At 48.0% G+C, this 57,671-nt stretch carries 56 protein-coding genes and 2 pseudogenes (1 of these 58 running past the window's edge); 48 read left to right on the forward strand and 10 right to left on the reverse strand.

Going from position 1 to position 57,671, the window contains the following annotated elements; genetic code table 11:
- Positions 1 to 187 precede the first annotated feature (187 nt).
- Positions 188 to 1,108 carry a helix-turn-helix domain-containing protein gene (locus tag WMO29_RS14905; protein ID WP_349165329.1) on the reverse strand — a complete coding sequence of 307 codons (921 nt, stop codon included), beginning with the start codon at positions 1,106 to 1,108 and terminating at the stop codon, positions 188 to 190.
- 250 nt (positions 1,109 to 1,358) lie between these two features.
- Between WMO29_RS14905 and WMO29_RS14910 the strand changes: the two genes are divergently transcribed.
- Positions 1,359 to 2,798 carry a hypothetical protein gene (locus WMO29_RS14910; RefSeq protein WP_349165330.1) on the forward strand — a complete coding sequence of 480 codons (1,440 nt, stop codon included), beginning with the start codon at positions 1,359 to 1,361 and terminating at the stop codon, positions 2,796 to 2,798.
- A gap of 129 nt (positions 2,799 to 2,927) precedes the next feature.
- Positions 2,928 to 3,893, forward strand: coding sequence for a sugar-binding transcriptional regulator (locus WMO29_RS14915; protein ID WP_349165331.1), 966 nt, complete (start codon positions 2,928 to 2,930; stop codon positions 3,891 to 3,893).
- Positions 3,894 to 3,967: 74 nt separating this feature from the next.
- Here the strand turns inward: WMO29_RS14915 and WMO29_RS14920 are convergent, their stop codons facing one another.
- Positions 3,968 to 5,092 carry a cysteine desulfurase family protein gene (locus tag WMO29_RS14920; RefSeq protein ID WP_349165332.1) on the reverse strand — a complete coding sequence of 375 codons (1,125 nt, stop codon included), beginning with the start codon at positions 5,090 to 5,092 and terminating at the stop codon, positions 3,968 to 3,970.
- 356 nt (positions 5,093 to 5,448) lie between these two features.
- Between WMO29_RS14920 and WMO29_RS14925 the strand changes: the two genes are divergently transcribed.
- From WMO29_RS14925 to WMO29_RS14935, 3 genes are read left to right on the forward strand one after another with little or no spacing between them, the layout of a single operon-like run.
- Positions 5,449 to 6,801 (forward strand): PTS transporter subunit IIC, encoded by a 1,353-nt coding sequence (locus WMO29_RS14925; protein WP_349165333.1) that lies wholly within the window; start codon positions 5,449 to 5,451, stop codon positions 6,799 to 6,801.
- A gap of 53 nt (positions 6,802 to 6,854) precedes the next feature.
- Complete coding sequence (locus WMO29_RS14930) at positions 6,855 to 7,151, forward strand: PTS sugar transporter subunit IIB (RefSeq protein WP_178039097.1); 297 nt, start codon at positions 6,855 to 6,857, stop codon at positions 7,149 to 7,151.
- 15 nt (positions 7,152 to 7,166) lie between these two features.
- On the forward strand, positions 7,167 to 7,640 hold the full coding sequence (locus tag WMO29_RS14935; RefSeq protein ID WP_178039098.1) for a hypothetical protein: 474 nt from the start codon (positions 7,167 to 7,169) through the stop codon (positions 7,638 to 7,640).
- Between the two features lie 54 nt (positions 7,641 to 7,694).
- Here WMO29_RS14935 and WMO29_RS14940 read toward each other — a convergent pair whose 3' ends face one another.
- Entirely contained in the window at positions 7,695 to 8,960 is a 1,266-nt protein-coding gene (locus WMO29_RS14940) for a helix-turn-helix domain-containing protein (protein WP_178039099.1), read from the reverse strand.
- A gap of 138 nt (positions 8,961 to 9,098) precedes the next feature.
- On the opposite strand from WMO29_RS14940, the gene WMO29_RS14945 reads away from it, so the two are divergent.
- The 9 genes from WMO29_RS14945 to WMO29_RS14985 all read left to right on the forward strand — a co-directional run bounded on the left by WMO29_RS14945 (position 9,099) and on the right by WMO29_RS14985 (position 17,213).
- Entirely contained in the window at positions 9,099 to 9,761 is a 663-nt protein-coding gene (locus WMO29_RS14945; RefSeq protein ID WP_178039100.1) for a cobalamin-dependent protein, read from the forward strand.
- Complete coding sequence (locus tag WMO29_RS14950) at positions 9,748 to 10,401, forward strand: hypothetical protein (protein WP_178039101.1); 654 nt, start codon at positions 9,748 to 9,750, stop codon at positions 10,399 to 10,401. Before WMO29_RS14945 ends, WMO29_RS14950 begins: the two co-directional genes overlap by 14 nt.
- A gap of 106 nt (positions 10,402 to 10,507) precedes the next feature.
- Positions 10,508 to 11,536 (forward strand): uroporphyrinogen decarboxylase family protein, encoded by a 1,029-nt coding sequence (locus tag WMO29_RS14955; RefSeq protein WP_178039102.1) that lies wholly within the window; start codon positions 10,508 to 10,510, stop codon positions 11,534 to 11,536.
- 27 nt (positions 11,537 to 11,563) lie between these two features.
- The gene (locus WMO29_RS14960) at positions 11,564 to 12,634 is read left to right on the forward strand and encodes a dihydropteroate synthase (protein WP_349165334.1); all 1,071 of its coding nucleotides are present in this window, start codon (positions 11,564 to 11,566) and stop codon (positions 12,632 to 12,634) included.
- A 23-nt stretch (positions 12,635 to 12,657) separates the two neighbouring features.
- Positions 12,658 to 13,296, forward strand: a complete 639-nt coding sequence (locus WMO29_RS14965; protein ID WP_178039103.1) for a cobalamin-dependent protein — start codon at positions 12,658 to 12,660, stop codon at positions 13,294 to 13,296.
- Between the two features lie 175 nt (positions 13,297 to 13,471).
- On the forward strand, positions 13,472 to 14,083 hold the full coding sequence (gene hisH / locus WMO29_RS14970; protein ID WP_349165335.1) for an imidazole glycerol phosphate synthase subunit HisH: 612 nt from the start codon (positions 13,472 to 13,474) through the stop codon (positions 14,081 to 14,083).
- Between the two features lie 3 nt (positions 14,084 to 14,086).
- Positions 14,087 to 14,848 carry an imidazole glycerol phosphate synthase subunit HisF gene (gene hisF, locus WMO29_RS14975; protein WP_349165336.1) on the forward strand — a complete coding sequence of 254 codons (762 nt, stop codon included), beginning with the start codon at positions 14,087 to 14,089 and terminating at the stop codon, positions 14,846 to 14,848.
- Between the two features lie 45 nt (positions 14,849 to 14,893).
- Complete coding sequence (locus tag WMO29_RS14980) at positions 14,894 to 15,568, forward strand: uracil-DNA glycosylase (protein ID WP_349165337.1); 675 nt, start codon at positions 14,894 to 14,896, stop codon at positions 15,566 to 15,568.
- Complete coding sequence (locus WMO29_RS14985; RefSeq protein ID WP_349165338.1) at positions 15,561 to 17,213, forward strand: glycosyltransferase family protein; 1,653 nt, start codon at positions 15,561 to 15,563, stop codon at positions 17,211 to 17,213. Before WMO29_RS14980 ends, WMO29_RS14985 begins: the two co-directional genes overlap by 8 nt.
- Before the next feature lie 136 nt (positions 17,214 to 17,349).
- Here the strand turns inward: WMO29_RS14985 and WMO29_RS14990 are convergent, their stop codons facing one another.
- Positions 17,350 to 21,615, reverse strand: a complete 4,266-nt coding sequence (locus tag WMO29_RS14990; RefSeq protein ID WP_349165339.1) for an acyl-CoA dehydratase activase-related protein — start codon at positions 21,613 to 21,615, stop codon at positions 17,350 to 17,352.
- A 221-nt stretch (positions 21,616 to 21,836) separates the two neighbouring features.
- Here WMO29_RS14990 and WMO29_RS14995 point away from each other — a divergent pair, with 221 nt between their 5' ends.
- The 10 genes from WMO29_RS14995 to WMO29_RS15040 all read left to right on the forward strand — a co-directional run bounded on the left by WMO29_RS14995 (position 21,837) and on the right by WMO29_RS15040 (position 30,981).
- Positions 21,837 to 22,064: a LysM peptidoglycan-binding domain-containing protein gene (locus WMO29_RS14995; RefSeq protein ID WP_349165340.1), complete on the forward strand. Its 228-nt coding sequence runs from the start codon at positions 21,837 to 21,839 to the stop codon at positions 22,062 to 22,064.
- Positions 22,065 to 22,193: 129 nt separating this feature from the next.
- Positions 22,194 to 23,075 (forward strand): rhomboid family intramembrane serine protease, encoded by an 882-nt coding sequence (locus WMO29_RS15000; protein ID WP_349165341.1) that lies wholly within the window; start codon positions 22,194 to 22,196, stop codon positions 23,073 to 23,075.
- A 96-nt stretch (positions 23,076 to 23,171) separates the two neighbouring features.
- A complete protein-coding gene (locus WMO29_RS15005; protein WP_349165342.1) occupies positions 23,172 to 23,960 on the forward strand; it encodes a formate/nitrite transporter family protein in 789 nt (262 codons plus the stop codon).
- A 20-nt stretch (positions 23,961 to 23,980) separates the two neighbouring features.
- Positions 23,981 to 25,030: an aldose epimerase family protein gene (locus WMO29_RS15010; protein WP_349165343.1), complete on the forward strand. Its 1,050-nt coding sequence runs from the start codon at positions 23,981 to 23,983 to the stop codon at positions 25,028 to 25,030.
- A 242-nt stretch (positions 25,031 to 25,272) separates the two neighbouring features.
- Positions 25,273 to 25,746 carry a PTS sugar transporter subunit IIA gene (locus tag WMO29_RS15015; protein WP_349165344.1) on the forward strand — a complete coding sequence of 158 codons (474 nt, stop codon included), beginning with the start codon at positions 25,273 to 25,275 and terminating at the stop codon, positions 25,744 to 25,746.
- A gap of 38 nt (positions 25,747 to 25,784) precedes the next feature.
- Positions 25,785 to 26,627 carry a PRD domain-containing protein gene (locus WMO29_RS15020; protein WP_349165345.1) on the forward strand — a complete coding sequence of 281 codons (843 nt, stop codon included), beginning with the start codon at positions 25,785 to 25,787 and terminating at the stop codon, positions 26,625 to 26,627.
- Between the two features lie 88 nt (positions 26,628 to 26,715).
- Complete coding sequence (locus WMO29_RS15025; protein ID WP_349165346.1) at positions 26,716 to 28,077, forward strand: PTS transporter subunit EIIC; 1,362 nt, start codon at positions 26,716 to 26,718, stop codon at positions 28,075 to 28,077.
- 19 nt (positions 28,078 to 28,096) lie between these two features.
- The gene (locus tag WMO29_RS15030; RefSeq protein ID WP_349165347.1) at positions 28,097 to 29,536 is read left to right on the forward strand and encodes a glycoside hydrolase family 1 protein; all 1,440 of its coding nucleotides are present in this window, start codon (positions 28,097 to 28,099) and stop codon (positions 29,534 to 29,536) included.
- 168 nt (positions 29,537 to 29,704) lie between these two features.
- Complete coding sequence (locus tag WMO29_RS15035) at positions 29,705 to 30,145, forward strand: MarR family winged helix-turn-helix transcriptional regulator (RefSeq protein WP_349165348.1); 441 nt, start codon at positions 29,705 to 29,707, stop codon at positions 30,143 to 30,145.
- Complete coding sequence (locus tag WMO29_RS15040) at positions 30,142 to 30,981, forward strand: DegV family protein (protein ID WP_349165349.1); 840 nt, start codon at positions 30,142 to 30,144, stop codon at positions 30,979 to 30,981. The genes WMO29_RS15035 and WMO29_RS15040 overlap by 4 nt, the downstream gene beginning before the upstream one ends.
- A gap of 96 nt (positions 30,982 to 31,077) precedes the next feature.
- On the opposite strand, the pseudogene WMO29_RS15045 reads toward WMO29_RS15040, so the two are convergent.
- Positions 31,078 to 31,299 (reverse strand): annotated as a pseudogene (locus tag WMO29_RS15045) (manganese catalase family protein); the annotation flags it as partial.
- A gap of 237 nt (positions 31,300 to 31,536) precedes the next feature.
- Here WMO29_RS15045 and WMO29_RS15050 point away from each other — a divergent pair.
- From WMO29_RS15050 to WMO29_RS15110, 13 genes are all read left to right on the forward strand, one after another.
- Entirely contained in the window at positions 31,537 to 31,851 is a 315-nt protein-coding gene (locus WMO29_RS15050) for a YdcP family protein (RefSeq protein WP_002578441.1), read from the forward strand.
- 21 nt (positions 31,852 to 31,872) lie between these two features.
- Positions 31,873 to 32,250, forward strand: coding sequence for a YdcP family protein (locus WMO29_RS15055; RefSeq protein ID WP_118263303.1), 378 nt, complete (start codon positions 31,873 to 31,875; stop codon positions 32,248 to 32,250).
- Between the two features lie 2 nt (positions 32,251 to 32,252).
- The gene (locus WMO29_RS15060; protein WP_103900071.1) at positions 32,253 to 32,498 is read left to right on the forward strand and encodes a hypothetical protein; all 246 of its coding nucleotides are present in this window, start codon (positions 32,253 to 32,255) and stop codon (positions 32,496 to 32,498) included.
- 23 nt (positions 32,499 to 32,521) lie between these two features.
- A complete protein-coding gene (locus WMO29_RS15065; RefSeq protein ID WP_103900072.1) occupies positions 32,522 to 33,919 on the forward strand; it encodes an FtsK/SpoIIIE domain-containing protein in 1,398 nt (465 codons plus the stop codon).
- 151 nt (positions 33,920 to 34,070) lie between these two features.
- The gene (mobT, locus tag WMO29_RS15070; protein WP_103900074.1) at positions 34,071 to 35,294 is read left to right on the forward strand and encodes a MobT family relaxase; all 1,224 of its coding nucleotides are present in this window, start codon (positions 34,071 to 34,073) and stop codon (positions 35,292 to 35,294) included.
- 51 nt (positions 35,295 to 35,345) lie between these two features.
- Positions 35,346 to 35,567 (forward strand): hypothetical protein, encoded by a 222-nt coding sequence (locus WMO29_RS15075; protein WP_002570387.1) that lies wholly within the window; start codon positions 35,346 to 35,348, stop codon positions 35,565 to 35,567.
- 129 nt (positions 35,568 to 35,696) lie between these two features.
- The gene (locus tag WMO29_RS15080; protein ID WP_103900082.1) at positions 35,697 to 36,191 is read left to right on the forward strand and encodes an antirestriction protein ArdA; all 495 of its coding nucleotides are present in this window, start codon (positions 35,697 to 35,699) and stop codon (positions 36,189 to 36,191) included.
- A gap of 25 nt (positions 36,192 to 36,216) precedes the next feature.
- A complete protein-coding gene (locus tag WMO29_RS15085; RefSeq protein WP_370764339.1) occupies positions 36,217 to 36,705 on the forward strand; it encodes an antirestriction protein ArdA in 489 nt (162 codons plus the stop codon).
- 90 nt (positions 36,706 to 36,795) lie between these two features.
- Positions 36,796 to 37,188 carry a conjugal transfer protein gene (locus tag WMO29_RS15090; protein WP_005427021.1) on the forward strand — a complete coding sequence of 131 codons (393 nt, stop codon included), beginning with the start codon at positions 36,796 to 36,798 and terminating at the stop codon, positions 37,186 to 37,188.
- A complete protein-coding gene (gene tcpF, locus WMO29_RS15095; protein WP_349165350.1) occupies positions 37,172 to 39,622 on the forward strand; it encodes a conjugal transfer ATPase TcpF in 2,451 nt (816 codons plus the stop codon). Before WMO29_RS15090 ends, tcpF begins: the two co-directional genes overlap by 17 nt.
- Positions 39,622 to 41,952: a CD3337/EF1877 family mobilome membrane protein gene (locus tag WMO29_RS15100; protein ID WP_349165360.1), complete on the forward strand. Its 2,331-nt coding sequence runs from the start codon at positions 39,622 to 39,624 to the stop codon at positions 41,950 to 41,952. Before tcpF ends, WMO29_RS15100 begins: the two co-directional genes overlap by 1 nt.
- Positions 41,949 to 42,953: a bifunctional lytic transglycosylase/C40 family peptidase gene (locus tag WMO29_RS15105; RefSeq protein ID WP_011861916.1), complete on the forward strand. Its 1,005-nt coding sequence runs from the start codon at positions 41,949 to 41,951 to the stop codon at positions 42,951 to 42,953. The genes WMO29_RS15100 and WMO29_RS15105 overlap by 4 nt, the downstream gene beginning before the upstream one ends.
- Positions 42,954 to 42,969: 16 nt before the next feature.
- A complete protein-coding gene (locus WMO29_RS15110) occupies positions 42,970 to 43,878 on the forward strand; it encodes a conjugal transfer protein (RefSeq protein ID WP_103900078.1) in 909 nt (302 codons plus the stop codon).
- A 74-nt stretch (positions 43,879 to 43,952) separates the two neighbouring features.
- Here the strand turns inward: WMO29_RS15110 and WMO29_RS15115 are convergent, their stop codons facing one another.
- On the reverse strand, positions 43,953 to 44,513 hold the full coding sequence (locus tag WMO29_RS15115) for a TetR/AcrR family transcriptional regulator (RefSeq protein WP_103900079.1): 561 nt from the start codon (positions 44,511 to 44,513) through the stop codon (positions 43,953 to 43,955).
- 179 nt (positions 44,514 to 44,692) lie between these two features.
- On the opposite strand from WMO29_RS15115, the gene WMO29_RS15120 reads away from it, so the two are divergent.
- The 4 genes from WMO29_RS15120 to WMO29_RS15135 all read left to right on the forward strand — a co-directional run bounded on the left by WMO29_RS15120 (position 44,693) and on the right by WMO29_RS15135 (position 47,515).
- The gene (locus WMO29_RS15120; protein WP_118263308.1) at positions 44,693 to 45,388 is read left to right on the forward strand and encodes an Ntn hydrolase family protein; all 696 of its coding nucleotides are present in this window, start codon (positions 44,693 to 44,695) and stop codon (positions 45,386 to 45,388) included.
- A 285-nt stretch (positions 45,389 to 45,673) separates the two neighbouring features.
- Positions 45,674 to 46,585, forward strand: a complete 912-nt coding sequence (locus WMO29_RS15125) for a DUF2268 domain-containing putative Zn-dependent protease (protein WP_074133956.1) — start codon at positions 45,674 to 45,676, stop codon at positions 46,583 to 46,585.
- On the forward strand, positions 46,578 to 47,345 hold the full coding sequence (locus tag WMO29_RS15130; RefSeq protein WP_055058896.1) for a MerR family transcriptional regulator: 768 nt from the start codon (positions 46,578 to 46,580) through the stop codon (positions 47,343 to 47,345). The genes WMO29_RS15125 and WMO29_RS15130 overlap by 8 nt, the downstream gene beginning before the upstream one ends.
- Positions 47,346 to 47,350: 5 nt before the next feature.
- Positions 47,351 to 47,515, forward strand: a complete 165-nt coding sequence (locus tag WMO29_RS15135; RefSeq protein WP_308464100.1) for a cysteine-rich KTR domain-containing protein — start codon at positions 47,351 to 47,353, stop codon at positions 47,513 to 47,515.
- Between the two features lie 86 nt (positions 47,516 to 47,601).
- Here the strand turns inward: WMO29_RS15135 and WMO29_RS15140 are convergent, their stop codons facing one another.
- A complete protein-coding gene (locus tag WMO29_RS15140) occupies positions 47,602 to 47,958 on the reverse strand; it encodes a helix-turn-helix domain-containing protein (RefSeq protein WP_103900081.1) in 357 nt (118 codons plus the stop codon).
- A 593-nt stretch (positions 47,959 to 48,551) separates the two neighbouring features.
- Between WMO29_RS15140 and WMO29_RS15145 the strand changes: the two genes are divergently transcribed.
- From WMO29_RS15145 to WMO29_RS15160, 4 genes are all read left to right on the forward strand, one after another.
- Positions 48,552 to 48,974 carry an RNA polymerase sigma factor gene (locus WMO29_RS15145; protein ID WP_022615780.1) on the forward strand — a complete coding sequence of 141 codons (423 nt, stop codon included), beginning with the start codon at positions 48,552 to 48,554 and terminating at the stop codon, positions 48,972 to 48,974.
- Positions 48,971 to 49,210, forward strand: coding sequence for a helix-turn-helix domain-containing protein (locus WMO29_RS15150; protein WP_009255079.1), 240 nt, complete (start codon positions 48,971 to 48,973; stop codon positions 49,208 to 49,210). Before WMO29_RS15145 ends, WMO29_RS15150 begins: the two co-directional genes overlap by 4 nt.
- 501 nt (positions 49,211 to 49,711) lie before the next feature.
- A complete protein-coding gene (locus WMO29_RS15155) occupies positions 49,712 to 49,855 on the forward strand; it encodes a hypothetical protein (RefSeq protein WP_005427045.1) in 144 nt (47 codons plus the stop codon).
- Positions 49,856 to 49,933: 78 nt separating this feature from the next.
- Positions 49,934 to 51,505: a recombinase family protein gene (locus tag WMO29_RS15160; protein ID WP_270590228.1), complete on the forward strand. Its 1,572-nt coding sequence runs from the start codon at positions 49,934 to 49,936 to the stop codon at positions 51,503 to 51,505.
- 84 nt (positions 51,506 to 51,589) lie between these two features.
- Here WMO29_RS15160 and WMO29_RS15165 read toward each other — a convergent pair.
- The 3 genes and pseudogenes from WMO29_RS15165 to WMO29_RS15175 form a co-directional block, all read right to left on the reverse strand.
- A pseudogene (locus WMO29_RS15165) lies at positions 51,590 to 51,997 on the reverse strand (manganese catalase family protein); the annotation flags it as partial.
- A gap of 16 nt (positions 51,998 to 52,013) precedes the next feature.
- The gene (locus WMO29_RS15170; protein ID WP_349165351.1) at positions 52,014 to 52,391 is read right to left on the reverse strand and encodes a spore coat protein CotJB; all 378 of its coding nucleotides are present in this window, start codon (positions 52,389 to 52,391) and stop codon (positions 52,014 to 52,016) included.
- Positions 52,388 to 52,558, reverse strand: a complete 171-nt coding sequence (locus WMO29_RS15175; protein ID WP_178039297.1) for a spore coat associated protein CotJA — start codon at positions 52,556 to 52,558, stop codon at positions 52,388 to 52,390. Before WMO29_RS15175 ends, WMO29_RS15170 begins: the two co-directional genes overlap by 4 nt.
- Positions 52,559 to 52,767: 209 nt before the next feature.
- On the opposite strand from WMO29_RS15175, the gene WMO29_RS15180 reads away from it, so the two are divergent.
- The 3 genes from WMO29_RS15180 to pyk all read left to right on the forward strand — a co-directional run.
- A complete protein-coding gene (locus tag WMO29_RS15180; RefSeq protein WP_349165352.1) occupies positions 52,768 to 54,036 on the forward strand; it encodes a diaminopimelate decarboxylase in 1,269 nt (422 codons plus the stop codon).
- A gap of 189 nt (positions 54,037 to 54,225) precedes the next feature.
- The gene (locus tag WMO29_RS15185; RefSeq protein WP_349165353.1) at positions 54,226 to 56,448 is read left to right on the forward strand and encodes a CotH kinase family protein; all 2,223 of its coding nucleotides are present in this window, start codon (positions 54,226 to 54,228) and stop codon (positions 56,446 to 56,448) included.
- Between the two features lie 136 nt (positions 56,449 to 56,584).
- Positions 56,585 to 57,671, forward strand: the 5' portion of a protein-coding gene (gene pyk, locus WMO29_RS15190) for a pyruvate kinase (protein ID WP_349165361.1). 662 nt of this gene lie beyond the right edge of the window; the window shows 1,087 of its 1,749 coding nt (coding positions 1-1,087); its start codon is at positions 56,585 to 56,587; its stop codon lies off the right edge, out of view.

The following is a 57,671-nucleotide window of genomic DNA, read 5'->3' on the forward strand; positions in this document are numbered from 1 at the left end:
TGACTGTTACTAATAGGTCGAGGGCTTGACCAAGAGTGTGAAGCGAAAGCGGAACGCGAAGCGTCATAGGATAGAAAAATGTCTAAGCAGATATGCAGTATATAGTTTTGAAGGTACAAAGAGAACGCTGTACGAAATGTTCGTACAGCGTTTTTTGTGTTCTCTGTATTCTTTCCGGAAATGGATATCAGTTTCGATACTGCCGCGGCGTCATGCCGGTATATTTTTTAAATACCTTAGTAAAGTAACTCTGATCCTCGAAGCCGGTGGCGATGGCAATATCAATAATGGAATAATTTGTATTGATCAGATATTTCTTACTTTCCTCAATTCGTGTATAATTCAGAAATTCCTTAAAAGTAGAACCGGAGCATTGCTTAAACAGTGCAGAAAAATAAGAAGGATTCAGTTTTACATGATCAGCGGTTTCCTTCAGGGTAAGAGGCTGGTCATAATGCTCGGAGATATAAGCGATGGCAGCGGTCATCAGTTCCTGTTCGTTGCGGTAATTACCGCCTTCTCTGGCGGCACTCTGCTTTTTGGAACAGGATGAGCAGGATGTGGTGCAGAAGGAGCAGGAATCTGACTTTGCCGAGAACAGCGGAGGAAGCATATAGGACAGAAGCCAGCTGATCTGTTCTGCCTTTTCCGGCGAAACCAGAGAAATGCTGGAGGTGTACTCACAAAGCTCCAGCAGAGGTTTTGGAGGAAGCCCATAGCGTTCTCCGATATCGCTGAGCATATCGGTATCCGCAGGCGCAGTCAGAAAGGGGCCGATGAGAATACAGCCTAGAGCCTCGGAATCATGGTATAAGGGATAGACCAGATGATTCAGATTGGCATGACAGGAAAAAATATAGGGCTTCTGAGATTTTAGAGCGCGCAGAGCCGCATCCGCGTGGAGCTCCCGACAGGAGTCCTTGGGAGTGGAATAGACAGAAAGCAGCTTTTTAAAACAGTCGCAAAAGGGCGTGGAGATGCCGAAGCCGCAGAGTGTCTGCCCGTTTTCGTTTAATGCCTGCAGAGGAAGCTCCAGGCAGGAGTAAAGACATTCCAGGAGCTTTTCCAATTTCTTTTTTTCAATATATTCATAGAGTTTAACTTCCAAAACAAAGCCTCTTTTCCGGTAATTATTTTGTGAAATAAATAATACCATAAGTTTGGTAAAAATACCATTTTTTATTACCAAAAAAGGCAGAAAAACTGCAATTCGCACGAAATATCGCGTTGAACATTTGTGCAGAATGAGAAAAAAATCAGTCATTTGTCATATCGTTGGTGAAAATATTGACAAAAAAATACCAGTTGTGAATAATAAAAGCAGAACAAAGTCACGTGAAAACGAAAGGGGATTTACAATGTACAAAAACAGTATTGTAACAAAGAAACTTGTCGTTCAGCCGGTATTCGTAAGCCTGGTACACCTGAATGTATTTATGGGACCCTGCCGCTATGGCGTTGGGGAGGAGCTCACCTACGATTACGAGAAGAAGGAATCTTTAAAAACCTTCCAGTTCTTCAACGAGGATCTGAAAAACTACGTGGATCATGGTCATGTAGAGCTTCTGGAGAGCAAATATCTGGAGTGGCATGAGGATTTTGCGGTGAAGGAAGAGAGTATTGAGGACGTGCTTTCCAATAACGAGAAGGTAGATGTTTACCTGATTTCCGGAACCAGACTGATTTCTTATGTATCTACGATTATTGCAAAGCGTTCCGGCAAGCCGATTGCTTTCTGTCCGCTGTCCAACAGTAAATATTCCCGTCTGGGCGGAATCGACGCGGCGGCGCATCTGTTCGCAAGCGGTGATTTTGAGGTATACAACGCGCTGAGCTATGAGGAGCTGAACCAGACCTTCCGCGCGATGCGCACCAGAAAGGTACTGAAGAATATGAAGCTTCTGTACGGCCTGAGAAATAACATTCTTTCCTTCGGCTGCGTAAGCTCCTTTGTGGACATCACAGATGTAACGAAGCGCTTCGGTACGGAAATCCTGAACTATAATGGTCTGGAGTTCTTCAAGGAGCTGGATGCCCTGACAGATGAGGAAAAGGCAGAGGCAAAGGCCATTGCGGATAAGTTGGTGGAGGATGCCAATGGCGTTCATCTTCCTGCAGAGACGATTTCCAATGATGTGGAGTTCTATCTGACCGCAAAGAAGGTCATGTCCTTCTATGATTGTAACGCATTTACACTGCCCTGCTTTGAGATGTGCGCAACCAGAGAGCTGAATAAGCGTCACCTGACCTTCTGTCTGACACATTCTCTGATGAAGGATGACGGAGTACCGTCCGCCTGCGCGTCCGATGTGGGATCCGTGATCTCCATCGCGATTCTGATGAGCATTGCGAGAAAAGCGCCGCATATGGGTAACTGCATGGTGCGTCTGGAGGATAAGACCAACCATTCTCTGCGTATTCTTCACGATGTATGTTCCAAGTATATGAAGGGCTATGATGAGAAGCCGCTGCCGATCGATTATGTAAGCTTTACCAAGGGCAACTGGGGAACCACCATGCGTTACGACTTTGCCCAGGATGCGGGAGAGAAGGTTACCTTAATCAATCTGAGTCCGAAGATGGATAAGATTATGATTGTACGCGGTACGGTTACCGGCTGTGATGATTTCCTGACACCGGAGTGCAAGCACGCGCTGGTATTTGATGTGGAGGACAGCCATGATTTCCATAAAAAGGAAGCAGAATTCGGACATCACTTCGCATGGGTATACGGTGATTACGAGGAGGATTTAAGAATGCTGGCAGATATGCTGGGAATGGATGTTGTGGTTGCGTAATCGGCAGAATTGCCTGGGAGCCTGAAATCTGAAATAATATAAAGAATTGAAGCAACGGCAAAATTATGGTATACTTTATCCGGGATGTTTGGTGAAGAGACTATAGTTTTGCCGTTTTTTGGAGGTTATATGACAGTGGAAAATCAGGATGAATTGAAAAAGCGCGCGGCAGTCATGTATTATCGTGACGATATGACCCAGGCAGAGATCGCGAGAGCGCTATATCTGTCCAGAACCAAGATTTCCCGTCTTCTGAAGGCAGCGAAGGAAGAGAATATCGTAGATATACGCATCAATGGCGGCTTCCGGCGGAATGATTATCTGGAGCATATTTTTGAAGAACGATATGGACTTAAGGAGGCGGTGATTCTGGCGGACATTCCCGGCGGGGAGGAAGAGGCGCTCCGTACAGTCGCCAGGGCAGCCGCAGAGTACATAGATTCCATTTTAACCAAGGATTCCATTATCGGAATCGGAAGAGGCAGGACGCTTCAGACGGTGGTAGAGTGTATGGAGCCCCAAAGGTTTCTGCCGATTCAGGTAGTGCAGCTGATTGGGTTACTGAATAACCCTTCACAGAATGAGGAGGAGATGGAGCTGGTCCGGCAGTTTGCCAAGGTATACGGGGCCTCCTGCCACAATCTCTTTGCCCCCTTTATTCTGGATGATAAGCAGGCCAGACAGGTATTGAACCGTGTGGCGGCGGTAGGCAAGACCATAGAGCTTGCCAAGCAGGCCAATGTGATATTGAGCTCCGTAGGAAATTTTGATTTGAAGGACAAGCGGATTCTGTGGAATTCCTATCTGGGAAAGGAAGAAAAGCTTCGTCTGAGCCAGCAGGGGGCGGTCGGCCTGTTTTTTGGAAGATACTATGACCGGGAGGGCAGAATCCTGGATACGGAGCTGCATAATAAAATTTTTGGTCTGGAAGTGAAAGAAATTATAAATAAAGAACAGGTGATTACTGTAGCGCAGGGTCAGAAAAAGGCGCTTCCCATTTTGGGAGCCCTGCACGGCGGATTGATGAAAACGCTGATTACCGATGAGAATACAGCGTTAAATGTATTGATCCAGGAAGGAAAAATGATAGAATAAGCAGACAGATAAAAGGTTCCGGGAATCCACAGAGGAGATCCCCGGAACTAATTTTTAGAAACTTTAAGAAACGGTTATTTTAAAATCAGGTCTTTAAGCGCCTGGAGGAGCGTATCGATTTCTTCTGTGGTATTTTGCGCGTCAAAGCTGATGCGCAGAGCGCCCTCAACCAGAGAGGCTTCATAACCGGCGCTTTTCAGTACATGGCTTAAGGTGCCGCGGGAGCAGGCTGAGCCTGCTGATACATAGATGTCGCGCATACTCAGGGCGTCCACCAGATCGCCGGATTGTGTGCCGGGAAAGGAACAATTCAGCACATAGGGACAGGCGTCTTCGGGACTCAGAATTTGTACCTGAGGGAATGCATCGATAATGGCATTCCGGCAATACCGGTTCAGCCGGGTGACCTGTTCCAGATTCTGTTTCATGTTCAGAAGCCGTTTTTCAGCGGCAGCGCCAAAGGCACAGATGAGAGGGACACTTTCCGTACCGGGATTCACGTGGCCTTCCTGGGCACCGCCGTATTCCAGGGGGGTTACGGGAACCTGCGGACGGATATAAAGCATGCCGATTCCCTTGGGCGCATGGATTTTATGGCCGCTGGCAGACAGAAGATCCACCTTCAGTTCATGGAGCTTGACCGGTATTTTACCAAAGCTCTGGACGGTATCGCAGTGGATAAGCGTGTGGGGATGCTCCCGGTGTACAGCCTCGGCAACCTCCCGCACGGGAAGAACCTCACCAGTTTCGTTGTTTACATGCATCATGGAAATGAGAATGGTGTCCTCACGGACAGCCCTGAGAATATCCTGTGCCTCTATGCGGTGTGTTTCCGGAGAGGGAGCCACGTAGGTGACGGAAAAGCCCTCTTTTTCCAGAGCTTGACAGCAGGAGAGTACAGAGCTGTGCTCAATGGTCGTGGTCACAATATGACGTCCCACAGCCTGATTCGCCAGGGCGGTACCCCGGATGGCAATGTTGTTGCTTTCTGTTCCGCCGGAGGTAAAATAGACAGAGTCCGTGGGAGCTCCGATAAGCCGGGCCGCCTGGTAACGCGCGTTCATTACAGCCTGATAGGCATCCATTCCAAAATGATGGAGAGAAGACGGATTGCCATAACGGTTTGTCATAAAATCAAGGGCGATGGCCGCAATATCCGGGTCGGTGGAAGTCGTGGCGCTGTTGTCAAGGTAAATCAAAAGAATCCCTCCTGTTCATAAAACGATAACTCTGTCTGTATGATAGCATGCGAAGGTTTTCCGTTCAATAGAACCGCAGGATTTGGGATGAAATTCCAAAAATAATGAAAAGTGAATAAATGTGCAGAGAAGCACAAAGGTGAGAAAATGTTTATTTGTTAAAATATCCAAAATAAATACCATTTTTCAAAAATAATTCAAAATATTGACGGGAAAAAACTGCTATCATCTAGTTAAGTTTGGAGGACATAAAGGGGACAGCGGAAAACAGGCGCGCAGTATTTCCGGGAGACTGTCCGGAAACTTCAAATGAAAAATGTATGATTTACAATTCAATACGAGAAGGAGAAGGGATTATGAATTATATTCTTGATTTATTGCTGAAGCAGATCTTCACACAGCCATTCCTGCTTTTGGCAATCGTAGTATTCATTGGTTACCTTGCTATGAAACAGACCGTCGGAAAAGCTCTGATTGGAGCATTTAAGGCGTCTATCGGTATTATTGTAATGGGTATCGGTTCCGGCGCCCTGTCCGCGAACTTTGGTCATCTTCTGACAGCACTGAAAAATTCTACAGGACTTCAGGGTGCAGGCCTGAATACCTACTCTACCATGACAGCCGGCTTTGAGAAAATGGACGCTGTACTGGGAGAGGGCGTAGGTACCTCCTGGGGACTGTATACACTTCTGGTTGCATTTATCATCAACCTGATTCTGGTAGCGCTTCGTAAGTACACTAAGATTCGTGCCGTATACCTGACCGGTAACGCGATGATCGTACAGTGTGGTATCACCGTATACATTGTATGGAGATTCCTGGGTACAGGTATGGTTCCGACCATCCTGATTGCAGCTGTTGTAACAGCTCTGTATTGGGGTATCTGCTCCACGATGCTGATTAAACCGACCAAGGTTATCACAGGCGGCGCAGACCTGACTGTTGCTCATCAGCAGATGTTTATGGACTATGTAGCTTACAAGGTAGCTCCGAAGATTGGTAATCCGGAGAAGGACGATATCGAAAAGAAGAAACTGCCGGCATCCCTGAACTTCCTTCAGGACAGCGTTCTGGCAACTCTGCTCTGCATGATTATCGCAACTGCAGTGGTCATGCTGGTTATCGGTAAGGATGGTGTAGACGCTCTTCGCGGAGCTGACGGCTTTAACAACGGTACTTATAAGAACAGCATCATCTTCATGCTGTGGATTTCCATCACACTGACCGCAGACCTGTGGGTACTGCTTGCCGGCGTTCGTATGTTCGTAGGTGAGCTGATGATGTCCTTCAAGGGTATCTCTGAGAAGCTTCTGCCGGGCGCAGTTGCAGGTGTTGACTGTGCTGCTCTGTACGGCTTCGCTCCGAAGTCTGTAGTACTTGGTTTCCTGTGCGGCGCACTGGGCCAGATTGTAGGTGTAATTGTCCTGATTGCAACAGGAAGCCCGATTGTCCTGATTCCGAGCTTTATCCCGCTGTTCTTCGACGGCGCTACCGTAGGTATCTTCGCGAATAAGTTCGGCGGCTGGAAGGCTCTGGTAACCATCTGCTTCTGCACAGGACTGATTCAGATTTTCGGTTCCGCGTTTGCGGTTGCTATGCTGGATCTGCCGTGGTGGCAGGGTGTCAGCGACTACGCAACCATCTGGGTAGCAATTACCGCTATCTTCAAGGGAATCGGAGCAATGCTCGGAATTCCGGTTGCATGCTAAGCTTTGCTGTGTAATAATCATTAAGAAATACAAGACAAAAAGGAGAATGAATCATGTTAAATATCGTATGTGTATGCCATAATGGAATGGGAACCAGTATGCTGCTGAAAATCAATGTAAATAATATCTGCATGGAAAACGGAATCAGTGCCAGCGTTGAAGCCTGCGCGCATGGTGAGGCAGCGGGATTCCTGATGAATGCGGATATCGTTCTGACCAGCCCGGAGATCGTGGAAATGCTTCCGCCGACCGACGCAAAGATTGTTACTACAACCAATATGCTGAACAAGGATGAGGTAACAGGTCTGCTGGTAAACTGCGTAAAGGAAAATTTCCCGGGCGAAATGTAATCGGGAAGGGCTTTTATGACAGTCATCAATTATATGGTCAGCATTTTGGCACTGGCAGTGCTGATATATGAGACTTATCTGGTAATCCGGCAGAACCGCCGGGTTACCGTGAAAGGAAAAGACGATTTCTTTACATTCTGTCTTGTATTACTGTTTACATCGTTGCTTTTGCGGCCGGATCCCGGTGCGGAATTTGTGGAAAGCCTTCGCAATACGTTAATCCTGATGGCATTGTTCTTTACCCTGGCGGTGAAGCGCGGAATCAGTGAAAAGGGCGTGGTAAAGCTGGGCTTTGTAATTCCCTGGGAAAAGGTAACGACAGTGGAGATTGCGGAATATCAGACATCTAAGGTTATTGCGCGTTTTACAACCGGGAAGAGACAGTTTAAGCTTATATTTCCGAAATATCAGTTAAAGCAGCTGGTGTATGAAATTCAAAAGTATATTCCGAAGGTGATGGTAGAGAATTCTCTGAAGCTGAACGGATAAACGAAACCCGATGGGAAGATGAAGCCCATCGGGTTTTTTATATATTTTTTTACTTTATTTTCGATACTGTTTGGGCGTCAGGCCGGTATATTTCTTGAAAACTCTCGTAAAATAACTCTGCTCCTCAAAGCCCACGGCAATGGCGATGTCAATAATAGAATAATTGGTGTTGCTCAGAAGGTGCTTGCTTTCTTCGATGCGGATATAGTTCAGATATTCCTTAAAAGAGGAACCGCAGGATTTCTTAAACAGGGAAGAAAAGTAGGAGGGATTCAGCTGTACCTGGGCCGCCGTTTCCTCCAGAGTCAGGGGCTTATTGTAGTTCTGGGTCATGTACTGGATGGCATTCTTAATTACCTCGCTGTTTTTTCCTGAATTTTTTACAAACATACTTTCAATAAAGAAATCCAGAGTTTTCTGAAGTTCCAGGCAGAGCTCCTCCTGATTGCGGGTGGAATTCAGATTCTGGAGAAAATTGTTGCTGATTTTCAGGGCCACGTCAGTGTTGGCTCCGCCCTCCATGGCTGCACGGGAAAGAACGGAACAGAGTTCGATGGCCCGGGAGCGGATGATATTCAGGTTATTGCCGCCTTCAAAAAATACGTATCCGAGGAGTTCGTTGAGAACCTTTCGGGAATCTTGAATATTACGTTCCTTTACCCGCCGAATGAGCAGATTTTCTTTTTCCACCGGATAACTCTGTCCCTGTACGGACTCTACGGATTTGTACATCTGGATAGATTCGCTGATGCGGGATTGCTGCACAATTTTACTCCGGCTTTCGGAAAGCTGCTGCAGAGCCGAGGGAATCAGCGGAGTAAAGGTGTAGGAGAGAAGTCGGCTGATATGTGTGGCCATCTCCGGAGTGATGATGCGGATACCGGACAGAGCCTCATAGAGATCCAGGGTATGCTCGGTAGATACGGTGTACCGCCGGGTGATGTCCAAAAGTAACGTAGAGTCCGGTTCGTCCATCAGAAAAGGGCCTATCAGAATCGCGCCAAAGAGGGTGTCTTTATTTACCAGTGGAAATATGATATGATTAAGATTAGCATGACAGGAAAAGACGTAGGCCTCCCCCAGATCCATGGCCCGTTTTGCCGCTTTTGCGTGCAGCTCCTTACAGCTGCCCTTCTGAGCGCTCTGCTCGGATAACAATTTTTTAAACTGCATACAGAAGGGAGTGGCAGTGCCAAAGCCACAGAGGGTGTTGCCCGCTTCATCCAGGGCCTGAATAGGCAGATTCAGGCAGGAATAAAGACATTCCAGAATTTCCTTCAACTGCTGTTCACTGATAATATTGTATAAATAGGCTTGCATATAGAAAGACTCCTTTTCCTCGTATGCATGCTATTATATCATAAGAAAATCAAAAAAAGTATCAAATTTCAAAAGTTATTACAAGCAAAATCCAAAAGAAATTACTAAAATAACATCAGATATTGAGGAGTGACAGAGATGTCGATAATTCAGAGTATATCAGGAAGCGTACAAGAAGGAAAAGCAAAAAGTGTAAAGCAGCTGGTACGTCAGGCGCTGGAGGAAGGCTATGATCCGAAGGTGATTCTGAATGAAGGCCTGTTGACAGGTATGATGGTAGTTGCCGATAAGTTTAAGAAGGATGAGGTATTTGTGCCGGAGGTGCTGGTCTCATCCAGAGCCATCAACGCCGGACTTACCATTCTGGAGGGTTATCTGACCACGGGAGATGGTGATGGCTATATCGGAAGAGTTGTACTGGGAACGGTGCGCGGCGACTGGCATGATATCGGAAAGCATATGGTATCCCTGTCTCTTCGGGCAGCAGGTTTCGAGGTGGTGGATATCGGATACGATGCGGATACAGCCCTGTTCCTTGATACCGCCGAGAAGATTGGGGCAGATATCATCTGCATGTCAGCGCTTCTGACCACCACGATGGACGCCATGCAGGAGGTTATTGAAGAACTGAAGCGCCGTCATTTACGCGAAAAATATATCGTTATGATAGGCGGAGCTCCGGTCAATGAATGCTTTGCCCAGGAAATTGATGCAGATATTTATACGTCAGACGCCATGTCCTGTGCCAGAGAGGCAAGGAAGGCAGTTCTGAAGAAGAGAGGACAAGATGAGGTTTCATAACCTGAAAGCAGAGGTGCCGGAGGAAAAGGTACTTCAAAAAATGAATTGTCCGCCGGAATCTGAGTGGTATGAGGAATTTCAGAGTGAGCTGGAAGAGCTTGAAAGCGAGGCAAAAAGAGCGTTAGAGCCCCATGGAGCAATGGCCTTCGGAAAAATACCGAAGGAGCTGGCTACGGAAAAGATTCCGGAGGGAACAGAGGTAGCCTGCGCCATAATTACGATTGGAAAGAATATTTCCGATTATTGTGAGAGCTTTTTCCGGGACGGGGACTGCGTCAGAGGACTTCTGGCAGATTCCTATGCAGATATTTATCTGTTTGAACTGGAAAAATGCTGGGTGCATCAGGTGATGGACGTCTGCCGGGAAAGAAAGGTGGGCATCCGGGGACGACTGGAGATTCCGGGCGATCTGACCATGGAAGCCCAGAAGTTTGCCTTTGACACCATTGGGGAGGCAGAGCTTCCGGGACTGACCTTATCCAGGGGATATATGTTCTACCCGGTAAAAACTATTTGCCATATCTTCCTTCTGTCGGAGGATCCGGAAGAATTCCGGGTGGCACATGACTGCAGACGGTGTACGAACACAGCCTGCAATATGCGAAAGGAGCCTCCCAGTCCGGAGCTTCTGGAAGCGTAAATATGGATGTACGTTCGGAAAGCTGGCGCGCGGCCAAACGGATGTCAGATATAGGATTTGAAAGTCTGTAGATTTTACAGGAAAAGCGAAAGAGAGGAAAAGAAAAATGACCAGTTATGAAATTATGAAGGCTAATATACATTTCCAGAATCCGGACCGTATCGGTCTTCGATTTGACAGAATCGCGGGAAAGGGTGATGTATGCCGTATCTTCGTACTTCCGCCGAAGGATAAAAGAGACAACAGCAAGACCTACAGCGTATCCAAGAAGGTTCGTCCGGGCGACAACGAATACGATGAGTGGGGATGCCTGTGGAGAAGCGACGGAAAGGGATCCAGCATGGGCGAGCCCTGTAATATCGCTCTGGAGGATCTGGAGGAGGATCTGGAGGATTTCCAGTTCCCGGATCCGAAGGCAGAGGGCCGTTTTGACGGACTGGAGGAAGCGCTGAAGGTGGCAGAGGAAAAGAACCTGTATGTACAGTTGAACAGCCCCCAGTGTATTTTTGAGCGTATGCATTTCCTGCACGGCTTTGAGGATACCCTTTGCGATATCATTGAGCTTCCGGAGGAGACAGAGGAGCTGGCAAGAAAGCTTGCAGACTATCAGATCGGCATTATCGAAGAAGCATATCGTCTGGGAAAGGGCCGGATTCACTGCTATGATACCACAGACGACTGGGGTACCCAGCAGGCACTGATGATTTCTCCCAAGAGATTCCGTGAAATCTTCAAGCCGCAGTACAAGAGAATCTTTGACAAGGCGCATGAGTGCGGTATGGACATCCGTTTCCATACAGACGGCAAGATCAATGACATCCTGGAGGATCTGATTGAGCTGGGCGTAGATATCATCAATATCCATCAGCCGAATCTGGTAGGCGTGGATGAGATTTCCAAGATTGGTCAGGGACGTATCTGTTTTGAGGCGTCTGTGGATATTCAGACCACACTGCCGACCGGAGATAAGGAGCGCATCGACCGTGAAGCGAAGGAACTGGTTGAAAAATGGGGTACCAGACAGGGCGGCTTTATCGGCGTAGAGTACGGCTATCTGGATGCAATCGGTACCACCAAGGAAACCATGCTGTATGAACTGGAGTGCTTTGAGAAGTACGGTACCTATAAGAAATAAGGCGCAGGATAACAGGAGGAAATGACAATGATTATTATTGCAGAGAAGCTGAACGGAACGATTCCTTCTATGGCAAAGGCGATCGCAGGCCGGGATGAGGAATGGATTAAGGATATCGCCCGGAAAGAGGCGGCAGACGGAGCGGCTTTTATCGATGTGTGCGCTTCCGTTGAAGTGGGCGAGGTAGAAACCCTGCACTGGATGATTGACTTGGTACAGAGCGTGACAGATGTTCCGATCTCCATTGACAGTCCCAGCACTGAGGTTCTGGCAGAAACATACAAGTTCTGTAAGAAACCGGGACTTTTTAACTCCGTGTCCATGGAGAGTAAAAAACATATAGATTCTATTTTCAAAATTATGGCTGAGAATCCTGGCTGGGAAGTCATCGCCATGCTGTGCGATGACACGGGAATTCCCAAGTCCGCGGCAGACCGTCTGCGTGTCTTTGATAATATTATGAAGAAGGCAGAGGAGTATGGAATTGATCCGTCCAGAATCCACATTGACCCCATCATCGAGGCTGCGGCCCTGATGGATCCGGACAGAGAGGATGGACCGGGAATCACCATCAATACCAAGGTAATTGACGCTATCCGCGCAAAATACCCGACCATTCATATTACTTCCGCTATCAGCAATATTTCCCACGGCCTGCCTGCCCGGAAATATATGAACTATGCTTTTGCTTCCCTGGTATTATCCCATGGACTGGACAGCGGTATCCTGGATCCGCTGAACCATGGAATGCATGCGATTATTGATACCACAGAGAAGATGCTGAAGCTTTCCGACGCCGAGATGCAGAAGATTGTGGGAGCGGTGAAGGAGCAGACACTGGAGGATGTGGAGCTTCCCCTTCCGGATGGCGATTTCACTCCGGAGGAGGCCAGAAAATACGCGGAGATGTCCGCGACCATACTGGCTATGAAGGAGCTGCAGATGACGGTAGAGGATCTGGAGCCGGACGAGGAGGATCGCGATATTCAGGGCGTCTCCTATGCGGCAGAGGCTTTGCTTGGTCTGGATGAAGACGGTTACTGTATGTCATACATTGAAGCATATAAGGACGACCTTTTTGGCGTACCGAAGAAATAAGAAAACAGGAGGAATGATTGGTTATGAGACCGGAAATTGAAGAGGTAAAGGAACTTGTTATTAAAGGAAGCGCGAAGAAGGTAGCAAAGGCAGTGCAGGCTGCTCTGGATGCAGGTTGTGATGCTTCTGAAATCCTGAATCAGGGTATGGTAGAGGCGATGTCCGAGGTTGGAGAGCAGTTCTCCAAAAATGAAATCTTTGTATCCGAGATGCTGGTAGCGGCCCGCGCCATGAAAAAGGGCGTTGCAGTTCTGCAGCCGCATCTTGCAAATGGCTCCACAGGAAGCCTGGGCAAGGTAATTATCGCTACGGTTAAGAATGACCTGCATGATATCGGAAAGAACCTGGTTGCCATGATGATCGAGAGCGCAGGCTTTGAGGTCATCGACCTGGGAATCGATGTTCCCATTGCAAAGATTATTGAGTGCTACCGTGAAAATCCGGATACCAAGATCATTGCGCTGTCCGCGCTTCTGACCACAACTATGCCGGATCTGCGTGAGACAGTAGACGCTTTGAATCATGAGGATTTCCGTAACGAAGTAAAGATCATGGTAGGCGGCGCTCCGATTACCAAGGAGTTCGCAGATGAGATCGGTGCCGACGGATATTCCGCAGATGCCGCAGAGGCAGCAGTTCTTGCCAAGAAGCTGGCAGCATAATCACGATATAATTCTTTTTATTGCTACATTATCCCTCAGGAACCGGACCGCTTTTGGCGGTCCGGTTCTTTTATCCGGCTTTTTTATCCGAAAAAAGTAATGCACAAATGTTTAATTTGTAGTAAACTAAGTAAGAATCATGCAATAAAACGGTCCTGTATGAGGAGTGAATATTATGATAGCAATCATTGACTATGATGCGGGCAATTTAAAGAGCGTGGAAAAGGCGCTCCTTTCCCTGGGGGAAGAGGTGCTGATAACCCGTGAGAGAGAAGCATTGCTTCGCGCGGATAAAGTAATTCTTCCGGGCGTCGGCAATTTCGGGGATGCCATGGAAAAGCTGAAAAGCTATGGACTGGTTCCGGTGATTCAGGAGCTGGCAGAGAGGGGAAAACCATTCTTAGGCATCTGCCTGGGGCTGCAGCTTCTGTTTGAGCGAAGCGCAGAGGCTCCCGGCGTAGAGGGACTGGGAATTCTGAAGGGAGAGATTCTGCGGATTCCGGATGGGGAAGGCCGGAAGGTGCCCCATATCGGCTGGAATTCCCTGCATTTACAAAATGGCGGGCGTTTATTTGAGGGACTGCCGGAGGGAGCTTACGTGTATTTCGTTCACTCCTATTATCTGAAGGCAGAGAATCCGGAGATTGTGAAGGCTGCGACAGAATATGGCGTGACCATTGATGCATCCGTGGAACAGGGAAATATCTTTGCCTGTCAGTTCCATCCGGAAAAGAGCAGCCAGGTGGGACTTAAGATTCTTGAAAATTTTGCGAAGCTGGAGGGTTAGGCAATGTTTACCAAACGAGTGATCCCATGCTTGGATGTACACGCGGGACGCGTGGTGAAGGGCGTGAATTTTGTAAACTTAAGAGACGCCGGCGATCCGGTGGAGATTGCGGCTGCCTACGACGTGGCCGGGGCGGACGAGCTGGTATTCTTAGATATTACGGCTTCTTCTGACGCGAGGGGTACGGTTGTGGATATGGTGCGCCGGGTGGCGGAGAAGGTTTTTATTCCCTTTACGGTAGGCGGCGGAATCCGTACCGTAGAGGATTTTAAGGTGCTGCTGCGGGAAGGGGCAGATAAGATATCTGTGAACAGCGCGGCCATTATGCGGCCGGAGCTTATCAGCGAAGCGGCAGACAAGTTCGGAAGCCAGTGTGTGGTAGTGGCGATTGACGCCAGACGGCGCCCGGACGGCAGCGGCTGGAATATCTATAAAAATGGCGGACGTATAGATATGGGAATCGACGCGGTGGAATGGGCCATGAAGGCCGATCGGCTGGGAGCCGGTGAGATTCTTCTGACCAGCATGGACTGCGACGGGACGAAGAATGGCTATGATCTGGAGCTGACCCGCACCGTTGCGGAAAATGTGTCCATTCCGGTGATTGCATCCGGCGGCGCAGGCACAAAGGAGCATTTTCATGACGCCCTGACAGAGGGAAAGGCAGACGCGGTACTGGCAGCCTCCCTGTTCCATTATAAGGAGCTGGAGATCGGGGAGCTGAAGGAATATCTGCGGGGACGCGGCGTATCTGTCCGCCTGTAGCGGGACAGTATAAAAGATACAGATTTTTACAGGAGATAAACAAGTATGTCTATGATTCAAAATGACTGGCTGGAGCCGCTGAAACCGGAATTTTCCAAGCCATATTATGCGGAATTATTCAAATTCGTGAAAAATGAGTATGCGACCCGGCAGATTTTCCCGCCAGCGGACGATATTTTCAATGCTTTTCATCTGACTCCGCTTCACGAGGTAAAGGTGGTCATTCTGGGACAGGATCCCTATCACAATGACGGACAGGCCCACGGGCTGTGCTTCTCCGTGAAGCCGGATGTGGCTATTCCGCCGTCGCTGGTGAATATCTATCAGGAGCTGCACGACGACCTGGGCTGCTATATCCCAAACAACGGCTACCTGACCAAATGGGCGAAGCAAGGCGTACTGATGCTGAACACGGTGCTGACCGTCCGGGCTCATCAGGCCAATTCCCATCGGGGCATGGGCTGGGAACAGTTCACCGACGCGGCCATCCGTATCTTAAATGAGCAGGATCGCCCGATTGTATTCATTCTCTGGGGCAGTCCGGCCCAGAAAAAGGCTCAGATGCTGAACAACCCGAAGCATCTGATTCTGAAGGCGCCCCATCCGAGTCCTCTGTCTGCATATAGGGGATTTTTCGGAAGCCGTCCCTTCAGCCAGACCAATGAATTCCTTGTAAAAAATGGGCTGGAGCCCATAGACTGGCAGATTGAAAATGTGTAGGCAGATAAAACTGGCCAGAGCCTGGTATGCAGAACAGAAGAAGAGCACGCGGGTGATGCTCGAGCTTCTGACAGGACTGGTGACCTGCTATCTTATATTTTTGCTGTGGCTGATTCCGCAGATGATGGCGGCTGTGCCGATGGATACGAAATACTGGAAGGTAAAGCTTCTGGCTGCATTGGTGATGCTGATTCCGGTGTATCTGGGATTGCAGTGGGGTGTGTACCGATGCTCCGGTATGATTTTATCGGAGACCAGCCCCTGTACGGATCCGAAGAAAGAACGGCGGCGTCTGATTTTTTGGGCGGTGCTGGGCTTTGGTGCAGTCTTTATCTGGATGATGGTGTATTTCTACGCTTATTTCCCGGGCTCCTTTGACTGGGATAATCTGGATCAATGGTGGCAGATACAGAACCACCAGTACGACACCTGGCATCCGGTGTTCCATACACTGATTATCGCGCTGTTTTCGAAGATAGTGAATCATTACGGCTTCGTAGTTTTCATGCAGCTGCTTTTATACAGCCTGGTCTGCGGCTACCTTGTATACACCATGGCAAAATGGCGTTTTCCGGTATGGGCATTGGTGCTCACAGAGTTTTTCCTGGCGGCCAATCCGCAGACCCACCGGATTCTGCTTTTTATGTGGAAGGACAGCGCGCTGACGGTGTTCATGGTGCTGTTTACCGTATATCTTGTCAACATTTGGAAGACGAATGGACAGTGGCTTAAGAAAAAAAGGAATCTGGCAGTATTTATTCTGGTGCTGATTTCCATTTCTCTGGTGCGCCACAATGGCATCCTGTATACGATTCCACTGCTGATTCTGATGCTCTTGTTCTTCAGGGAGCTTCGCAGGGAAGCAGCCGTTTCCCTGGTGCTGATGCTGGCGGGCATGTGGATCATCGAGCATCCCATCTACGATCTGGTGGGGGCCAGCCGTCCGGACCAGACCTATGTGGAGACGGTAGGTGTGCCCATGACGATTCTCTGCAATGTCCATGAGATGGCGCCGGAGAGCTTAAGCCCGGAGGCGGCGGAGTTTTTCGCCAAGATTGGACCGGAGAAGCGCTGGAAGATCTACGAGATGGGCAATTATAATTCCTTTAAGTTTGTAACCAATGCAAATACGGTTATCAAGGAGACTGATCCGGCAGAATTCCTGAAATTTACGGCAGAGACCATAAAGAATGCGCCGGGTCTGTCCCTGCAGGCGTTCTACGAGGTCACACGGATGGTCTGGGATATTCGGGGAACAGAAGAGTGGCATGCAGATCTGGAGTATCAGATCCGGGAAAATGACTGGAATTTCAGCTATGTGAAGAACCGGGAAGGCGTGCGGACAGCCCTCAATGACTTCGACGAGTGGGTGCTGAACAGTCCCGTAGATTACCTGTTTTCCTACAATGGCACGCACCTGTTGATTCTGATTCTATGTACGCTGTTTGTCTTCATACGGAAGGGCAAGGGCTGGAAAGCCATGACGCTGATCCTGCCGATCTTGGCTTACAGCTATGGAACCATGCTGCTGCTGTGCGGCCCGACCTACCGGTTCTTCCATTTCGACAGCGTGATTTTTGCGCCGCTGTGTCTGCTTCTATTTAGTAGAACCGGGGAGAAAGAGGGAGAACAGAAAACGGTCTGATAGGAGTCAGAAAAAATAAAAGAATATAAAAATATCAAAACCGTGTATCTATATCATAAAGGGTACACGGTTTTGGTTTATAAAAAACACCCGCAAGAACCCTTATTACTACAGAGTTCTTACGGGTGTTTCAATTTTAATTCGGTGAACTATTTTGTTCAGCTTTCAGATGCTTATTGGCCGTAGACAGCATCAGCTTTAACCGGTTCAACTGATTGACCTCGCTGGCGCCGGGATCGTAGTCAATGGCTACCACATTGGAGGTGGGGTAGCGGCGGCGCAGCTCTTTGATAACGCCTTTGCCGACCACGTGGTTCGGCAGACAGCCGAAGGGCTGGGTGCAGACGATGTTCGGCACGTCTTCGTGAATCAGCTCCAGCATTTCCGCGGTCAGGAACCAGCCCTCGCCGGTCTGATTGCCCACGGATACAATGTCGGAGGCCATATCGGCCATTTCGTCGATGTTGCCGGGCGCGTTAAAGTGGACGCTCTCTGTAAAGGCCTTGGCGGCGGGCTTCCGAAGCCATTCCATGGCCTGGATACCGGCCCGGGCTACCCGCGCGCCGGAGCGCTTTTTGCCCAGGTGGTCCGCCTTGAACTCGCTGTTCTTAAAGCAGTACAGCAGGAAGTCCATCAGATCCGGAACCACAGCTTCCGCTCCCTCATGCTCCAGAAGCTCCACCAGATGGTTATTGGCAGAGGGTGAGAATTTCACCAGAATCTCGCCAACCACGCCGACCCGGGGCTTCTTCAGATCCTCATGGATGGGCAGACGGTCGAAGTCCTTGATGATGCCGCGGCAAATCTGGACGAAGCGCTTGTGGCTCACATGCTTCTGGGAGACGAAGTCCTGACAGATTTTCAGCCATTTGGCGTGGAGACGGTCTGCAGAGCCGGCCTCTCTCTCATAAGGACGCATCCGGTACAGGACCCGCATGAAGATGTCGCCAAAGACCAGTCCGTAGAGACCTTTTACAGCCAGACCCGGGGTAATCTTGAAGCCCGGGTTGGTCTCCAGATGATTCAGGTTCAGGGATACCACCGGAATCTGCTCCTGTCCGGCCTTGGCCAGAGCCCGGCGGATGAAGGAGATGTAGTTGGTGGCACGGCAGCCGCCGCCGGTCTGGGTGATGATAACGGCCAGCTTATTTGTATCGTATTTACCGGAAAGGACAGCAGTCATAATCTGCCCTACCACCACCAGAGAGGGGTAGCAGGCGTCGTTGTTGACATATTTTAAGCCCATGTCGATGGCAGCCCGGTCAGAATCCGGCAGTACCTCCAGCTTGTAGCCGGAAGCCCGGAAGGCAGGCTCGATAATGTCGAAATGAATCGGCGACATTTGCGGACACAGGATGGTGTATTCTTTGCGCATTTCCTCGGTGAAGACCACGCGATCATAAGCGGAGGAAACGATGCTCCGGCATTCGCCCTTGTTTTCACGCACGCGGATAGCGGCGATAAGGGAACGGATCCGGATGCGGGCAGCACCCAGGTTATTGACCTCGTCGATCTTCAGGCAGGTGTAAATCTTGCCGGAATTGGTCAGAATGTCGCTGACCTCGTCGGTGGTGACGGCGTCCAGACCGCAGCCGAAGGAGTTCAGCTGAATCAGATCCAGATCGTCCCTGGTCTTTACGAAGCTGGCAGCCGCGTACATCCGGGAATGGTACATCCACTGGTCCATGACGAACAGCGGGCGCTCCACCGGATGGAGATGGCTGACAGAATCCTCGGTCAGTACAGCCAGACCGTAGGAATTGATCATTTCCGGGATGCCATGGTTGATCTCCGGATCCACATGGTAGGGACGGCCTGCCAGCACGATGCCACGGCGGCCGGTCTTCTGCATGTATTCCAGGGTTTCCTCACCCTTGCGCATGATATCCTCGCGGGTATGCTCCATTTCCGCCCAGCCCTTCTTGGCTGCCTCGCGGATCTCATTCTCGGAGATGCCGCAGTGCCTGGAAAATTCTGTAACAAGTTCATTTTCCAGAATGGACTCGTTCTCAAAGGACAGGAATGGGTTAAAGAAATCAATGTCGCTGCCGGACAGCTCGTCGATGTTATTTTTGATGTTCTCCGCGTAGGAGGTGACGATGGGGCAGTTATAGTGGTTGCCCGCATCCGGGAACTCAGTCCGCTCATAGGGTACGCAGGGGTAGAAGATGAACTTCAGGCCCTGACGGATGAGCCAGGTCACATGACCGTGGGCCAGCTTAGCCGGGTAGCACTCAGACTCGCTGGGAATGGACTCAATACCCATTTCGTAAATCTTATGGGTGGAAGAAGGGGAGAGTACCACCCGGTAGCCCAGATCCGTAAAGAACGTGAACCAGAAAGGATAGTTCTCATAGAAATTCAGAACACGGGGGATACCCACAGTTCCGCGCTTCGCAGCTTCCTCAGATAAGGGCTCATAGTCGAAGAGACGCTTATTTTTGTATTCGTACAGGTTCGGAATATTGTCCTTGTTTTTTTCTTTTCCGATACCACGCTCGCAGCGGTTGCCGGAGATATAGCGGCGTCCGCCGGAAAATTTGTTGATGGTCAGACGGCAGTGGTTGGTACAGCCGTTACACTTGGTCATGGAGGTGGAAAATTCCAGGTTATTGATCTCGTCAATGGAGAGCATGGTGGTCTCCATGCCGTCCTGATACCGTTCCCTGGCGATCAGAGCCGCGCCGAAGGCGCCCATGATACCGGCAATGTCGGGACGAACCGCCTCGCAGTCCGCGATTTTCTCAAAGCTTCGAAGAACCGCGTCATTGTAGAAGGTGCCGCCCTGTACCACGATATTTTTACCGAGAGCGGAGGCGTCGGATACCTTGATAACCTTGAACAATGCGTTCTTGATAACCGAGTAAGCCAGACCTGCGGAGATATCGGACACCTCGGCGCCCTCTTTCTGGGCCTGCTTTACCTTGGAATTCATAAACACAGTACAGCGGGTTCCCAGATCGATCGGATGCTTGGCAAAAAGCGCCGCCTTGGCAAAATCCTCTACGGTGTAGTTCAGGGATTTAGCAAAGGTCTCAATGAAGGAACCGCAGCCGGAGGAGCAGGCCTCGTTCAGCTGCACACTGTCTACGGTGTGGTTCTTGATGCGGATACATTTCATATCCTGACCGCCGATATCCAGGATACAGTCCACGTTCGGATCAAAGAATTCAGCGGCGTAATAATGAGAAACAGTCTCGACTTCGCCCTCGTCCAGCATGAGGGCTGCCTTAATCAGGGCCTCGCCGTAGCCGGTGGAGCAGGAACGGGCAATGCGCGCGTTCTTCGGAAGGAACCGGTAGATATCCTTGATGGCGCGGATGGTGGTCGCCAGGGGGTTACCATTGTTACTGCTGTAGAAGGAATAAAGCAGGGCTCCGTCCTCACCTACCAGCGCAGCCTTGGTGGTGGTGCTTCCGGCGTCGATGCCGAGGAAGCAGTTGCCCTCATAGGCCTGGAAATCGCCGCGCATAACCTCATGACGGCTGTGACGCTCCTGGAATTTGGCATATTCATGCTCATTGGCAAAAAGCGGCTCCATACGGGCCACCTCGAAATCCATCTGGATATGGTTTTGGAGACGCTGCTTCATATCGCTTAAGGAAGCGCTCGTCTTCTGCTCACAGCTTAAGGCGGAACCCATGGCGGCGAACAGGTGAGAGTTCTCCGGCGCAATGATGTGCTCTTCATCCAGATCCAGGGTGCGGATAAAGGCTGCTTTCAGTTCCGATAAGAAATGAAGCGGGCCGCCCAGGAACGCCACGTGTCCCCGGATGGGCTTGCCGCAGGCCAGTCCGCTGATGGTCTGGTTGACCACGGCCTGGAAAATAGAAGCGGCCAGGTCTTCCTTGGTGGCACCGTCATTGATCAGCGGCTGAATATCGGACTTGGCAAATACGCCGCAGCGGGCCGCGATGGTATAAAGGGAATGATAGTTCTTGGCGTACTCATTCAGACCGGTGGCGTCCGTCTGCAGAAGAGAAGCCATCTGGTCGATGAAGGAACCGGTACCGCCGGCGCAGATACCGTTCATACGCTGCTCCACATTGCCGCCCTCGAAGTAAATGATTTTTGCGTCCTCACCGCCAAGCTCTATCGCCACGTCGGTCTGGGGAGCTGTCTGCTCCAGAGCCGTCGCTACAGCTACGACTTCCTGTACGAAGGGCACGCCCAGATGGTTCGCCAGGGTCAGTCCGCCTGATCCGGTGATGGCCGGATAGACGGTCAGATTGCCAAGCCTTCCTTCCGCCTTTTCAAGCAGAGAAGCCAGGGTCTCCTGGATGTTGGCGAAATGGCGCTCATAATCAGAGAAGAGAAGCTCCTGCTTCTCATTTAAAATAGCTACTTTTACAGTGGTGGAACCGATGTCAATTCCCAGTGTATAGATAGTTGAATTATTCATAAAAAATATACGGCGGATTTCTCCGCCTCCCTCCTTTTCTAAATGACAGCAAAAGGTTTCTTTGACACTAATGTACATTATACGACACAAAATTTTTGAAATCAAATAAAAAAAATATAAACAATTTATGGAAAGTTTAACAAAAAGGCGCAGAGGTAACAGGATTTTCCGGATTGCATACAGTAAATGTATATAAATAGGAAGAAAAGGAACCGGATTTTATGGAAAAATGCATGGGATTTCTGCATACGGTCGAAAAAGGGGACACTCTCTATGCCTTAAGCCGTCGTTACCGGGTGCCTCTCGGGGCGCTTCTTTACGTCAATCCCTACATCAATGTCTACAACCTGCAGGTGGGGGACGAGGTGTGTATTCCCCTGCGTCGGCGTCCGCGGCAGGTGCCTCCGGAAAAAGAGAGGGGAGAAGGAAAGACCATTGCCTCCGGTTGACAAACAGAGGCTTCCCGCCTATAATAAAATTGTCTGAAAATGTTTCCGGGATTCGTGGAAATACAGTTTCCACGGCCCGGAAATCTTGTGTCACAGACATTTTTGATAGGAAAGGATGAATTATTTTTTATGAACTGGATAGACAAGCTGGAGAAAAAATTTGGCCGCTACGCGATTCACAATCTGATGTATTATGTGATTATTCTTTATGCGCTGGGGTATGTGATTAATGTGGTGGCGCCCGATTTCTATACCGGATACCTGTCTCTCGATCCCACCGCCATCCTGCACGGCCAGATCTGGAGAATCGTGACCTTTATCATTTACCCACCTTCCACAGGGCTGTTTTTCTTCCTGATCAGCATGTACCTGTATTATTCCATCGGCAAGGTGCTGGAGATGCAGTGGGGCGCGTTTCGCTTTAACCTGTATCTGCTGACAGGTATGTTGCTTCATGTGGTGGCAGCTTTCTTAAGCTGTTACGTGTTCGGTGCGAATATTGGCCCCATGTTCGGCACCTATTATCTGAACTATTCGCTGTTTTTCGCTTTTGCGGCCACTTATCCGAACATGCAGTTCCTGCTGTTTTTTATCATTCCGATTAAGGCGAAATGGCTTGGTATCATCAATGCGGTGTACTTTGGCGTAACTATCGTGGCGGGATTTGCAGCACCGTATCTTTCGGTTCAGACGCTTCTGACTCTGTATCAGGCAGGCATCATCGCCCATCCGGCTTATGCGGTCATGGCTCTGGTGTCCCTTGGCAACTTCCTGATTTTCTTCTTCAGTATGAAAACCATGCGTCGGTACTCCCCGAAGGAGGTACACAGAAGACAGGTATATAACCGGAGCGTGCAGCAGGGCGAGAAACGGGCCAGCGTTCACAGATGCGCAGTCTGTGGCAGGACGGAGAAGGACGGCGACGATCTGGTATTCCGGTACTGCTCCAAGTGCAACGGCAATTATGAGTATTGTCAGGATCATCTGTTTACGCATGAGCATGTGAAATAGACATACAAAGCAGACTTCATTCATACACATTGTACGATGGTCATACCTTTACGAGAACGTTATAATTTTAACAAATAAAAAAGGAGGTTTTGTTTCATGAACACACCTGCGGAAATTGCAAAAAATTATGTGGGAATCGGAAAAGGAAAGGTGAATACACCGCCGCTCAAGCTGTTTATCCTCGGCATTATGGCCGGTATCTTTATCGGTATCGGCGGTATCGCCTATGAGATGGCAACGGCGACCATCGGCGGAGCTCTGGGCAAGCTGGTTGGCGCCTGCATGTTCCCGGCGGGACTGGCTCTTGTACTGATTGCGGGAAGCGAGCTTTTCACCGGCAACTGTCTGTTGGTTATTCCGCTTCTGGAGGGAGAAGTGAAATTCTCCGGCGTTCTGAAAAACTGGGTTTTCGTATACCTTGGTAACTTCGTAGGCTCTTCGCTCCTGGCTTTTCTGGTAGCTTTCGGACACAGCCCGTCTCTGCTTGACAAGGGACTTCTGGATGTGGTGATGTCTGTGGCGGCAGGCAAGGTGGCTTTAAGCTTCGGCGACGCTGTATTCCGCGGCATCGTCTGCAACATGATGGTATGTCTGGCTGTCTGGATGTCCTTTGCGGGTAAGACCGTAGCCAGCAAGATTGCGGGACTTTATTTTCCGATTATGATCTTCGTTATGGCCGGCTTCGAGCACAGCATTGCGAATATGTACTATCTGATGGTAGGCATCTTCAGTAATTCTATCTACGGCGTGGGTAACACAGCTGTGAATCTGGGCGCGGCGCTGACGAAGAATCTGCTGCCGGTAACTCTGGGCAACCTTATCGGCGGAGCAGCTATCGGCATCGTATACTGGTATCTGTATTTAAAAGGAACCAAAAAAGACTAAAGAATGAAAAGGGGTAAAGTATGAGCATTCGGGTAGAAGAATTCGGCACCACGAAGGACGGACAGAAGGTAAAGAAATACATACTGGAAAATGGAAAAGGCATGAAGGCGGCTGTCCTGAACCTGGGCGCGGTACTGGCGGAGCTTCACGTGCCGGATAAGGACGGCACGCTCCGTGATGTGGTCTGGGGCTATGAAGATGTAGCGGGCTATGAGGTCAACGGACCGGATCTGGGAGCTGTCGTGGGCCGGAATGCCAACCGTATCGGAGGGGCCGTTATCACCATTGCGGGCAAGGATTACACACTTGTGAAAAATAATGGCGAGAACAACCTGCACAGCGGCCCGGATATGTATTTTACCAGAATGTGGAAAGCGATCATCGCTGACGACAATAAGGTAGAGTTTTCCCTACATAGTCCCGATGGGGATCAGGGGTATCCGGGCAATGCGGATATCACCGTATCCTACACACTGACGGATGGCGGTGAGCTGCAGATTGCTTATGAAGGTAAGGCAGACCGGGATACCATCTTTAACCTGACCAATCATTCCTACTTTAATCTGGACGGTCAGGAGTCTGATTCGGTGCTGGAGCAGAAGGTATGGCTGGACGCAGACGCATTTACACCGGGCGACGCAGGTCTGATTCCCACCGGAGAGATTCGGGATGTGACGGGAACCCCTATGGATTTCCGGACGGAGCATATGATCGGCGAGCGTATCGATGCGGACTACGAGCCTCTGAAGCAGGCCGGCGGTTACGACCACAACTATGTGCTGAAGAACGAAGGAAAGTACGCACTGTGCGGAAAACTCATTTCCCAGAAGAGTGGTATCTGCATGGAGGTCTCCACGGATCTGCCGGGTATCCAGCTTTATTCTGCCAACTTTCTGGAGAATGAGAAGGGCGGCAAGGAGGGACGCACCTATGGAAGACGCAGCGCCATCTGTTTTGAGTCCCAGTACTTCCCGGACGCCTGCCATCATGAGAATTTTCAGAGTCCCATCGTAAAGGCGGGAGAGGTATACCGGACGAAGACCGGATATCGATTTTCAGTGATAAAATAGAAAAATAAATGGATTTACCTGTGAAAATCCCGGGGCGAAAAGCTCCGGGATTTTTAAAATACACTTGAAATTCAGACGCAAATATGATATTCTATATACAACATAAAAAGATGTATTTCGTAAGGATTGTAACTCTCTGAGGCATTACCTGATGTGGTGTGCTATGAGAGTTTTTTTATTGGGAAAATAAGGATGACAATAAGGATGACAATACGGGAAAGACAGGAGAAGGGGAACAGAAGATGTTTGACAGATGGCTGAAGAAAAAAACAGAGGTGGTATCGCCGGTAAAAGGAGTCTGTATTCCTCTGGAACAGGTGAAGGACAGCGTATTCGCCTCCAAAATGCTGGGGGACGGCTTTGCGGTGGAACCGGCGGAGGATCTGGTGTCCGCGCCGGTGGCCGGAAAGGTTGTGATGCTGCCGGCCACCGGCCACGCGGTGGGAATCCGGACGGATAAAGGCGTGGAGGTCCTGATTCATATCGGCATCGATACAGTGGAGCTTCAGGGAGAGGGCTTCGAGTGCCTGGTGTCAAAGGGAGACCGGGTGCGTTGCGGAGATCCGCTCATTGAGTTTGACGGGGCCCTGATGAAGAAAAAGGGTCTGGATATGACCATTATGGTGATTTTCACGGAAGGATACAGCGGAAGCCCGGACGCGTCCTGTTACGGGAAGACCGTTGCCATGGGAGAGCCCCTGATGACACTGGATTAGACCGGTGCGGGGAAAGGTGAGAGATACGAGGTGTTTGTGTGAAAATAGTAAAAAAAATAAACAACAATGTGGCGATAGGAAGGGATCAGGCCAATCGCGAGGTAGTTGTTTTCGGAAAGGGAATCGGGTTTGCGGACGGCTCTTATGAGCTGACGGATTTATCTCGGATAGATCGGACCTATTACGATATCGATCCCAAATATGTGGGGCTTTTAAATGAAATCCCGGAACATATCTTTACGCTGGTGTCGAAGCTTCTGGAGATAGCCAAGGGAAAACTGAATATGCCGCTGAATCCCAATCTGGTGTTTATTCTGGCGGATCACATACATTTTTCCATCGAGCGTTACCGGAAGGGAATCTATCTTGCGCTTCCCTACTCCTATGAGCTGGAGTACGAGTATCCGGAGTTCACAAAGGTAGCGAAATGGTTCATCAAACATGTGAATCAGAAAATGCGTGTGGAGCTGGAGCCGGGAGAGGTGACCAGCATTGTGATGCATCTGATCAATGCTTCGGAAAACCTGCAGCAGGAAGCGCAGGGAGAGAAGCTTCTGGATCACGTGATCCGCGATGTGACGGATCTGGTGGAGTCAAGCTTCCAGATGCAGATTGACCGGAGCAGTTTTAACTATTTCCGTTTCAAAAATCATCTGAAATACTTTGTACAGCGAAGAAAAAAGGGAGAGCAGTTCCAGGACAGCAACCGGGAGCTCTATCTGGAAATGAAGAAAATCTACCCGGAGGCCGACGCCTGTGTGGCGAAGATTGATAGATATCTCCAGTGCATTTTTCAGGAACCCTGCTCGGAGGATGAGCTGCTGTACCTGATGGTGCATGTGAACCGGCTTTATACGAAGGAAGAATTTAAAAATCAATAATTTCTTTACGAACCATACAGGATGCTGGCGCGCGGTATCCTGCCTGTAAGATACACAAAAACAAGAAACAGACAGAAGGAGAGATATTATGGCAAAAAATTATGAAGAGCTGTCCGGTCAGATTATTACGCTGATTGGCGGAAAGGAAAATGTAAGCTTTTTTACCCATTGTGTGACGAGACTGCGTTTTACCCTGAAGGATCGGGAGCGGGTTCAGGTGCCGGAGCTTGAAAAGCTTCCCAGCGTATTTGGAACCAAGTGGAGCAACGGACAGCTGCAGATTATCGTGGGAAATGAGGTCAACGATATCTATGACGCGGTCTGCGAAAAAGGCGGCTTCCAGAAGGAAGAGGCCATCGACGAAAATCTGGACGGCGACGTGAAGGAAAAGCGGGGCATCAAAGATCTGCTGGGAGTATTTATGGAGACCCTGTCCTCCATATTCGCGCCCTTCATTCCGGCCATTGTGGCCTGCGGTCTGCTGCAGGGCCTGCTGTATTCGGTACAGTCCCTGGGATGGCTTGACTCCACCACAGACACCTACACCTTTTTCTTCACCTGCTCCCAGGCAGCCTTTTATTTCCTGCCGATTCTGGTAGCGTTCTCCGCAGGAAAGCGGTTTAAATGCAATCCCTATCTGGCGGCTACCACAGCGGCGATTCTGATGCATCCGGCCTTTGCGGGAATGGCAGGCACGACGATTAAATTATTTGGCTTTATCCCGATTACCTATGCAGGCTATTCCTCCACGGTCATTCCGGCCATTCTGACTGTCTATTTCCAGTCTCATGTGGAGCGGCTCTGCAAGCGGGTCGTACCGAAGATGATTGATATTATCGTAACGCCGCTGGTATCCGTGCTGGTATCCGCAGTGGTAGGCTGGCTTGTGTTGGCGCCCATCGGTAACTGGGTAGGTACCTTTGTGGCAGAGGGCATTCTGTGGCTGTATCAGACCCTGGGACCGGTAGGCGGCGCGCTGTGCGCAGGTCTGTATCCCTTTATGCTGATGACTGGTATGCAGGTGGCCATGTCCCCGATTACCGTGCAGAATCTGGCGACTTTGGGTTACGACTTTATCTACCCCTGTACCGCATGCTCCAACGCGGCCATGGCGGTATGCGCCCTCTACATCTACTGGAAGGCAAAGAATCAGAACACCAAGTCCCTGGGACTGTCCACCGGTATCACCGCTTTGATCGGCGTCACAGAGCCGGTTATGTTCGGTCTGATTATGAAGTATAAGAAGGCGCTGTACGCTACCATCATCGGCGGCGCGGCAGGCGGAATCGTTATGGGTATGTTTACGGTGCAGTATCTGTCCTTCGGTTTCGTGCCCTTTGGAACCATCGTGCTGGCCATGACGGAGACCTTCCCTATGTATCTACTGGGCGTGGGTATCTCCATGGTGGTGACCTGGATTGCCATGAGCCTGTTAAAGTTTGAGGAATAAGACAGAAGGAGAAACGGTTATGAAATCATTTCGAAAGGATTTCCTCTGGGGCGGCGCTACGGCGGCCAACCAGGTGGAGGGCGCTTACCGGGAGGGAGGGAAGGGCGTCAGCGTGGCCGACGTGGTGACCGTGGGTTCCCACACGCAGCCCAGACGCATTTCGCTGGACCTGGATCCGCAGTATTATTATCCCTCCCATCAGGCGATCGATCATTATCATCACTACAAGGAAGACATTGCCCTGTTTGCGGAAATGGGTTTTAAGGCCTATCGGATGTCCATCAGCTGGTCCCGGATTTTTCCGGACGCCGATAATGAGACGCCAAACGAGGAGGGGCTGGCATTTTACGACGGCGTCTTTCAGGAGCTTCAGAAATATGGAATCGAGCCGGTGGTCACCATTTCCCATGGGGATATTCCGCTGGCGCTGGGAACCAGGTACGGCGGCTGGCCCAACAAAAAGGCCATTGATTTGTATGTAAAATACGCGGTGACGCTGTTTGAACGCTATAAGGATTATGTACGCTACTGGATTCCCTTCAACGAAATCAATGACATTTTTCTGCCTATGAGCTCGCTGGGACAGGGAGCTATGCTGGACGAACAATCCGTCTATTTTACCGAGCAGGCGGATCGGCCGGAAGCGCGGATGAACGCTTTAAACAATATGATGATTGCTTCGGCGAAGGCGGTCATTGCGGGACGGGAGATCAATCCGGCGTTTCACTTCGGCACCATGATCTGTCACATTACCCGCTATCCCCGCACCTGCCATCCGGACGATGTGCTGCTGGTGCTGGAGGACGACCTGTATTTCAACAATACCTGTGCGGACGTGATGCTGAAGGGCGAATATCCCTTCTATACCCTGAACCGGTTTGAAAAAGAGGGGATTCAGATTGGGCTGTCCGAGGAGGAAAAGGCCATCCTGAAGGAGGGCGTGTGCGATTATTACACCTTTTCCTATTACCAGAGCATCTCGGAAAGCACCTTGACCTTCGAGGATCAGACCAGCGGAAATATCATGGGCGGCATCAAGAATCCCTATCTGAAGGAGACTGAGTGGAACTGGCCCATCGATCCGGTGGGACTGCGCTATACCCTTCTGAAGGTCTATGACCGCTACCGGGTTCCGGTAATGATTACCGAAAATGGAATCGGCTGCGTGGATCGGATGGAGGAGGACGGCTCGGTTCATGATCCCTATCGGATTGCATACCTGCGGGACCACATTACGGAGATGCGGAAGGCCGTGGACGAGGGCGTGGATTTGATTGGCTATACGGCCTGGGGCTGCATCGATCTGGTCAGTGTCTCCACCGGGGAAATGAAGAAGCGTTACGGCTTCATCTATGTGGACTGCGATGACCAGGGCAAGGGCACTCAGATCCGGTCCCGGAAGGACTCTTTTTATTGGTACAAAAAAGTGATTGCCTCCAATGGGGAAGATTTGGATTAATCGAGTTTTGGGCTTAAAACAAAAGAAAAAGGACGCTGACGGAGATTGTCGGCGTCTTTTTTCTATGCTGTTTTGGAAAATCAGGTCTTGACATGCCATGAAAAATAGTATACCATGTGAACTATTCACATTGTGAACTAAAAAGAACACAGAGAGGAGGAACTTCACATGGAAGCGACCCGAGAGGAGATTTTGAGAGTCTGGATGCAGCTGTCGCTGGCCATCAACAATGAGCGGGTGGTGTCCGGGCTGCCCTATAATGAGTTTCTGATTTGCAGCATCTTGTATTGGAACCAGAAGCGCAAAGCGCCGCGGGAGCTTACGGCTACGGATCTGTGCGGGGAGACGAAGATACTGAAATCCCAGATGAACCGGACCCTGAACAGCCTGGAGAAAAAGGGATTGATTGAACGGACCCGTTCGGAGAAGGATAAGCGGCAGGTTTACGTGAGTTTCCGAATGGAGCGGGCGGACGTCTATGAAAAGGAGCACGAGCGGCTTCTGAATTTTGTGGATGAGCTTATGGATCGGATTGGCTGGGAGCATTCCGAGGAGATTGTGAAGCTCTTCCATCTGATTGCGAAAATGGCAGACGAGGTAATTGGATGATAAAGATATTGGTAGATTCTTCTTCGGAGCTGACGAAGAAGGAAGCGGAGGAAAAAGGCTTTTTATTTGCACCCATCAGCGTAAATATCGGCGGAAGGGAATATCGGGACGGCGTGGATCTGACGAAGGATAAGTTCTACGATCTGCTGGTGAACGGCGGCGAATTCCCGCAGACTTCCCAGCCGTCGCCCCAGGCCTTTCTGGAACTGTTTGAGCAGGCGAAGAAGAATGGGGATGAGGTTGTGGCGATTCTCCTGTCGTCCGCTTTAAGCGGCACGTACCAGAGTGCGGTACTGGCAAAACAAATGGTGGATTATGAGGGGATTTATCTCATTGATTCCCTGACAGCTACGGGTGTGATCCAGATTCTGGCGGATTATGCGCAGGAACTCATTGAGAAAGGAAAGAGCGCTGCGGAAGTAGCGGAGCGGACGGACGTTTTCAAGACCAGGGTACACGCTATCGCCATGGTAGATACACTGGAGTTTTTGCAAAAGGGAGGCCGTATCAGCAAAACAGCGGCCATGATCGGCGAACTGGCAAGGCTCAAGCCCCTGATTACACTGACCGAAGAGGGAGGCGTGGGCGTTATCGGAAAAGCCATCGGAAAAAATAAGGCCGTGAGCTTTATGCTGAAATGGCTGGAGGAGCATCCGGTGGACGACGCCTGGCCGAAATATTCCATCTACACCAGCGGTACTGAGAACTGTGGACAGTTCGAAGAAAAGTTAAAAAATCATGGAATTGAAACCATGGGCCGGCTGCAGATTGGCACAGCCATCGGTACCCATATCGGACCGAACGCTTTTGGAATTATATATGTGGAGAAAGCATAATGTACGAAAAGAGGGGAGCTGCGTAAAGCAGCTCCCCCTTCGTGTATACAAAGTAGAAACTTAGTTTTCCATCGGTTTGCTGCCTGTAAAACGCAATCAGGAATTACATCCGCAGCCGGTGGTTCCCGTATCAAATGCCGGGTTAAAGGCGTAGAAGTTCTTCGAATTTAACTTATCCTGCACGATCCGGAGGGCTTCACCGAATCGCTGGAAATGTACAACCTCTCTCGCCCGCAGGAACCGGATGGCGTCGGTAACGTCCGGGGAATCCACGCAAAGTCGTAAGATGTTGTCGTAGGTGGTGCGGGCTTTTTCCTCTGGCACGACCTTGTAAGTACAACATATACAAAAATATAGAGGGTAAAGCAGATATTCCGCCTTTCCAGTGTATCAATTCAGACGTTCAGAAATGAGCGTCTATTTTTTTACCCTAAAACCAGAAAGGACGTGATACCACGAAGAAATCACCACCGCCGGAGCGTTCCCCTCCGCTTCCAGACCAGAACCCAAAAACAACTATCAAACACAACATTCAGAAAGGACAGGTACATCTATATGGAATTAAAATTCGTTATCCCCAACATGGAAAAAACATTCGGCAACTTGGAGTTTGCCGGAGAAGACAAAACAGAACAGAGAAGAATCAACGGACGCATGGCGGTACTCTCTCGCAGCTTCAACCTTTATTCAGACGTACAGAGGGCGGATGATATTGTGGTTATCCTCCCTGCCGAAGCCGGAGAGAAACATTTTGACTTTGAAGAACGTGTAAAGCTCGTCAATCCCCGTATCACCGCAGAGGGCTATAAAATCGGCACAAGGGGCTTTACCAACTACATTTTGCACGCTGACGATATGGTAAAAGCATAAGGAAAAGGAGGACATCAGACTATGAGATTAGCAAACGGAATCGTGATTGACAAGGAAGCAACATTCGGGGCATTGAAATATTCTGCCCTCCGCCGTGAGGTTCACCTCCAGAATGAAGACGGCTCGGTATCAGAAGAAATCAAGGAGCGTACCTATGACTTAAAATCCAGAGGACAGGGGCGTATGATTCAGGTTTCTATCCCTGCCAGCGTGCCATTAAAGGAGTTCGATTACAACGCAGAGGTGGAACTTATCAATCCAGTGGCAGATACCGTGGCAACGGCTACCTTTCAGGGAGCAGAGGTGGACTGGTACATCAAGGCTGATGATATTGTTCTGAAAAAAGGTGCTGCCATGAATCCGCAATCACCAAAGAAAGAACCGCCAACAGAAAAATAAGTATGGACGCAATTACTGGATATGAAGAATACGAACAGGACTTCCGGCTGGTTTCTCTGCCGGAATACTGCTGGATGGCAGGTCAGCTTCTTATCGAAGCCCTAGAAGATTATCAGCCGCCGGAAAATCTGGCAGTTTATATGCCGGAATGTCTGTGCAGGGAGTTGTCCGGCTATACTTTTTTATTTCAAGCCCATATGGAAGACAACAAGAAAGGATATTCGCTGCTTTATATGGGCTATTTTTAATCACGGAAAGGAGGATTGTTCCCATGAAACAGCTTTTCCCCCGTGGAAAACGTATCCGCCCCACGGATAAAGACCTTGTGTTCCATACTGCCCTTGCCGCCCTGTTCCCTGTCTTCCTGCTGGTTGTCCTGCTGTTTCATATCCGGCAGATTGCCGGAACCAACTGGCAGGAAGTGTCCCTTTCCCAGATAGCACAGGACATAAATATCCCTTACCTGTTATTCAGCATGGGCGTGGCAGGGCTGGTGTGTCTTACAGCAGTTCTTCTGTTCTGGCGATACCGCAGGGACGAAGTAAAGCAGCTCATCCACCGCCAAAAGCTGGCAAGGATGGTGTTGGAAAACAAGTGGTATGAATCGGAGCAGAGAAAGGAAGACGCTTTTTTCAAGGACTTGTCTTCCAGCCGTTCCAAAGAAACCATCACTTATTTTCCCAAAATCTACTACCGGATGAAACAGGGCTTGCTCCATATCCGTGTGGAAATCACCTTGGGGAAATATCAGGAGCAGCTCTTACACTTGGAGAAAAAGCTGGAAAGCGGCTTGTACTGTGAGCTGACGGATAAGGAATTAAAGGATTCCTATGTGGAGTACACCCTGCTTTATGATACCATTGCCAACCGTATTTCCATTGAGGATGTACAGGCAAAGGACGGCAGGCTCCGGCTTATGGAAAATGTCTGGTGGGAGTATGACAAGCTCCCCCATATGCTCATTGCCGGAGGAACCGGCGGCGGAAAGACCTACTTTATCCTGACCCTCATTGAAGCCCTGCTCCGCACCAACGCCGTCCTGTTCGTATTAGACCCGAAGAACGCCGACCTTGCAGATTTACAGGCGGTTATGCCGGATGTGTACTACAAAAAGGAAGATATGCTCGCCTGCATTGACCGTTTCTATGAAGAAATGATGAAACGCAGCGAAGACATGAAGCTCATGGAGAATTACCGGACAGGGGAAAACTACGCTTACTTGGGGCTTCCGGCAAATTTCCTTATCTTTGATGAATATGTGGCATTTATGGAAATGCTCGGCACAAAAGAAAATGCCGCTGTCCTCAACAAATTAAAACAAATCGTTATGCTTGGGCGGCAGGCTGGCTTCTTCCTGATTCTCGCCTGCCAGCGTCCGGACGCAAAGTATCTGGGGGACGGAATCCGTGACCAGTTCAATTTCCGTGTGGCTCTGGGGCGGATGTCGGAAATGGGCTATGGAATGATGTTCGGGGAAACCACAAAGGATTTCTTCCTAAAGCAGATAAAAGGGCGTGGCTATGTGGATGTGGGAACCAGTGTTATCTCAGAGTTTTACACGCCCCTTGTGCCAAAAGGACACGATTTCCTCAAAGAAATAAAAAAGCTCATAGACAGCAGGCAGGGAGTGCAGGCGGCGTGCGAAGCGAAAGCCGCAGAAACGGACTGACCTGCTGTGGCTGGTGTGCCGCAAGGCACGCCAGCATGAACCCCTCGTATCTAACAGAGGGGTACAAATCGACAGGCAATAACCAAACAACAGGGCAGAATCCCACGGTACACAAGGGATTTTCCCATATCCGGCGTATGTCAACAAGGCTCTGAAAGTTGACATACGCTTTTTTAGACAGGAGGGATTTTCACTGAATGAAGAAACATGGGTACGGAACATCAAAGAGAAACGGGAAAGTTACGGTATCTCACAACAGAAACTTGCCCTAGCTGCCGGAATCACCCGTCCGTACCTGAGCGATATTGAAACGGGCAAGGCTCACCCATCCGAAGCATTACAGGAAGCCATCACGGAAGCTCTGGAACGCTTTAACCCAGACGCTCCCCTTGAAATGCTCTTTGACTATGTGCGGATTCGCTTTCCCACTACAGATGTGAAGCATATCGTGGAAGACGTGCTGCGGCTAAAGCTGCCTTACTTTATCCATGAAGACTACGGCTTCTACTCTTACACGGAGCATTACTATCTTGGGGATATTTTCGTTTTGGTATCGCCGGAACTGGAAAAAGGGGTGCTGCTGGAACTGAAAGGGCGTGGCTGCCGCCAGTTTGAAAGCTATCTGCTGGCACAGGAACGGAGCTGGTATGAATTTTTCATGGACGTTCTCATGGAGGACGGCGTGATGAAGCGGCTTGACCTCGCTATCAATGACAAAACGGGAATCCTGAACATTCCCCATCTGACAGAGAAGTGCCGGAATGAGGAATGTATCTCGGTCTTCCGCAGCTTCAAAAGCTACCGCAGCGGCGAACTGGTACGGCGTGAGGAAAAAGAATGTATGGGGAACACCCTGTATATCGGTTCCCTCCAAAGTGAGGTGTACTTCTGCATTTACGAAAAGGACTATGAGCAGTACAAAAAGCATGATATTCCCATTGCGGACGCAGAGGTAAAGAACCGCTTTGAAATCCGGCTGAAAAATGAGCGTGCCTTTTACGCCATCCGTGACCTGTTAGAACATGACAATCCAGAACGGACAGCTTTTCAAATCATCAACCGCTATATCCGGTTCGTGGACAGGGACGATACGAAGCCCCGTTCTGACTGGCGTATCAATGAGGAATGGGCGTGGTTTATGGGGGAACACAGGGGAAGTCTGAAACTGACAACGAAACCGGAACCCTATTCCTTTGAACGCACCCTGCACTGGCTCTCCCATCAGGTAGCCCCCACGTTAAAGCTGGCTCTCCGTCTGGATAAGATGAACCACACCCAGATTGTCCATGACATCATCACCCATGCAAAGCTGACGGAGAAGCACGAAAAAATCCTGAAGCAGCAAGCCGCCGCTGCAAAGGAGGTGGTGCTTTAACGGTGGCAATTTTGGAACCTAAGAACTCTTACAGGAAAGAAAGGAGCTTTTATGAATTTCGGACAGAATCTTTACAACTGGTTTTTATCCAACGCCCAGTCCCTTGTGCTGCTGGCAATCGTGGTGATTGGACTGTACCTCGGATTTAAGAGGGAATTTTCCAAACTTATCGGCTTTTTAGTAGTGTCCCTTGTAGCGGTTGGTCTGGTCTTCAATGCGGACGGTGTAAAGGACATCTTACTGGAACTGTTTAATAAGATTATCGGTGCATAGGAAAAAACATATTACACTTCCGTTATGGAGCAAGCTCTGATTGCTTCATGGCGGAAGTCCACTAGGGGCTTGGGGAGCGTAACTCCCCAAACAACCTGACAGAGAAAGGACGTGATACTGATTGAGGAAATGAAAATCTACATCCTGAACACCACAAGGTTTTACCATGAGGATTTTGAGGAATATCCGGGGGCATGGTTTTCCTGCCCCGTGGATTTTGAAGAAATCAGGGAACGTCTTGGGGTTCAGAGTGAGGAAGAAATCGAAATTGAAGACTATGAGCTGCCGTTTCCATTGGAGGGCAACACAAGGCTCTGGGAAATCAACGCCCTTTGCCGGATGGTACAGGAAATGCAGGGAACGCCTCTCTATTATGAAATGGATGTGGTACAAAAGCGGTGGTTTTCCAGCTTTACGGAATTTATCGACCACAAAGACCAGATACGCTGCTATCCGGTGCAGGACGGAGAATCCCTCGCCCATTATCTGGTGCAGGAGATTCAGGTATTCGGAGAAATACACCCAGACTTAATGAACCATATCGACTACGCTGCCATTGGTCGGGAGCTGGAAACCAGCGAAAACTACCTGTTTACGGACAATGGTATCTTTTATTACCGCTAAAAGGAGGTGAAGGAACTTGGAAGAAATGCGGATTTACATTGCCAACTTAGGAAAATACAATGAGGGCGAACTGGTAGGGGCATGGTTCACGCCGCCTGTGGATTTTGAGGAAGTCACGGAACGTATCGGCTTGAATGATGAATATGAGGAATATGCCATCCATGATTATGAGCTGCCCTTTGCGATTGACGAATATACCCCCATTGAGGAAGTCAACCGCCTGTGTGAAATGGTGGAGGACTTACCGGAATATATTCAGGAGGAACTATCAGAGCTGCAATCCTACTTTGGCAGTATCGAAGAACTCTGTGAGCATGAAGACGATATTATCTGCCATTCCGGCTGTGACGATATGGCGGATGTGGCTCGCTACTATCTGGAAGAAACCGGACAGCTTGGGGAACTTCCGGCACACTTACAAAACTATATCGACTATGCCGCCTATGGGCGTGACATGGAATTGGAGGGAACCTTTGTTGTCACGAACCACGGCGTATATGAAATCTTACGGTAGACCCGTCTGTATCTCCTTTGGGAAATGCAGGCGGATTTTTTATTCAGGGGCGGCTTTGGCTGCCCCCATCTTTTAGAAAGGACGGACAACATGAAAAAAATACGAAGCTATACCAGTATCTGGTCGGTGGAAAAGGTACTCTATTCCATCAATGATTTTAAGCTGCCATTCCCCATCACGTTCACACAGATGGCGTGGTTCGTGGTATCGGTGTTTGCAGTTATGCTCTTGGGGAACCTCCCTCCCCTTTCGTTCATTGACGGGGCATTTTTAAAATACTTCGGCGTACCCTTTGCCCTCACTTGGTTCATGTGCCAGAAGACCTTTGACGGGAAGAAGCCTTACGGCTTCCTGAAATCCGTACTGGCATATCTGGTACGCCCGAAACTGACCTATGCAGGAAAGCCCGTGAAGCTGGAAAAGGAATATCCGGCACAGCCCATCACGGCAGTAAGGAGTGATATTTATGGCATATCCGATTAAATATATCGAAAATAACCTTGTGTTCAACCATGACGGGGAGTGCTTCGCTTACTATGAGCTGCTTCCCTACAACTATTCCTTTTTAAGCCCTGAACAGAAATATCAGGTACACGATTCGTTCCGGCAGCTTATCGCCCAGAACAGGGACGGAAAGATTCATGCCCTGCAAATCAGCACCGAATCCAGCATACGGGCGGCACAGGAACGCTCCAAACAGGAAGTGACGGGCAAGTTAAAGGATGTTGCCTGTGCAAAGATTGACGCACAGACCGAAGCCCTGATTTCCATGATAGGGGAAAATCAGGTAGACTATCGCTTTTTTATCGGCTTCAAGCTGCTTGTCAATGAGCAGGAAGTCACCATGAAACAGTTCCGCAGGGAAGCAAAGACCGCCGTTTCCAATTTCCTCCATGAAGTCAACCACAAACTCATGGGGGATTTTGTTTCCATGAGCAATGAAGAAATCTGGCGGTTTCAGAAGATGGAAAAGCTGCTGGAAAGTAAAATCTCACGCCGCTTCAAAGTCCGGCGGCTTAACAAGGACGATTTTGGCTATCTGATTGAGCATTTATACGGGCAGACCGGAACCGCCTACGAAGATTATGAGTATTATCTTCCGAAGAAACGGTTTCAGGAGGAAACGCTGGTGAAATACTATGACCTCATCAAACCCACCCGTTGTCTGATAGAGGAAAACCAGCGGTATCTGAAAATCGAACAGGAAGACGGGACAGTTTATGCCGCCTACTTTACCATCAACAGCATTGTAGGGGAACTGGACTTCCCATCCTCGGAAATCTTTTACTATCAGCAGCAGCAATTCACTTTTCCCATTGATACCTCTATGAATGTGGAGATTGTGACAAACCGGAAAGCCCTCTCCACGGTGCGGAACAAGAAAAAAGAGCTGAAAGATTTGGACAACCACGCATGGCAGAATGACAGTGAAACCAGTACAAACGTGGTGGACGCTTTAGACAGCGTAAATGAGCTGGAATCCACCTTAGACCAGAGCAAGGAATCCATGTATAAGCTGTCCTATGTGGTGCGTGTGACAGCTCCCGACTTGGAAGAACTGAAACGCCGCTGCAATGAGGTGAAAGATTTTTATGACGATTTGAACGTGAAGCTGGTTCGCCCCTTTGGGGATATGCTGGGGCTGCATGGGGAATTTCTCCCTGCCAGCAAACGGTATCTGAACGATTACATCCAGTATGTCACCAGTGACTTCCTCGCTGGTCTTGGTTTCGGAGCAACCCAGATGTTGGGGGAACCAGAGGGTATTTATATCGGGTACAGCCTTGATACAGGAAGAAATGTGTACTTAAAACCTGCCCTTGCCAGTCAAGGGGTAAAAGGCTCTGTTACCAACGCCCTTGCTGCCGCTTTTGTCGGCTCCCTCGGCGGTGGAAAATCATTCAGCAACAACATGATTGTCTATTATTCCGTACTATTTGGGGCACAGGCTCTCATTGTTGACCCGAAAGCGGAACGGGGACGCTGGAAAGAAACCCTGCCGGAAATCGCCCATGAAATCAATATCGTAAACCTGACCTCAGAGGAACAGAACAGGGGCTTACTTGACCCCTATGTGATTATGGAGAACCCAAAGGATTCCGAATCACTGGCAATCGACATCCTGACCTTTTTAACCGGCATTTCCAGCCGTGACGGGGAAAAGTTCCCTGTTCTTCGGAAAGCCATCCGTGCAGTGACAAACAGTGAGGAACGGGGACTTTTCAAAGTGATTGAGGAACTTCGGGCGGAGGGAACCACCATCAGCACCAGCATAGCCGACCATATCGAATCCTTTACGGACTATGACTTTGCACACCTGCTCTTTTCGGATGGGGATGTCACACAGTCCATCAGCCTTGAAAAGCAGCTCAATATCATTCAGGTGGCGGATTTGGTGCTGCCGGATAAAGAAACCTCGTTTGAAGAATACACCACAATGGAGCTGCTTTCCGTGGCAATGCTCATTGTAATCAGCACCTTTGCCCTCGACTTTATCCACACCGACCGCAGCGTGTTTAAGATTGTGGATTTGGATGAAGCATGGAGCTTCTTACAGGTGGCACAGGGCAAGACCCTCTCTATGAAGCTGGTTCGTGCCGGACGTGCCATGAACGCAGGCGTTTACTTTGTCACCCAGAACACGGACGATTTGCTGGATGAAAAGCTGAAAAACAATCTGGGCTTGAAATTTGCGTTCCGTTCTACGGACATCAACGAAATCAAGAAGACCCTCGCCTTTTTCGGGGTGGATTCCGAAGATGAAAACAACCAGAAACGGCTCCGTGACTTGGAAAACGGACAGTGCCTTATCAGTGATTTGTACGGGCGTGTGGGAGTGATACAGTTCCATCCTATCTTTGAAGACCTGTTCCATGCCTTTGATACCAGACCGCCCGTGAGAAAAGAGGTGGAATGATGGTGATACATAGAACTTCCAACGGGCAGCAGCTCCCTGTTCCCTATTCAGCAAAAAAGGGCTTGTCTTGGAAAATAGCAGGAAAAGTGATTGGCAGGGTGCTTCTGGCACTCCTGCTCATCCTCCTGCTGCTTGCAGTCTTCGGAACAGCCGCCCACGCTGCCGGACTGGTGGATGATACGGTGGACGCTGCCAACGAATACAGCAAATACCCTCTGGACAACTACCAGCTTGATTTTTATGTGGACAGCGGATGGGACTGGCTCCCGTGGAACTGGCTGGACGGTATCGGAAAACAGGTGATGTACGGGCTGTATGCCATCACAAATTTTATCTGGACAATCAGCCTGTACCTTTCCAACGCCACAGGGTATCTGATTCAGGAAGCCTACTCGTTGGACTTCATTTCCTCTACGGCGGATTCCATTGGGAAAAATATGCAGACCTTGGCAGGCGTTACCACAGGCGGCTTGTCCTCGGAGGGATTTTATATCGGGTTCCTGCTGATTCTCATTCTGGTGGTGGGGATTTACGTTGCCTACACAGGGCTTATCAAACGGGAAACCACAAAAGCCATCCATGCCGTTGTGAATTTCGTGGTGGTGTTCGTGCTGTCCGCTACCTTTATCGCCTATGCTCCTGATTATATCGGGAAAATCAATGAATTTTCCGCAGACATCAGCAATGCCAGCCTGACCCTTGGCACAAAGATTGTGCTGCCAAACTCGGAAAGCCAGGGAAAAGACAGTGTGGATTTGATACGGGACAGCCTGTTTTCCATTCAGGTCAAACAGCCGTGGCTCCTGCTGCAATACGGCAACTCGGATGTGGAAAGTATTGGGGCTGACCGTGTGGAACACCTGCTCTCAACCAGTCCAGACGAAAACAACGGGCAGGACAGGGAAGAAATCGTGGTGGAGGAAATCGAAGACAGGGAAAATACCAACCTTACCATCACAAAGACCATCAACCGCTTGGGAACCGTCTTCTTCCTGTTCATGTTCAATATCGGTATCTCCGTTTTTGTATTCCTGCTCACGGGGATAATGATTTTTTCACAGGTGCTTTTTATCATCTACGCCATGTTCCTGCCTGTGAGCTTCCTCCTTAGCATGGTTCCCTCTTTTGAGGGGATGTCCAAACGTGCCATTACAAAACTGTTCAATACCATCCTTACCAGAGCCGGAATCACCCTGATTATCACGGTAGCGTTCAGCATTTCCACCATGCTCTACAACCTGTCTGGGGAATATCCGTTCTTCCTGACGGCGTTCTTGCAGATAGTGACCTTTGCCGGAATTTATTTTAAGCTGGGGGATTTGATGGGGATGTTCTCCTTACAGAGCGGCGATTCCCAAAGTATGGGGAGCCGTATCATGCGAAGACCCCGTATGCTCATGCACGCCCATATGCACCGTTTACAGCATAAGTTAGGGCGTTCTGTGGCAGCTCTTGGGGCTGGAACGGCTGCATACCACGCAGGGAAACAAGCTAGCCCAGACCAGAGAAATGCTTCCAACTCCGGTACTTCCAAAAATACACAGGCAGACCACACCCGACCAAACGGACGGGCAGCACCAGAAAAGGAATCTGCATGGAAACGGGCTGGCTCTGCTGTGGGTGCGGTGGCAGATACCAAAGATAAGATAGCCGATACTGCCGGACAGCTTCGGGAGCAGGCAAAGGATTTGCCTGTCAATGCAAAGTACGCCCTTTACCACGGGAAAACACAGGTATCAGAGGGAGTACGGGATTTTACTTCCAGCGTGACCCAGACCCGAACTGCCAGAGCCGAACAGCGGAACGCACAGGCAGAAAGCCGCAGACAGACCATTGCAGAACGCAGGGCGGAACTGGAACAGGCAAAACAGCCGCAACAGACAGCTTCCGAATCCCCCAAAGGGGCGGCTCCCGTCCATGAACGCCCTGTTACTGCAAAGCAGCCGGAAGATTTCCGACATCATGCAGATACCACTCATACAGGAAAACCAGCCATGCAGCCGGTTTCCCCATCCATCAGGGAACGGGGACAGGTTCCTTATGGGGGAACTGTGGCAGAACGGGCTTCGGTTCCGGTAGTAAAGGCAGCTTCCATCCACCATGAACAGATACCGTCTGCAAGGACAGAACGCCAGATACTCCCTCCGGCTTCCCCAGACAAACCAGAGGAAAGACAAAAGGCAAATACGGCTCCTGTGATACCGGAAAGAAAACGGGCTGCCCCTGCGGTAAAAGAATCGAACTTTACCATCCGGCGTACCACCGCCAGAAAGGAGTGGACAAAAACGGTAACAGCGGCTGCCAAACAAAAGAAAGGGGAGAAACCATGAAGTTAAGACACCTTTTCTTTGCCTGTTCCGGCGTGTTCGTGATGATGTTCTCCCTGCTCCTTTTGGTGGTGATTGTCTTCTCGGATGAGGAAGACGGCGGAAGCGGCGGAAACCTTATCTATGGGGGCGTGAGCGTATCACAGGAAGTCCTCGCCCATAAGCCTATGCTGGAAAAGTATGCAAGGGAATATGGCATAGAGGAATACTTAAATGTGCTGCTCGCCATCATTCAGGTGGAATCCGGCGGCACGCTGGAAGACGTTATGCAGTCCTCGGAATCTCTGGGGCTTCCCCCGAACTCCCTTAGTACAGAGGAATCCATCAAACAGGGCTGCAAGTATTTCTCGGAACTGCTCGCAGCGGCAGAAACAAAGGGCTGTGACTTAAACAGCGTGATTCAATCCTATAATTACGGCGGCGGTTTCCTAGACTATGTGGCAGGACACGGAAAAAAATACACCTTTGAACTGGCAGAAAGCTTCGCAAGGGACAAATCCGGCGGAAAGAAAGTCACCTACACCAACCCTGTTGCGGTAGAGAAAAACGGGGGCTGGCGGTATTCCTATGGAAATATGTTCTATGTCCTCTTGGTATCGCAATACCTGACCGTGGCACAGTTTGATGATGAAACGGTACAGGCTATCATGGAGGAAGCCTTAAAGTATGAGGGATGGACATATGTGTATGGGGGCGATTCCCCCTCCACTTCCTTTGACTGTTCGGGACTGGTGCAGTGGTGCTATGGCAAGGCAGGAATCGCCCTGCCACGGACAGCACAGGAACAGTACAATGTGACGCAGCACATCCCCCTGTCCGAAGCAAAAGCAGGGGATTTGGTCTTTTTCCACTCCACCTACAACGCCGGAACCTACATCACCCATGTGGGGCTGTATGTGGGAAATAACCGGATGTACCATGCCGGAAATCCCATTGGTTACGCAGACCTGACAGGCTCCTACTGGCAACAGCACCTTGCCGGAGCCGGACGAATCAAACAATAAGAAAGGATGAACCGATATGATTCAGATTAGAAAAGAGGATAACCAGAAAAAGCAGAAAGAAAAGAAACTGAAAGTTTACAAAGTCAATACCCACAAAAAAACCGTGATTGCCCTGTGGGTGCTGCTGGCAATGAGCTTCCTGTTTGCCGTCTATAAGAATTTCACGGCGATAGACATTCATACTGTCCATGAAACCAAAGTGATTGAGGAAACCATCCTCGACACTCACAAGATAGAAAACTTTGTGGAGAATTTCGCAGAAGTCTACTATTCATGGGAACAGTCTGCCGCTTCCATTGATAACCGGACAAACGCTTTAAAAGGGTATCTCACCGGAGAACTGCAAGCCGTGAATGTAGATACTGTCCGAAAGGACATCCCCGTATCGTCTGCCCTCACCGACTTCCAGATATGGGAAATCACAGAAGAAAAGGAGCAGCATTATCAAGTAACCTATACGGTGGAACAGCGTATCACAGAGGGAGAATCCAGTAAAACCGTCCGTTCCGCCTATCAGGTGACCGTCTATGTGGACAGTTCTGGGAACCTGACGATTATCCAGAACCCAACCATTACCAGCGTTCCCGTAAAATCCGGCTACACTCCAAAAGCGGTACAAAGTGACGGTACGGTGGATTCCATCACCACGGAGGAAATCAACGAATTTCTCACTACCTTTTTCAAGCTGTACCCTACGGCAACCGCAAAGGAGCTGACCTATTATGTGAATGAGGGCGTGCTGAACCCTGTGGGGAAAGAATATATCTTCTCGGAACTGGTAAATCCTGTCTACAACCGAAACGGAAATCAGGTGACAGCTTCCCTTGCAGTAAAATATCTGGATAACCAGACCATGACAACACAGGTATCGCAGTTTTACCTTGTGCTGGAAAAGAACGGGGAAAACTGGAAAATTGTGAAATAGTTATAGAGAAACGTGCATTTCTCATTTGGAGATTTGCACGTTTCTCTTACAAAGTATTTAAAAGAAATTTTCGTTTAATCTTTATATTTTTGATTAGCTCCCAGCAGTAGTGTATCAATTGCTTCGGATAATTCTTTTCTTACTTTATCAGGATTTGAAAAGGCATATCTTAATTGTAATGTTGTATAACCATGAAGCATACCTGTTACCATGCTCAAAATTTCAGTGGTCTTATCTGGATTAAAGCCACATGAGCAAATAAGTGTTTTAAGTAAAGATAGATAATCATTAAAAATGATTGCTGTTTCCTCTGTTCCATTCCAACTAGCCCATTGAATTATTTCATACACACCGGGATGTTCAATCATATAATTAAGATATTCAACTGCCACTAATTTTAACGCTGAATCCCCTGTCTTACCGATTGCTGCACGAATCATTTTTTCATTCATAGTACGCATACCACTATGTGCTATCTCCCTAAGAAGTTCATCCAAACTTCCTATATGATTATATAAGGAGGGGGTACGAATCCCTAAATTTTCAGCAATAGCTTTCAAAGAAACATTATGAAGTCCATTTCTATCAGCCATATCAGACGCTGTTTTTATAACTTCGGCTCTTGTAACTCGCATATTCATTTTCCTCTTTCTTCACATCATTTACCTCATTTTAAGTAATTAAATTAGCGAAGTCAATAATTAGGTTAGAAAAAAAGAACTTTTATATTGACAAATTGTCTTATAATATTTAATATTACTAATATAATTAGTTTTAATACTACTATAATTAGTTTATGAAAGGAACTACAAATATGTGTACAAGATTTGTGTATAATGGGAAAGAAACCATTGTTGGGTTCAATTTTGATATTGACCTTTCTGAATGGGAACATACCGTAATTGCTGAAAAAGACCGTTTTTTTTTAGGGATAAAAATGTCCGATAATAAGTATCACTCTTTTCACGGAATCAATAGAAATGGGAATGTTGGCACATTGTTGTATGTACATGGAAATGACAATGCACAATTTTGCGGTAATGAATCATGCTATACAATAGCTGATTTGACAGAAAATTTTATAAAAGGCAACCTCTCTTTTGATGATTCGTTGGAAATAGTGAAAAAAAAGAAAATTACTTATGCTCCTGACACTACTATGCAGGCTATGTTTTCAGATAGAACTGGGCGTGTTCTCATTATTGAACCGGGGATTGGGTATCGTTTGGAAAAAGAAAAATATTCCTTAATAACAAATTACTCCATTTTAAAACCAGAATTGACTAATCCATATGTTTTATCTGGGGATAACAGATATGAAAAGGCAAAGGATTTACTGCAAGGATATGGAGAAAACTTCTCTATTTCCAACGCCTTTGATGTACTTAGGTCAGTACGTCAGGAAGGACTTTGGGCAACCAGAGTTTCTTTTGTATATTCCGTTACTAAAAATAAGGTATATTATGTGTTGAACAATGATTTCAAAAATATTGCAGAGTATCAATTCTAATATCACTGCAATTATAAGCAAAAGTGGAGGATTTACATTTCCCCCACTTCCTTAGATTTGACAATACCATCTGCCTATTGCAATTTTTATTTACTTTTCCATCAATATTTCAAACAACAATTTCTACTTCGACAATCAAGTTAATTTATGTTGTTTAACCTCTATTTCCTTTGTCTACTAAGACATTTAATTATTTACCATACATCTGTGATAATTTTTAATTTGCCTATTGACTTTAACGTTACGTCATAGTATATGATAAAACCAAAAGGAGGAACTAGAATTATGAAAATATCCGCTATCCGTTCTGACAAAGTTTATTCAAAAATTATGAATGCACCGTTAGACAAAAAAAATGACATTTATAGATATGAACTTATGAAGCCTTTTGAAAAAAAGTGGGCTTGTTATAGTGTTCCTATGAAAGCTCTAACGCCTAATGGATATGATGTAATTATGGCAAGCGAAATGCTTGGACATATCGCCCCAACCGCTGTTGACCAAAAGCAACAAAATAATATTAAGCTAATTTCTGATAATACACTCTGGGAAAAATGTGAGTTATCCATTCAGCAGTCGTTGAATTGCTTTGTTGAACACGGTGTTAATCTACCCATTAAAGAATATGCGTTTACAATTTTACTTGCAAATGCTAAAAATCCTTACATTATTTTAAATGATGGTTACTGTGGTGATGGTGGTATTCCAGGATATATTTTTTCTTGGTTACTACCTAATGAATACACTTTATCACATCTTCATGTAGCATTAGCACATGAAACTAATCACAACGTACGATTTCAATTTATTAAATGGAAGAATGACATCACTCTTGGTGAAATGATAGTCAATGAGGGATTGGCAGAAAACTTTGCAACATTTCTGTATGGTGAAGATAAAGCAGGTCCTTGGGTAACAAAAACTGATATAGAAACCTTAAATGAATATATTAAGCCTATTATTCGGGACGGTTTAAATGTTCAAGGATTAGAAAATCTGAATGCATACCTTTATGGTGATGAAATGGCAGCATTACAAAACTATCCTCAGGTCGGATTACCCTATTGTTCCGGATATGCGTGTGGCTATCACTTGATTAAACACTACTTGCAAAAGACTGGAAAAAACATTGTCGAAGCAACTCTATTACCTGCAAAAGAAATTTTAAATGCTACGGAGGATTTTTGGAATGAATGAAAAAGCTAAAACAGTCCATGAAGTTGCTAAATTAACAGGTATTACTGCTCGAACACTACATTATTATGATGAAATTGGTTTATTAAAACCATCTATTATAACCGAAGCAAAATACCGTCAGTATACAGACGACGATTTAACTAGGCTTCAGGAAATTTTGTTTTTTAGAGAAGTTGGATTCGCCCTAAAAGAAATTAAGGAACTGCTGGATTCACCTCATTATGTTCGTTCAGAAGCATTAGAGCGTCATGTACTGATTTTGGAAGCTCAGAAAGAACGAATAGAAGCTTTGATTTCACTTGTAAAAGACACAATCAACGGAAATAAAGAAATTAAATTTTCTGCATTTTCAAATGCAAAAATACTTGAGTTACAATCGCAATTTCAAGAAGAAGTATTAGAACAATGGGGAAATACTGAAAGTTTCAGAGAATACAAGACTATGTTTTCTTCCCATTCAAAGCAAATACAAGAGAAAGAAATAGAATCTTTTTATTCAATGGCTCGCAATATTTTTGAAAAACTAGCTATGTATGAAAATAGTCCTGCGGAAAGTTCAGAAGTACAAGCAATAGTACATGAATGGCAACAATATATTTCTGAACACTTTTATGAATGTAATAAACAAATTTTATCTAATTTGGGAGTTCTCTATATTACAGATGAAAGATTTACCACTTTTATAAATAGATTTAGTAGTGGAAATCTTGCAGCTTTTTTTAATGAAGCAATACAAATTTTTTGCAGAGGTTCAGAATGAATATGATGGAGTGGGTTATTTGTCCTATATGCAACAATAAAACAAGGATTAAAATACGAAAAGATACACAGCTAAAAAACTTTCCGTTGTATTGTCCAAAATGTAAAAAAGAAAGTTTGATATGCGTAAATAACTTCAAAATAGAAATTATCAAAGAGCCAGACGCCTAGACGCAGAGCCGATAATTTATAAGCTATATAGCTTATAGACTATCGGCTCATTTTAATTTCAATCTTATTCTTGCAGGCAATAGAAGTTATTTATCTTCCATTTCCTTGTATTTGACAATACCATCTGCAACGCTTTCCATGATAACAAGGTCTGCGTCTGTAAAATTGTCAATTTTGCTTTCAAGCTGTCTTCGTCTGCTGCTTTTTGCCAGACTATCAGAGGATAAAAAGAACTCATCCACTGATACATTCAGCAGAGATACAAGGTCGTACAGCACCTGTAAACTTGGGTGCTGCCCTTTATTCTCAATATTGGTTAAATAGCGTGGGTCAATTTCAATCATTGCTCCCACCTGTTCACGGGTCAAACCCTGTTTTTTGCGGGCTTCTTTTATGGCAAGCCCAAACGCCCTGAAATCATATTTATCTTCTTTTTTACGCATAATACACCACCTCTGTACATTTTACTGTTCCTGTTGTAATAGCGACAGGTATAGAAAAACGTATTACATAGTTGTACAGTTCCTATTATGCGTATCAAAGATAAAACTATGCTGCCGAAACGGAAATAAAAAAAACCGTTATTTGGCAGCATACTTTCCCTGCGTCAAAATCACATCATCTTTTCCAGACGACGGTTTAACAAAAGCCGCCGTCTTTTTTTGCATGAAATATAGATGATTTTTAAAGTCTACTACTTTATACAGACAGCGGCTTACAGGAGGAAGCCGCTATGCAAAATATTTTCTTAAATATATCTACATTCGGTAAACCGTTAAAAAAAGCCATCCACCTACGCTAGAAAAGTCTGACCTGCAATATGGTTTTTTACAATACATAGTAAGAACTATCGAAGCACACAAGCAGAAATATCGTCTGTTTGCGTGCTTTTTTAGTTGGAAGAAAAAGTTTTTAAATTTTTCTTCTCAAAACGCAACTGCACCCCCTGTCCTGTCGGGACTAAGAGCGAAAAGGGGGAAAGAAGCAGAAATTCCTATCAACTCGCTCCCTTTCAAGGCTGGAAAGGGGGTGAGCAATGATGAAGCCATCTGAATTTCAGACAACCATAGAGAACCAGTTTGATTATATCTGTAAAGTCGCTATGGAGGATGAACGCAAAGACTATCTCAAAGCGTTGTCCAGACAGTGTAAACGGGAAACCCTGTTCTGTGATATGGACGATTACACCGTCAATCTGTTTTCTTCCGAAGACACCTATCCCTCCCATTTCCATACTTTTGAAATGGATGGATTTACTGTCCGCATTGAAAACAGCCTATTAGCAGAAGCATTAGAAAATCTGGATGGAAAGAAACGTGACGTTATCCTGAGATATTATTTCCTCGGATTTGACGATACGGAAATTTCAAAAATTCTGGAAGTCAACCGTTCTACCATCCAGAGAAGAAGACACGCCGGACTGGAATTTATCAAAAAATTTATGGAGGAAGAAGCATGACAGCAAAGCACCCTATGATTCCGTTTCCTGTGATTGTCAGGGCTGCGGACGGCGATATTGAAGCAGTCAACCAGATTGTACGCCATTACAGCGGTTTTATTGCCAGCCGTTCCATGCGTCCCATGAAAGACGAATATGGCAATACCCACATGGTTGTAGATGAAACCCTACGCCGCCGGATGGAAACACGTCTGATTGCAAAGATTTTATCTTTTGAAATCAGGGAACCAAAGTAAAAATAACGCTCTCCTGTGGAAGCATGGACAAGCCCATGCTTCCCAGACAGAGCTTGCCAGTCTATTAAAGTGCATTATCACCAGTGCATTTTAACAGGCTGACAAAGCCAGATTGTTCCTTGAAAAAGAAAGCGTCTAATCAACGCAGCATAAAGCAGCCGAATACGTTTCGATAGAAAGAGAGCCGTTGGGCTGGCACGCCGTAACCCACCAAAGGAGGGATGAAACCGGATAGCGATTCCTGCCAGCGTTCCATAAGCAGCTTACCGCAATAGCTGCCGCCATGACCTTTCTATCGTGATAATGATACTTCCGTACAGCCTTAGTCCGTGTGATGATGTAGCACCGCTGGCAAAGGGTACGGCTGGATGAGAACCATGCAGGGGTGAGATTCCCATGAGCTTTAGCGGAAGCTGTTCGGTTTGCTAAGGATGATTCTTTCATAATGAACAAGCATTTTTGCATAGTCTGTAAACATAGTAAAGACTGTGAGGTGGAATTATGCCAAAAGAAGCAGAAATTTCCTGCAAAAATGTATTTAAGTGTGAAGATAAGTCGGCATTAAAAAAAGAGTTCAATCAGAAATGGATAGAACTCATCAATCAATTAGAAAAATCCAAAGGACAGGTATTACCTGTAAAATGATAGACAAACATTTCTCAACACGGTATAATAAGTGTAGGTGGAATGTTTGTTTTATCTTCTCTTTAAGGGAGATAAAATATGATGAACACAAAGTCAAAAGTTGCTATTTATTGCCGCTTATCAGAAGAAGATAGAAACAAACAACATGAAACTGATGATAGTAACAGTATTCAAAATCAAAAATCCATGCTGATTCAATATGTATTGGAACAAGGTTGGGAAGTCTACAATATATACAGTGATGACGATTATACTGGTTCAGATAGACGAAGACCAGAATTTAACAAACTGTTAAATGACGCTGAACACCGAAAATTTGATATTATCCTCTGTAAAACACAATCCAGATTTACCAGAGAGTTAGAGTTGGTGGAAAAATACATACATGGATTGTTTCCTATTTGGGGGATTCGTTTTATCAGTATTGTAGATAATGCAGATACCGCTAATAAAGGAAACAAAAAATCAAGACAAATCAATGGTCTGGTTAATGAGTGGTATTTAGAGGATATGTCAGAAAACATCCGCAGCGTATTGACTGACCGCCGGAAGAATGGATTTCATATTGGTGCATTTGCTCTTTATGGTTATAAAAAAGACCCCGAACAAAAGGGACACCTGATTATTGACGAAGAAGCTGCTGCTGTTGTCAGAGAAGTTTTTACTTTATTTTCACAGGGATATGGCAAAACAGCGATTGCCCGTATGCTGAATGACCGTGGGATTCCAAACCCTACGGAATATAAACGGCTTCATGGTTTACGCTATAAGCAGCCTACCAGAAAAAATAGTACCTTATGGAAATATTTTGCTATTTCCGATATGCTGACAAATGAAATTTATATCGGAAATATGGTTCAAGGAAAATACGGCAGTGTTTCGTATAAGACAAAACAAAATAAGCCCAGACCTAAAGAGGAATGGTACAGAGTAGAGGGAACACACGAACCGATTATTGACCGTGAACTTTGGGATAGAGTACAATCTATGGTAGCTGAAAAAGCAAAACCATTTACAGTAGGAACCATAGGGCTGTTTGCCAGAAAAGCTCGCTGCATGAGCTGTGGCTATACCATGCGTTCTAATAAGCAGACAGATGGAAGACATTATTTACAATGTTCAAATCGCCATGTTGCAAAGGACGCTTGCATAGGCTCATTTATTTCTGTGAAGAAGTTGGAGCAGGCAGTTATTTCTGAACTGAACAAGTTATCACAAGAATATCTTGATAAAGATGAATTGGAACAGAACGTGGAATTTCACTCCAACGTAAAGGAGAAAAAAACTGCTTTAGAAACACAACTTGCTACTTATCAAAAAAAGATTGAAGAAGACGCAAAGGTAATCAGAGAACTTTATCTTGATAAAGTAAAAGGGATTCTTTCCGAAAATGATTTCCTGAATTTGTCAAAAGACTTCACAAATGACAGAGAACGGCTTGAAAAGCTGGTGATTGAAACGCAAAAACAGCTTGATGTAATTGAGAGAAAAATCCAGACAGGCGATAATCGCCGCCAGCTTATTGAGCAATACACAAATCTTGAACATTTAGACAGAGAAACCGTTGAAACTCTAATTGATTATATATTAGTAGGAAAACGGATTCCAGGGACAAGAAATGTCCCGATTGAAATACATTGGAATTTCTAAGTTCTGTAAAATCTGGTGTCTGGCACACCAGATTATATAGAACTTCTACTTAACACTTCTATGTTGCACTTATGCAGTTGCACCATCTGCTGCCATATCCTCGGTCAGATCTGTAATCGGATCGCCCACCGACTGGAACATGGCAGCCGTAAAGGGCGTCCCGGAAGCCGCCTGGGGCCAGAGCGCCAGGGTATGATCCACATAATAGTCCTCAAAGCCGGAGGCCTTCAGTTCTTCCATGGACATATTCCGGGTCAGCTGATGGACGATGGTGGCGATCATTTCGAAGTGCCCCAGCTCTTCGGTGCCGATATCCGTAAGTGTTGCCATACATTCCTTATAAGGCATCGTATACCGCTGGGACAGATAACGCATGGAAGCGCCCAGCTCGCCGTTGGGGCCTCCATACTGGGTAATAATCGCCTTCGCCAGCTTTGGATTCGTCTCCTTGATATGAATGGGATATTCCAACCGTTTTTCATAATTAAACATAAGCGCGTCCTCCCTTCTATTGCCACGGCCACGGCTGGTCTGCCCAGGTCCAGTAATCTTTCGGATTATGGACGTGGGACAGCGTCAACGGGCCGTACTGGGTGGAATATTCATGAAGAGCTTCCCGATACATTTGATTCTGTTTCTCAAAATAAGCGATGGCTTCCGTGTCTTCCGGATGAGTGTCCAGATAGAGGCAGGCGTCCACGCAGGCGAAGCCGGTGGTGGCGATGCGGCGGAGCAGCTGTTCCTTCGAAAGATCGCTGCAGGAGCAGGAGTCCCTGGGACGAACCGGGCCGGGGCCACTCTGGGGAGCCGTCGGTATGGGACAGCCGGTAGCATTTCTTGGCTGGGGACAGGGCCTTACGGGCGATTGACAATTATTTCTCATCATCTGCAGCCACCCCGCTTTCCTGAAAATGGTTTATTTAACTCCGGAAATATGGTCCCGCACTGCAGGGCTTTTTCCAGGTCGTAGGTCTGATCCCAGTACTGCCAGGGCACATAGGCGATGGCCAGCGCAAGACCGCGCAGAGGATCCCGCATACAGGAGCAGCGCATGGAATTCTGATTTCGATAATCCGCCATGAAGTGATTCCTTTCCATAAAACTATTCCTGATATCTTATGAAAAAAAGAAAAATCCGTGAAATTTTTAATTTCATTTACAAACGATAGAAAATATGGTTATAATAGTCAGGAGCAAACTGTAGAAATTGCAGACTTTATTGATAAAAACCAGATCAAACTAGGAAAAGAGGAACGTCACCAATGAAAAAAGAACCGTTTGTAACACTGGAGCAGTTACAGGAGATTACAAAAACCTATCCGACCCCGTTTCATCTCTATGACGAGAAGGGGATCCGTGAGAATGCAAAGGCTTTAAAGGAAGCATTTTCCTGGAATAAGGGCTATAAAGAATATTTCGCGGTAAAGGCTACGCCGAATCCGTTTCTGATTAACATTTTACGGGAGTACGGCTGCGGCTGCGACTGCTCATCCATGACAGAGCTGATGTTGTCCAATGAGATTGGCGTCAAGGGCGATGATATCATGTTCTCTTCCAATGACACTCCGGCTGAGGAGTTCGCTTACGCGGCAAAAATCGGCGCCATCATTAACCTGGATGACTATACCCACATTGATTTCCTGGAGAAGACTCTGGGCTATATCCCGGAGACCATCAGCTGCCGGTTCAATCCGGGCGGAATCTTCCAGATCAGCAACGACATTATGGACAATCCCGGCGACGCCAAGTACGGCATGACCGAGGAGCAGCTGTTCGACGCTTACCGGGTGCTGCAGCAGAAGGGCGCGAAGCATTTCGGCATTCACGCGTTTCTGGCAAGCAATACCGTCACCAACGATTACTATCCGATGCTGGCCAAGGTGCTCTTCGAGCTGGCAGTCCGCCTGAAGAAGGAGACCGGCGCGGACATCCGCTTCATCAACCTGTCCGGCGGCGTGGGTATTCCCTACCGTCCCGATCAGGAGCCCAACGACATCCGCGTTATCGGCGAGGGCGTCCGTAAGGTATATGAAGAGGTCATGGTTCCCGCGGGCATGGACGACGTGGCGATCTACACAGAGCTTGGCCGTTTTATGATGGGCCCTTACGGCTGCCTGGTGACAAAAGCCATCCACGAGAAGCACACTTATAAAGAGTATATTGGCGTAGACGCCTGCGCGGTAAATCTGATGCGCCCGGCCATGTACGGCGCTTACCATCACATTACCGTGATGGGCAAGGAAAATGAGCCCTGCGACCATATCTACGATGTGACTGGTTCCCTTTGTGAGAACAACGATAAGTTTGCCATCGACCGTCCGCTTCCGAAGATTGATATGGGCGATTATCTGGTTATCCATGATACCGGAGCGCACGGCTTCGCCATGGGCTACAATTACAACGGCAAGCTGAAATCCGCCGAGATTCTCTTAAAAGAGGATGGAAGCGCCCAGCTTATCCGTCGGGCGGAGACTCCGAAGGATTATTTCGCCACCTTCGACTGCTTCAATATCATCAAAAATCTGGTATAAATACAAAGCTTTTAAGGACAGGCCTTTCAAAAGGGCCTGTCCTTTTTGCTCTACAGGAAACACCGTGTTACGTTAAAAATAACGGACAGATAGCTGGGATTGTGTATTGGGTTTTGACTGAAAATCTGTAATAATATATAGTTAGCATAGAATAACCTGCTGAAAATGAAGCTGCAGATGGAGAATACGATGGAGATAAAGACAGGAAAATGGAAGCGCTCACCCTACCGGCTGCTTCGCTATGGAGCGCTGGTGCTGGGCGCGATTCTGTTAATGTGCGTCTACAAACACATTTATACGGAATACAAGGACAGAGATGTCCAGATCCTGGCTTCTTGCGTGGAGGCTGGACGGGAATTGAAGCTGGATGTGTTCCACATCGGCAATCGGGATGTAAAAAGCTGCGTCTGGTATGCGGGAAGCGAAGAGCGGCTGCGGGAGAAAAAGCTGTGCGGTTATACGCCGACGGCGGAGGATGTGGAGCAGTTTATCCGGGTGGAGGTGACGTTGAAGAATGGCAGCGTCTATGAGGATTCCAGGTATTTCAGTGTGCTTCCTGTTCTGTCCCTGAATAGTGATACGGCTTATGAAGAGGTGGAAAAGGAGACAGACACAGCGGTGGAAGTGAGTCTGGAAGGCCCAGGTTATTCCCCGGAAGAGCTTTACCAGGGAACCGGAACCATTCACCTGCGGGGAAACAGTACGGCAGAGCTGCCGAAGAGACCCTTCAAGCTTCATCTGGATGAAAAAAGCGGACTGTTGGGAATGGGAGAAAAGCGCCACTGGGTACTTTTGGCCAATGCCATTGATTCCACGCTGCTGCGGGATCAGCTGGCCTATGGCCTGTCTGCCGATCTGGGAGCGGAGTACTTCATGGATTCCCGGCAGGTGACCCTGATTTACAATGGGGAATATTATGGAGTCTATCAGCTCTGTGAACAGATTCGTGTGGGGAAGAATCGGATCGATATCTATAACTGGAGAGAACTGGCGGAACAGATCGCAAAGGGAATCGCAAAGGATCTGAATATTGCGGGGCAGGACGCGGCGGCTTATCGGGAGGAATTCCGAAATGTCCTGCAGGAGGAGCTGGAGCGGGATATGTCCTGGATTGATACGGGCGTGTTTGAGTCAGCCGGTCTGGCGGACTGGAACGCGGCGAACGGCACAGATTATCCCACCCGATTTACCGTCACAGACTATCTGGACGGAGAAAAAATTCCTGAGCCCACAGGCGGCGTGCTTCTGGAGCTGGATTCCAGAAACCGCCACAGTACGCTTACGACGGCCTACCATGAGCCTATTGGATTTGCAGATCCGGAGAATGGGGAGACCAGTAAAACCCTGCGCGCGGAGATAGGCAGACAGATCCAGACGCTGGAATACGCCCTTCATTCTTCCGATTTTTGTTATCACGATTCTGATATCCACTACGAAGTGGCGGAGGAAGGATACTGCAATTATGCGAATCAGTTCGCGCGGGAAGGCGTTTCCTATAAAGAACGGGAATATCAGGACAGTGAAAATGACGGAAAGCATTATTCGGAACTGATAGATATGGATTCCCTTCTGACGAATTTTCTGATCTGCGAATTTACCATGAACTGGGACGCCATGAAGAACAGCGTATATCTGTATAAGGATCTGGAGGGTCTCTGGTCCCTGGGACCGGCCTGGGATTACGACTGGGGCTGGGGCAACAGTATGTACACACTGAACACCTGGTATACAAAAGAGTGGTGTACCACCAGCGCCTACTATGCCAACGAGGCTTACTACCAGACAGTACAATGGAACCGCTATCTGATCCGGGATCCTTATTTTCTGATGTTGCTTTGGGAAAAGTATCAGGCAATAAGGGAAACCGTGCTGGAGGAGCTGATCCGGGACGGCGGAACCATCGATCAGTATGCGGAAAAATTACGTCCGGCAGCGAAGGCCAACGACGCCCGCTGGGGCGGCTGCATGGGGACCTTCGAGGGTCAGAAATTTGACGAGGGAATTACGGAGCTCAAGCGCTTTATGAAGGAACGGCTGTCCTGGATGGATGAGCAGTTCGTGTCTGTGGAAAGCCTGCGGAAATCCTTCGGATATTATGCCAATTCCAGCCTGACCTGGATATCGGAAGTGGATCAGGCGTCCGAACGGGGAAAGGTACGGATTGTAGTGGAGACAGAGGTGCCGGAAGGTACGGCGGTGTCCCTGCAGGTAAATGGCACAAACTTTTATACGGCGTCCCTTGAGGATGGGAAAGTTGTGTTTGAAGTTCCAAACGCGGCGCTTCGCTCCGGCGGCAATGTGGCGCAGGCCCGGCTTAAGGGAGCGGACGGGGAATGGCTTGTGAACCCGGATGGAACGACGGAGGGAGACTATACAAACGCCATTTCCAATTACGCCTATTTTGTTAAATAAAGGTAAAAAAATACAGATAAATTTTCGATAACTTTTACAGCGCCGTTTCTTGACGGCGCTTCTTTTCAGGTGTTATAATGGGCGGGTAAAATGGAAAAGATAGAGAAAAGAAAACAGGAGTGAGAAGAAGATGACCATGAAATTAAGAAAAACGAAAATTATCTGTACTCTGGGACCTGCCTCCGAATCCGAAGAAGTGATTCGCGAACTGATGCTGGCAGGCATGAACGTAGCAAGACTGAATTTCTCCCATGGAACCCATGAGGAGCAGAGAGGAAAGCTGGAGCGTGTAAAGAAGGTCCGGGAAGAGCTGGGGCTGCCTGTTGCATTGCTTCTGGATACAAAGGGACCGGAGATCCGGACCGGCGAATTTGAAAAAGGAAAGGTAGAGCTGAAGAAGGGACAGACCTTCGTGCTGACCACCGAGGATGTGCTTGGAAATGAAGGAAAGGTCTCCATTACCTACAAAAACCTGGTAAAAGACGTACAGGAAGGCGATTCCATCCTAATCGACGACGGTCTCATTGGCCTGAAGGTTGTAAAGGTGACCGAGAAAGAGATCATCTGCAGCGTGGAGAACGGTGGAACCGTTTCCAATAAGAAGGGTATCAATGTGCCGGGCGTCGAGCTGAAGATGCCGTTTATCAGCAAAAAGGATAAGGACGATATTCTGTTTGCGGTGAAAGAGGGCTTTGATTACATCGCTGCTTCCTTCACCCGGACTGCCGACGATATTCTGGAGATCCGCCGGATCCTGGAAGAGAACAACTGTAATTTCATCAAGATCATTGCCAAGGTGGAAAATGATCAGGGTATTAAAAATGTGGACGAGATCCTGCGCGTGGCCGACGGCGTCATGATTGCCCGCGGCGACATGGGCGTGGAGATTCCCTTAGAAGAGGTGCCGAGTATCCAGAAGAAGCTGATCCGCAAGGCCTTTGAGACAGGCAAGCCGATTATCACTGCCACCCAGATGCTGGATTCCATGATGAAGAATCCGCGCCCAACCCGTGCGGAGACCTCTGACGTGGCCAACGCCATTTACCAGGGTACCAGTGCCATTATGCTGTCCGGCGAGACTGCTTCCGGCCAGTATCCGGTAGAGGCCCTGAAGACCATGGTGAAGATTGCCCTGCGTACCGAGGCGGATATTGATTATGACGAGCGTTTCAAGCGCCGGAGCATCGAAGATCGTACGGATATCACCAACGCCGTTTCCCATG

The organism is Laedolimicola intestinihominis (assembly GCF_040096155.1).
In the GTDB taxonomy this organism is placed as follows: domain Bacteria; phylum Bacillota; class Clostridia; order Lachnospirales; family Lachnospiraceae; genus Laedolimicola; species Laedolimicola intestinihominis.

Coding starts and splice junctions, on each gene's coding strand:
- WMO29_RS15015 (WP_349165344.1), top strand. CDS start 25,273: ATGTTTGACAGATGGCTGAAGAAAAAAACAGAGGTGGTATCGCCGGTA.
- WMO29_RS15040 (WP_349165349.1), top strand. CDS start 30,142: ATGATAAAGATATTGGTAGATTCTTCTTCGGAGCTGACGAAGAAGGAA.
- tcpF (WP_349165350.1), top strand. CDS start 37,172: ATGGCATATCCGATTAAATATATCGAAAATAACCTTGTGTTCAACCAT.
- WMO29_RS15180 (WP_349165352.1), top strand. CDS start 52,768: ATGAAAAAAGAACCGTTTGTAACACTGGAGCAGTTACAGGAGATTACA.
- WMO29_RS15025 (WP_349165346.1), top strand. CDS start 26,716: ATGGCAAAAAATTATGAAGAGCTGTCCGGTCAGATTATTACGCTGATT.
- WMO29_RS14910 (WP_349165330.1), top strand. CDS start 1,359: ATGTACAAAAACAGTATTGTAACAAAGAAACTTGTCGTTCAGCCGGTA.
- hisF (WP_349165336.1), top strand. CDS start 14,087: ATGTTTACCAAACGAGTGATCCCATGCTTGGATGTACACGCGGGACGC.
- WMO29_RS15085 (WP_370764339.1), top strand. CDS start 36,217: ATGCGGATTTACATTGCCAACTTAGGAAAATACAATGAGGGCGAACTG.
- WMO29_RS14930 (WP_178039097.1), top strand. CDS start 6,855: ATGTTAAATATCGTATGTGTATGCCATAATGGAATGGGAACCAGTATG.
- WMO29_RS15055 (WP_118263303.1), top strand. CDS start 31,873: ATGAGATTAGCAAACGGAATCGTGATTGACAAGGAAGCAACATTCGGG.
- WMO29_RS14990 (WP_349165339.1), bottom strand. CDS start 21,615: ATGAATAATTCAACTATCTATACACTGGGAATTGACATCGGTTCCACC.
- WMO29_RS15100 (WP_349165360.1), top strand. CDS start 39,622: ATGGTGATACATAGAACTTCCAACGGGCAGCAGCTCCCTGTTCCCTAT.
- WMO29_RS14935 (WP_178039098.1), top strand. CDS start 7,167: ATGACAGTCATCAATTATATGGTCAGCATTTTGGCACTGGCAGTGCTG.
- WMO29_RS15075 (WP_002570387.1), top strand. CDS start 35,346: ATGAATTTCGGACAGAATCTTTACAACTGGTTTTTATCCAACGCCCAG.
- WMO29_RS15060 (WP_103900071.1), top strand. CDS start 32,253: ATGGACGCAATTACTGGATATGAAGAATACGAACAGGACTTCCGGCTG.
- WMO29_RS14965 (WP_178039103.1), top strand. CDS start 12,658: ATGAGACCGGAAATTGAAGAGGTAAAGGAACTTGTTATTAAAGGAAGC.
- WMO29_RS15065 (WP_103900072.1), top strand. CDS start 32,522: ATGAAACAGCTTTTCCCCCGTGGAAAACGTATCCGCCCCACGGATAAA.
- WMO29_RS15010 (WP_349165343.1), top strand. CDS start 23,981: ATGAGCATTCGGGTAGAAGAATTCGGCACCACGAAGGACGGACAGAAG.
- WMO29_RS15185 (WP_349165353.1), top strand. CDS start 54,226: ATGGAGATAAAGACAGGAAAATGGAAGCGCTCACCCTACCGGCTGCTT.
- WMO29_RS15115 (WP_103900079.1), bottom strand. CDS start 44,513: ATGCGAGTTACAAGAGCCGAAGTTATAAAAACAGCGTCTGATATGGCT.
- WMO29_RS15150 (WP_009255079.1), top strand. CDS start 48,971: ATGACAGCAAAGCACCCTATGATTCCGTTTCCTGTGATTGTCAGGGCT.
- WMO29_RS15050 (WP_002578441.1), top strand. CDS start 31,537: ATGGAATTAAAATTCGTTATCCCCAACATGGAAAAAACATTCGGCAAC.
- WMO29_RS14960 (WP_349165334.1), top strand. CDS start 11,564: ATGATTATTATTGCAGAGAAGCTGAACGGAACGATTCCTTCTATGGCA.
- WMO29_RS15125 (WP_074133956.1), top strand. CDS start 45,674: ATGAAAATATCCGCTATCCGTTCTGACAAAGTTTATTCAAAAATTATG.
- WMO29_RS15120 (WP_118263308.1), top strand. CDS start 44,693: ATGTGTACAAGATTTGTGTATAATGGGAAAGAAACCATTGTTGGGTTC.
- WMO29_RS15145 (WP_022615780.1), top strand. CDS start 48,552: ATGATGAAGCCATCTGAATTTCAGACAACCATAGAGAACCAGTTTGAT.
- WMO29_RS15005 (WP_349165342.1), top strand. CDS start 23,172: ATGAACACACCTGCGGAAATTGCAAAAAATTATGTGGGAATCGGAAAA.
- hisH (WP_349165335.1), top strand. CDS start 13,472: ATGATAGCAATCATTGACTATGATGCGGGCAATTTAAAGAGCGTGGAA.
- WMO29_RS14940 (WP_178039099.1), bottom strand. CDS start 8,960: ATGCAAGCCTATTTATACAATATTATCAGTGAACAGCAGTTGAAGGAA.
- WMO29_RS14985 (WP_349165338.1), top strand. CDS start 15,561: ATGTGTAGGCAGATAAAACTGGCCAGAGCCTGGTATGCAGAACAGAAG.
- WMO29_RS15105 (WP_011861916.1), top strand. CDS start 41,949: ATGAAGTTAAGACACCTTTTCTTTGCCTGTTCCGGCGTGTTCGTGATG.
- WMO29_RS15140 (WP_103900081.1), bottom strand. CDS start 47,958: ATGCGTAAAAAAGAAGATAAATATGATTTCAGGGCGTTTGGGCTTGCC.
- WMO29_RS15035 (WP_349165348.1), top strand. CDS start 29,705: ATGGAAGCGACCCGAGAGGAGATTTTGAGAGTCTGGATGCAGCTGTCG.
- WMO29_RS15080 (WP_103900082.1), top strand. CDS start 35,697: ATGAAAATCTACATCCTGAACACCACAAGGTTTTACCATGAGGATTTT.
- WMO29_RS15175 (WP_178039297.1), bottom strand. CDS start 52,558: ATGCGCTGCTCCTGTATGCGGGATCCTCTGCGCGGTCTTGCGCTGGCC.
- WMO29_RS15135 (WP_308464100.1), top strand. CDS start 47,351: ATGGAGTGGGTTATTTGTCCTATATGCAACAATAAAACAAGGATTAAA.
- WMO29_RS15110 (WP_103900078.1), top strand. CDS start 42,970: ATGATTCAGATTAGAAAAGAGGATAACCAGAAAAAGCAGAAAGAAAAG.
- WMO29_RS15160 (WP_270590228.1), top strand. CDS start 49,934: ATGATGAACACAAAGTCAAAAGTTGCTATTTATTGCCGCTTATCAGAA.
- WMO29_RS15000 (WP_349165341.1), top strand. CDS start 22,194: ATGAACTGGATAGACAAGCTGGAGAAAAAATTTGGCCGCTACGCGATT.
- WMO29_RS14950 (WP_178039101.1), top strand. CDS start 9,748: ATGAGGTTTCATAACCTGAAAGCAGAGGTGCCGGAGGAAAAGGTACTT.
- WMO29_RS14925 (WP_349165333.1), top strand. CDS start 5,449: ATGAATTATATTCTTGATTTATTGCTGAAGCAGATCTTCACACAGCCA.
- WMO29_RS14915 (WP_349165331.1), top strand. CDS start 2,928: ATGACAGTGGAAAATCAGGATGAATTGAAAAAGCGCGCGGCAGTCATG.
- WMO29_RS15030 (WP_349165347.1), top strand. CDS start 28,097: ATGAAATCATTTCGAAAGGATTTCCTCTGGGGCGGCGCTACGGCGGCC.
- WMO29_RS15155 (WP_005427045.1), top strand. CDS start 49,712: ATGCCAAAAGAAGCAGAAATTTCCTGCAAAAATGTATTTAAGTGTGAA.
- WMO29_RS14945 (WP_178039100.1), top strand. CDS start 9,099: ATGTCGATAATTCAGAGTATATCAGGAAGCGTACAAGAAGGAAAAGCA.
- WMO29_RS14955 (WP_178039102.1), top strand. CDS start 10,508: ATGACCAGTTATGAAATTATGAAGGCTAATATACATTTCCAGAATCCG.
- WMO29_RS14995 (WP_349165340.1), top strand. CDS start 21,837: ATGGAAAAATGCATGGGATTTCTGCATACGGTCGAAAAAGGGGACACT.
- WMO29_RS14980 (WP_349165337.1), top strand. CDS start 14,894: ATGTCTATGATTCAAAATGACTGGCTGGAGCCGCTGAAACCGGAATTT.
- WMO29_RS15090 (WP_005427021.1), top strand. CDS start 36,796: ATGAAAAAAATACGAAGCTATACCAGTATCTGGTCGGTGGAAAAGGTA.
- WMO29_RS15170 (WP_349165351.1), bottom strand. CDS start 52,391: ATGATGAGAAATAATTGTCAATCGCCCGTAAGGCCCTGTCCCCAGCCA.
- WMO29_RS15130 (WP_055058896.1), top strand. CDS start 46,578: ATGAATGAAAAAGCTAAAACAGTCCATGAAGTTGCTAAATTAACAGGT.